This is a genomic window from Bradyrhizobium sp. Rc3b (genome assembly GCF_900114915.1).
Lineage (GTDB): Bacteria > Pseudomonadota > Alphaproteobacteria > Rhizobiales > Xanthobacteraceae > Bradyrhizobium.
The window spans coordinates 115343-173013 of the sequence record NZ_FOUS01000006.1 but is presented as its reverse complement, the minus strand read 5'-3'; the positions used below and the strand labels follow the sequence as shown (position 1 = coordinate 173013).

The 57671-nt window shown below is 64.8% G+C and carries 47 protein-coding genes (2 of these 47 running past the window's edge); 37 read left to right on the top strand and 10 right to left on the bottom strand.

Annotation, left to right across the window (positions count from 1 at the left end; genetic code table 11):
• From BM190_RS15795 to mmsB, 9 genes are all read left to right on the top strand, one after another.
• On the top strand, positions 1-623 hold the 3' portion of the coding sequence (locus BM190_RS15795; RefSeq protein ID WP_092256322.1) for an ABC transporter permease. Its footprint begins 370 nt before the window's first position; 623 of the gene's 993 nt are visible here — the last part of the coding sequence; its start codon lies off the left edge, out of view; it ends in the stop codon at positions 621-623.
• Positions 620-1600, top strand: coding sequence for a galactofuranose ABC transporter, permease protein YjfF (gene yjfF / locus BM190_RS15790; protein ID WP_092256319.1), 981 nt, complete (start codon positions 620-622; stop codon positions 1598-1600). Before BM190_RS15795 ends, yjfF begins: the two co-directional genes overlap by 4 nt.
• Positions 1597-2361, top strand: coding sequence for a FadR/GntR family transcriptional regulator (locus BM190_RS15785; protein ID WP_092256316.1), 765 nt, complete (start codon positions 1597-1599; stop codon positions 2359-2361). The genes yjfF and BM190_RS15785 overlap by 4 nt, the downstream gene beginning before the upstream one ends.
• A complete protein-coding gene (locus BM190_RS15780; RefSeq protein WP_092256313.1) occupies positions 2358-3284 on the top strand; it encodes a Gfo/Idh/MocA family protein in 927 nt (308 codons plus the stop codon). Before BM190_RS15785 ends, BM190_RS15780 begins: the two co-directional genes overlap by 4 nt.
• A 2-nt stretch (positions 3285-3286) precedes the next feature.
• Positions 3287-4363, top strand: coding sequence for an aldose epimerase family protein (locus BM190_RS15775; RefSeq protein ID WP_092256309.1), 1077 nt, complete (start codon positions 3287-3289; stop codon positions 4361-4363).
• Positions 4363-5241, top strand: a complete 879-nt coding sequence (locus BM190_RS15770) for an SMP-30/gluconolactonase/LRE family protein (protein ID WP_177237116.1) — start codon at positions 4363-4365, stop codon at positions 5239-5241. The genes BM190_RS15775 and BM190_RS15770 overlap by 1 nt, the downstream gene beginning before the upstream one ends.
• Before the next feature lie 76 nt (positions 5242-5317).
• Entirely contained in the window at positions 5318-6391 is a 1074-nt protein-coding gene (gene chvE / locus BM190_RS15765; protein ID WP_092256304.1) for a multiple monosaccharide ABC transporter substrate-binding protein, read from the top strand.
• Between the two features lie 184 nt (positions 6392-6575).
• Positions 6576-8153, top strand: coding sequence for a multiple monosaccharide ABC transporter ATP-binding protein (mmsA, locus tag BM190_RS15760; RefSeq protein ID WP_092256301.1), 1578 nt, complete (start codon positions 6576-6578; stop codon positions 8151-8153).
• Positions 8150-9373, top strand: coding sequence for a multiple monosaccharide ABC transporter permease (gene mmsB / locus BM190_RS15755; protein WP_092256298.1), 1224 nt, complete (start codon positions 8150-8152; stop codon positions 9371-9373). The genes mmsA and mmsB overlap by 4 nt, the downstream gene beginning before the upstream one ends.
• A 99-nt stretch (positions 9374-9472) precedes the next feature.
• Here the strand turns inward: mmsB and BM190_RS40430 are convergent, their stop codons facing one another.
• Complete coding sequence (locus BM190_RS40430) at positions 9473-9640, bottom strand: hypothetical protein (RefSeq protein WP_092256296.1); 168 nt, start codon at positions 9638-9640, stop codon at positions 9473-9475.
• Between the two features lie 173 nt (positions 9641-9813).
• Between BM190_RS40430 and BM190_RS15745 the strand changes: the two genes are divergently transcribed.
• From BM190_RS15745 to BM190_RS15675, 15 genes are all read left to right on the top strand, one after another.
• Positions 9814-10392 (top strand): cytochrome c oxidase subunit 3 family protein, encoded by a 579-nt coding sequence (locus tag BM190_RS15745; protein ID WP_092256294.1) that lies wholly within the window; start codon positions 9814-9816, stop codon positions 10390-10392.
• Positions 10392-10652, top strand: a complete 261-nt coding sequence (locus tag BM190_RS15740; RefSeq protein ID WP_177237115.1) for a cytochrome C oxidase subunit IV family protein — start codon at positions 10392-10394, stop codon at positions 10650-10652. The genes BM190_RS15745 and BM190_RS15740 overlap by 1 nt, the downstream gene beginning before the upstream one ends.
• A 114-nt stretch (positions 10653-10766) precedes the next feature.
• On the top strand, positions 10767-11219 hold the full coding sequence (locus BM190_RS15735; protein ID WP_018315916.1) for a c-type cytochrome: 453 nt from the start codon (positions 10767-10769) through the stop codon (positions 11217-11219).
• Positions 11220-11318: 99 nt separating this feature from the next.
• Entirely contained in the window at positions 11319-12665 is a 1347-nt protein-coding gene (locus tag BM190_RS15730; protein WP_092256289.1) for a cbb3-type cytochrome c oxidase subunit I, read from the top strand.
• 63 nt (positions 12666-12728) lie between these two features.
• A complete protein-coding gene (locus BM190_RS15725) occupies positions 12729-13538 on the top strand; it encodes a CbbQ/NirQ/NorQ/GpvN family protein (protein WP_092256286.1) in 810 nt (269 codons plus the stop codon).
• Between the two features lie 10 nt (positions 13539-13548).
• Positions 13549-15465 (top strand): nitric oxide reductase activation protein NorD, encoded by a 1917-nt coding sequence (locus BM190_RS15720; RefSeq protein ID WP_092256284.1) that lies wholly within the window; start codon positions 13549-13551, stop codon positions 15463-15465.
• Between the two features lie 72 nt (positions 15466-15537).
• Complete coding sequence (locus BM190_RS15715; RefSeq protein WP_092256282.1) at positions 15538-16200, top strand: HAD family hydrolase; 663 nt, start codon at positions 15538-15540, stop codon at positions 16198-16200.
• Positions 16201-16207: 7 nt separating this feature from the next.
• Positions 16208-17158 carry a sugar-binding transcriptional regulator gene (locus BM190_RS15710; RefSeq protein ID WP_092256280.1) on the top strand — a complete coding sequence of 317 codons (951 nt, stop codon included), beginning with the start codon at positions 16208-16210 and terminating at the stop codon, positions 17156-17158.
• Between the two features lie 326 nt (positions 17159-17484).
• The gene (locus tag BM190_RS15705) at positions 17485-18798 is read left to right on the top strand and encodes an ABC transporter substrate-binding protein (protein ID WP_092256886.1); all 1314 of its coding nucleotides are present in this window, start codon (positions 17485-17487) and stop codon (positions 18796-18798) included.
• A gap of 85 nt (positions 18799-18883) precedes the next feature.
• Complete coding sequence (locus BM190_RS15700; RefSeq protein ID WP_092256883.1) at positions 18884-19756, top strand: carbohydrate ABC transporter permease; 873 nt, start codon at positions 18884-18886, stop codon at positions 19754-19756.
• Between the two features lie 3 nt (positions 19757-19759).
• Positions 19760-20590, top strand: coding sequence for a carbohydrate ABC transporter permease (locus BM190_RS15695; protein WP_092256278.1), 831 nt, complete (start codon positions 19760-19762; stop codon positions 20588-20590).
• A gap of 15 nt (positions 20591-20605) precedes the next feature.
• On the top strand, positions 20606-21613 hold the full coding sequence (locus BM190_RS15690) for an ABC transporter ATP-binding protein (RefSeq protein WP_018315925.1): 1008 nt from the start codon (positions 20606-20608) through the stop codon (positions 21611-21613).
• 20 nt (positions 21614-21633) lie between these two features.
• The gene (locus BM190_RS15685) at positions 21634-22407 is read left to right on the top strand and encodes an SDR family NAD(P)-dependent oxidoreductase (RefSeq protein ID WP_018315926.1); all 774 of its coding nucleotides are present in this window, start codon (positions 21634-21636) and stop codon (positions 22405-22407) included.
• 40 nt (positions 22408-22447) lie between these two features.
• Positions 22448-24094: an FGGY-family carbohydrate kinase gene (locus BM190_RS15680; protein ID WP_092256276.1), complete on the top strand. Its 1647-nt coding sequence runs from the start codon at positions 22448-22450 to the stop codon at positions 24092-24094.
• Between the two features lie 5 nt (positions 24095-24099).
• Positions 24100-25035 carry a carbohydrate kinase family protein gene (locus BM190_RS15675; protein ID WP_092256880.1) on the top strand — a complete coding sequence of 312 codons (936 nt, stop codon included), beginning with the start codon at positions 24100-24102 and terminating at the stop codon, positions 25033-25035.
• 7 nt (positions 25036-25042) lie between these two features.
• On the opposite strand, the gene BM190_RS15670 is transcribed toward BM190_RS15675, so the two are convergent.
• Complete coding sequence (locus BM190_RS15670) at positions 25043-25930, bottom strand: LysR family transcriptional regulator (RefSeq protein ID WP_092256273.1); 888 nt, start codon at positions 25928-25930, stop codon at positions 25043-25045.
• A gap of 126 nt (positions 25931-26056) precedes the next feature.
• On the opposite strand from BM190_RS15670, the gene BM190_RS15665 reads away from it, so the two are divergent.
• From BM190_RS15665 to BM190_RS15630, 8 genes are all read left to right on the top strand, one after another.
• Positions 26057-27478, top strand: coding sequence for an amidase (locus BM190_RS15665; RefSeq protein WP_092256876.1), 1422 nt, complete (start codon positions 26057-26059; stop codon positions 27476-27478).
• An 84-nt stretch (positions 27479-27562) separates the two neighbouring features.
• Positions 27563-28513, top strand: coding sequence for an ABC transporter permease (locus tag BM190_RS15660; protein ID WP_092256270.1), 951 nt, complete (start codon positions 27563-27565; stop codon positions 28511-28513).
• Positions 28510-29403, top strand: coding sequence for an ABC transporter permease (locus tag BM190_RS15655; protein WP_092256267.1), 894 nt, complete (start codon positions 28510-28512; stop codon positions 29401-29403). The genes BM190_RS15660 and BM190_RS15655 overlap by 4 nt, the downstream gene beginning before the upstream one ends.
• Before the next feature lie 2 nt (positions 29404-29405).
• Positions 29406-30419: an ABC transporter ATP-binding protein gene (locus BM190_RS15650; protein WP_177237099.1), complete on the top strand. Its 1014-nt coding sequence runs from the start codon at positions 29406-29408 to the stop codon at positions 30417-30419.
• The gene (locus BM190_RS15645; RefSeq protein ID WP_092256261.1) at positions 30416-31420 is read left to right on the top strand and encodes an ABC transporter ATP-binding protein; all 1005 of its coding nucleotides are present in this window, start codon (positions 30416-30418) and stop codon (positions 31418-31420) included. The genes BM190_RS15650 and BM190_RS15645 overlap by 4 nt, the downstream gene beginning before the upstream one ends.
• A 56-nt stretch (positions 31421-31476) precedes the next feature.
• Positions 31477-32973, top strand: coding sequence for an ABC transporter substrate-binding protein (locus BM190_RS15640; RefSeq protein ID WP_092256258.1), 1497 nt, complete (start codon positions 31477-31479; stop codon positions 32971-32973).
• 573 nt (positions 32974-33546) lie between these two features.
• Positions 33547-34749: a calcium-binding protein gene (locus tag BM190_RS15635; protein WP_092256255.1), complete on the top strand. Its 1203-nt coding sequence runs from the start codon at positions 33547-33549 to the stop codon at positions 34747-34749.
• Positions 34750-34989: 240 nt separating this feature from the next.
• A complete protein-coding gene (locus BM190_RS15630; RefSeq protein ID WP_092256252.1) occupies positions 34990-36195 on the top strand; it encodes a calcium-binding protein in 1206 nt (401 codons plus the stop codon).
• A 148-nt stretch (positions 36196-36343) separates the two neighbouring features.
• Here the strand turns inward: BM190_RS15630 and BM190_RS40425 are convergent, their stop codons facing one another.
• From BM190_RS40425 to BM190_RS15620, 3 genes are all read right to left on the bottom strand, one after another.
• Positions 36344-36496 carry a hypothetical protein gene (locus tag BM190_RS40425; RefSeq protein WP_018315939.1) on the bottom strand — a complete coding sequence of 51 codons (153 nt, stop codon included), beginning with the start codon at positions 36494-36496 and terminating at the stop codon, positions 36344-36346.
• A gap of 118 nt (positions 36497-36614) precedes the next feature.
• Positions 36615-36773 carry a hypothetical protein gene (locus BM190_RS40420; RefSeq protein WP_177237098.1) on the bottom strand — a complete coding sequence of 53 codons (159 nt, stop codon included), beginning with the start codon at positions 36771-36773 and terminating at the stop codon, positions 36615-36617.
• Between the two features lie 348 nt (positions 36774-37121).
• On the bottom strand, positions 37122-37997 hold the full coding sequence (locus tag BM190_RS15620) for an aldo/keto reductase family oxidoreductase (RefSeq protein WP_092256250.1): 876 nt from the start codon (positions 37995-37997) through the stop codon (positions 37122-37124).
• A 97-nt stretch (positions 37998-38094) separates the two neighbouring features.
• On the opposite strand from BM190_RS15620, the gene BM190_RS15615 reads away from it, so the two are divergent.
• Positions 38095-39030 carry a LysR family transcriptional regulator gene (locus BM190_RS15615; RefSeq protein WP_092256247.1) on the top strand — a complete coding sequence of 312 codons (936 nt, stop codon included), beginning with the start codon at positions 38095-38097 and terminating at the stop codon, positions 39028-39030.
• 202 nt (positions 39031-39232) lie between these two features.
• On the opposite strand, the gene BM190_RS15610 is transcribed toward BM190_RS15615, so the two are convergent.
• Together BM190_RS15610 and BM190_RS15605 are read right to left on the bottom strand one after the other, a co-directional pair.
• The gene (locus BM190_RS15610) at positions 39233-39859 is read right to left on the bottom strand and encodes an alpha/beta hydrolase (RefSeq protein ID WP_092256245.1); all 627 of its coding nucleotides are present in this window, start codon (positions 39857-39859) and stop codon (positions 39233-39235) included.
• Positions 39856-40794 carry a ring-cleaving dioxygenase gene (locus tag BM190_RS15605; RefSeq protein WP_092256242.1) on the bottom strand — a complete coding sequence of 313 codons (939 nt, stop codon included), beginning with the start codon at positions 40792-40794 and terminating at the stop codon, positions 39856-39858. Before BM190_RS15605 ends, BM190_RS15610 begins: the two co-directional genes overlap by 4 nt.
• A 130-nt stretch (positions 40795-40924) precedes the next feature.
• On the opposite strand from BM190_RS15605, the gene BM190_RS15600 reads away from it, so the two are divergent.
• Both BM190_RS15600 and BM190_RS15595 read left to right on the top strand, forming a co-directional pair.
• Positions 40925-41836: a LysR family transcriptional regulator gene (locus BM190_RS15600; RefSeq protein ID WP_177237097.1), complete on the top strand. Its 912-nt coding sequence runs from the start codon at positions 40925-40927 to the stop codon at positions 41834-41836.
• 458 nt (positions 41837-42294) lie between these two features.
• A complete protein-coding gene (locus tag BM190_RS15595) occupies positions 42295-42771 on the top strand; it encodes a hypothetical protein (RefSeq protein WP_092256241.1) in 477 nt (158 codons plus the stop codon).
• Positions 42772-42910: 139 nt separating this feature from the next.
• Here BM190_RS15595 and BM190_RS15590 read toward each other — a convergent pair whose 3' ends face one another.
• The 3 genes from BM190_RS15590 to BM190_RS15580 all read right to left on the bottom strand — a co-directional run bounded on the left by BM190_RS15590 (position 42911) and on the right by BM190_RS15580 (position 47811).
• On the bottom strand, positions 42911-43846 hold the full coding sequence (locus BM190_RS15590; protein ID WP_244550658.1) for a c-type cytochrome: 936 nt from the start codon (positions 43844-43846) through the stop codon (positions 42911-42913).
• A 243-nt stretch (positions 43847-44089) separates the two neighbouring features.
• Positions 44090-46783 (bottom strand): hybrid sensor histidine kinase/response regulator, encoded by a 2694-nt coding sequence (locus tag BM190_RS15585; protein WP_092256235.1) that lies wholly within the window; start codon positions 46781-46783, stop codon positions 44090-44092.
• Positions 46780-47811 carry an ABC transporter substrate-binding protein gene (locus BM190_RS15580; protein ID WP_177237096.1) on the bottom strand — a complete coding sequence of 344 codons (1032 nt, stop codon included), beginning with the start codon at positions 47809-47811 and terminating at the stop codon, positions 46780-46782. The genes BM190_RS15585 and BM190_RS15580 overlap by 4 nt, the downstream gene beginning before the upstream one ends.
• A gap of 292 nt (positions 47812-48103) precedes the next feature.
• On the opposite strand from BM190_RS15580, the gene BM190_RS15575 reads away from it, so the two are divergent.
• Both BM190_RS15575 and BM190_RS15570 read left to right on the top strand, forming a co-directional pair.
• On the top strand, positions 48104-48853 hold the full coding sequence (locus BM190_RS15575; protein ID WP_092256230.1) for a hypothetical protein: 750 nt from the start codon (positions 48104-48106) through the stop codon (positions 48851-48853).
• Positions 48854-48922: 69 nt separating this feature from the next.
• Positions 48923-57671: the 5' portion of a leukotoxin LktA family filamentous adhesin gene (locus BM190_RS15570; protein WP_092256227.1), read on the top strand. Its footprint extends 8249 nt past the window's final position; only the first 8749 of its 16998 coding nucleotides appear in the window; the start codon lies at positions 48923-48925; its stop codon lies off the right edge, out of view.

Here is a 57671-nt window from a genome sequence, read left to right as displayed (position 1 = left end):
TCGTGGCGACGTTGATTTTGATGGTGGCGGGACGCGGCATCGCCCAGCTCATCACCGAGGGACGCATCGTGACGTTCTCCTCGCCGGATCTGGTCTGGCTCGGAAATGGCTCGGTGCTCGGCCTGCCGGTACCGGTGGTGATTGCCCTGGGCATGCTCATCCTGACCGGCGCGGTGGTGCGTGGCTCCGCGCTCGGGCTCCTGATCGAGGCGACCGGCGGCAATGCGCGCGCGAGCGAGCTTGCCGGCGTCGGCACCCGTGCGATGATCCTGTCGGTCTATGTCTGGTGCGGCGTCTGCGCCGCGCTGGCCGGTGTGATCGCGGCGGCCGACATCATGGGAGCGGACGCGAACAATGCCGGCCTCTGGCTCGAGCTCGATGCCATTCTGGCCGTGGTGATCGGCGGCACCTCGTTGTTCGGCGGCCGCTTCAGCCTCGTGCTGGCCGTCCTCGGCGCGCTGATCATCCAGACCATGAACACCGGCATCCTTTTGTCCGGCTATCCGCCGGAGTTCAACCTGCTGGTCAAGGCGGTGGTGGTGCTCACGGTGCTGTTGTTGCAATCGCCCAAGCTGACCGGATTTGCCGGCATCGCCGCGCGGCTGCGGAGGACGAAACCATGAGAGGTCTGCCGCCTGCCCTCATCACGGCGATCGTGCTGGTCGCGGGCTTCGCCGCCTGCGCGGTGCAGTTCCCCAACATCGCCTCGACCCGCGTCGTCGGCAATCTCCTCACCGACAACGCTTTCCTCGGCATCGTCGCGGCTGGCATGACCTTCGTCATCATCTCCGGCGGCATCGATCTCTCGGTCGGCTCGGTGATCGGCTTCACCACCGTCTTCGTTGCGCTCGCGATCGAGCGCTGGGGCATGCCGCCGCTGGTTGCTTTCGTCGTCGTCATCGCACTCTCGGCGGCCTTCGGTGCGGCGATGGGCGCGGTGATCCATGTCTTTGATTTGCCACCCTTCATCGTGACGCTCGCCGGCATGTTCCTGGCGCGCGGAGCGAGCTTCCTGCTCTCCACCGAATCCATACCGATCACCGCGCCGATCTATTCCAACGTGTCGGACTTCGCCTTGCGATTGCCGGGTGGCGGGCGATTGACGGCGATTGCGATCATCATGCTCGCGATCGTGATCGGCGGAGCCTTGCTGCTGCATCTCACCCGGTTCGGCGCCAATGTCTATGCGCTCGGCGGCAGCCGGACGACAGCGAGCCTGATGGGCGTTGCGGTCGGCAAGATGACGGTGAAGATCTACATGCTGTCGGGCCTGCTCGCAGGCATCGCCGGCATCGTCTTCTCGTTCTACACCAGCGCCGGCTATTCGCTTTCCGCCGTCGGCGTCGAGCTCGACACCATCGCGGCCGTCGTGATCGGCGGCACGCTGCTCACGGGCGGGCAGGGCTCGGTGATCGGTACTTTCCTCGGCGTGCTGATCCAGGGGCTGATCCAGACCTACATCAATTTCGACGGCACGCAGTCGAGCTGGTGGACCAAGATCGCGACCGGCATCTTGCTGTTCGCCTTCATTGCCTTGCAGCAGGGTCTCGTCGCGCTCGCGCGCCGGCCGCTGGCGAAGAGCGCAGGAGCCGCCACATGACATCGCGCATCGTCGTCATCCCGACGCGGCGGGCTCACTCCAACCATGCGGAGGTCGCCCGCTCGATTGGCGTCGACATCATCGCCGGCCGCTACGCGGAAGGGACGCGCCTGCCTGGTGATGCCGAGATGATCGCGATGTTCGGCGTGTCGCGGCCGGTGCTGCGGGAGAGCGTGAAGACCCTAGTCGCCAAGGGCCTGCTGACCACCAAGGCGCGCGTCGGAACCGTCGTGCGCGAACGCGCCGCCTGGAACATGTTCGATGCCGACGTGCTGGCCTGGCATCTGGACGCCGGTATCGACAAGCGTTTCCTCAATGACCTCGCCGAGATCCGTCTCGCGGTCGAGCCGCGCGCGGCCATGCTGGCGGCCAAGCAGCGGTCGGAGGAGGATCTGGCCGACCTTCGGCGCAGCATGGAGCGCATGCGGCTCGAAGCGTCCGATTCGGTCGGCTTTGCCGATGCCGACCTCGCACTTCACGTCGCCGTGGCGCGCGCCTCCGGCAACCTGTTCATGCGCTCGATCGGCCACGTCATCGAGGCCGCGCTTCGCGCCTCGTTCCTGCTGAGCGCGCCGGTCGAATTGGAGGACCGCGACACGGTGCTGCTCTGGCACCAGAAGATCGTCGATGCGATTGCGGTCGGCGATGCGGAGGCCGCCTCCGAGGCGATGATTTTCGTCATTCACAACGGCATGCATCGCCATGAGGGCACGGTCATCGAGAGCGCACCGGCCTCCGTGGAATCTGGAGAGAGATCGTGACGGAACTTCGCATCGCCATCGTTGGCTTCGGCAAGATCGCGCGTGACCAGCATGTCGGCGCGATCGCCGCCGTGCCGGGCGCGGCGCTGGCGGCGATTGCCAGCCGTAACGCCTCGCTGCCGGGACTGCCGCATTTCGCGACCATCGAGGAGCTGCTGGAAAAGGGACCGCCGATCGATGCGGTCTCGCTCTGCACGCCGCCGCAGGTGAGGCGCGCGCAGGCGGCCGCGGCGCTCGCCGCCGGCAAGCATGTCATGCTGGAGAAGCCGCCGGGCATCGGTGTCGCCGAGCTCGATCCGCTGATCGCGATGGCGGCGGAGGCAAAGCGCACGCTGTTTGCGACCTGGCATTCACGCCATGCGCCGGCGGTCGAGCCCGCGCGGCAATGGCTCACTGAGCGTCGCATCAAGTCGGTGCACATCAGCTGGAAGGAAGATGTCCGCGTCTGGCATCCCGGGCAAGGCTGGATCTGGGAGCCGGGCGGCCTCGGCGTGTTCGACCCCGGCATCAACGCGCTGTCGATCCTGACCAGGATCCTGCCGAAGCCTGTGTTCGTCACCGCGGCCGAGCTGGCGTTTCCCGCCAATTGCCAGGCGCCGATTGCGGCGAACCTGACGCTGACCGACATCGATGGCCTTGCTGTCACCGCCGAGTTCGATTTCCGCCAGACCGGACCGCAGAGCTGGGATATCGTCGTCGAAACCGACCAGGGCCGGATGACTTTGTCCAGCGGTGGCGCGCGGATGGAGGTCGACGGCAAGGTGCTTGCCGAGGCGCCCGATGAGGAATATCGCGGACTCTACCGGCGCTTCGTCGAGCTCGCGGCGACCGGCGCAAGCGACGTCGATCTGACGCCGCTTCGCCTCGTCGCCGACGCGTTCCTGCTCGGCAGGCGCACCGTGGTCGAACCGTTTGTGGATTAGACATGGCCGCATCAAAAATCACAAAAGACATCTTCGGAACACTGCCCGACGGCCGCGAAGTCGAGCGCATCGTGCTGCGCGGCGAGGGCGGCTTCGAGGCGCGGATCATCACCCACGGCGCGGTGATCCAGGCGCTGATTGCGCCGGATGCGAAGGGCGGTCACGATGACGTCGTGCTCGGCCATGACGCGTTCGCCGGCTATCTCGCGGAACGAAAGTTCTTGGGCGCCACCGTCGGCCGCTACGCCAACCGCATTGCCAACGGACAGTTCTCGCTCGACGGTGAAACGGTACAGCTCCCGGTCAACAACGGCCCGAATGCGCTGCACGGCGGCCTCGACGGTTTTGACCGCAAGCTCTGGCAGATTGCGGAGTTCGACGACGGCGCCGCGCCCGGGGTGACGCTCACTTACACAAGTCCGCATGGCGAGGAGAATTATCCCGGCCAGCTCGATGTCTGCCTGACCTATCGCGTCACCGGCCCGACCGAATTGTCGTTGAGCATGGAGGCGCGGACCGACCGTCCCACCATCGTCAACCTCACCAACCACAGCTTCTTCAATCTGGAAGGCGCGACGTCAGGCACGCCCATTCTCGATCACAGGCTGACGGTCGCCGCCGAGCATTTCCTCGCCATCGACCCCACCGCCATTCCGCTGCCTGGACCGCCGCGTGCGGTGGCGGGAACGCCGTTCGACTTCCGCGAGCCTCGACCCGTGGGAGAACGTATCCGGCAAGGCGATGAGCAATTGCGCAATGGCAGGGGCTACGACCACACCTACTGCCTTGCGCGCGACGGCGAGCTTGCGCTCGCGGCGCGGCTGGAGGCACCGCGCTCGGGGCGTGTCATGGAGCTGTTCACCGACCAACCCGGCCTGCAAGTCTATTCCGGCAACTATCTCGACGGCACGATTTCGGGGAAGGGCGGCAAGCTGATCCGGCAATCGGATGCCATGTGCCTGGAGCCGCACATCTGGCCTGACGCGCCGAACCGGCCGGATTTCCCGAGCCCGCGCCTCGATCCCGGCGGAGTTTATCGGCATCACACAGTCTATCGCTTCGGTGTGAGGGCGTCATGATGGAACAGGTGCCGACATCAGTTCTCTCGGACGATCCCTGTCATCTCGGCGAGGGCCCGACCTATGACGTGACCACAGACACCGCCTGGTGGTTCGACATTCGCGAGGGACGGCTGTTCGAGGCGCAACTCGACAGCGGCAGCATCCGCGTCCACGCGCTTGGCCGGATGGCGAGCGCGCTCGGGCGCATCGATGCCGAGCGCCAGCTGATCGTCGCCGAGGACGGTCTCTATATCCGCACGCTCGCCGATGGCGCGATGACGCTGTTCTGTCCGCTCGAGGCGGACAATCCTGCCACGCGCTCCAATGATTGCCGTGTGCACCAGTCCGGCACGTTCTGGATCGGCACCATGGGCAAGAAGGCCGAGCCGAAGGCGGGGGCGATCTACGCGTTCCATCGCGGGAAGATCTCGACGCTGTTTCCCGGCATCAGCATTCCCAATTCGATCTGCTTCTCGCCGGACGGCGCCATTGGCTATTTCACCGACACCGCACGCGCCGTGCTCTACGCAGTCCCGCTCAATCCCGCGACCGGCCTGCCGCGCGGCGAGCCGGAGGTGCTGCTGCGACACACCGGCATCGGCGGCCTCGATGGCTCAGTGTGCGATGCCGACGGAAACATCTGGAATGCCTGCTGGGGCGCGAGCCGGATCGATGTCTATTCTCCGCAAGGCGAGCGTCTGCGCTCGCTGAGCGTGCCGGCAAAACAGGCAAGCTGTCCCGCTTTCGTCGGCCCCGATCTGTCGCGCCTCCTCGTCACGTCAGCGTGGCAGGATATGGACGCGGCGGCGCGTGCCGCCGATCCGCAAGCCGGTTGCACTTTTCTATTGGAGCCATCCGCGCGCGGTCGCGCGGAGCCCGACGTCAAGCTCGCATAGGAGACCAGAGGCAGTCCACGACGACGACGTTCTCGACGACATCAAGAAACAGTCTGACACCCAAGGGAGTGAAAACATGCTGAAACTGAAGACGACATTCCTCGCACTGGCGTTGGCCGGCGCTGCGACGATGGCCACAGGCCTCACCGCCTCCGCCCAGGACAAGGCGACCGTCGGCATCGCGATGCCGACCAAATCGTCGGCGCGCTGGATTGACGACGGCAACAACATGGTCAGGGTGCTGAAGGAGCGCGGTTACAACACCGACCTGCAATATGCCGAGGATGACATCCCGAACCAGCTCTCGCAGGTCGAGAACATGGTGACCAAGGGCGCGAAAGCCCTGGTGATCGCCGCGATCGACGGCACCACGCTGTCCGACGTGCTCAAGCAGGCCAAGGCGAAAGGCATCACCGTGATCGCCTATGACCGCCTGATCCGCGGCACGCCGAACGTCGACTATTACGCGACCTTCGACAATTTCCAGGTCGGCGTGCTCCAGGCGCAGTCGATCGAGCAGGGGCTCGGGCTGAAGGACGGCAAAGGCCCGTTCAACATCGAGCTGTTCGGCGGCTCCCCCGACGACAACAACGCCTACTTCTTCTACAACGGCGCGATGAGCGTGCTGAAGCCCTATATCGACAGCGGCAAGCTCGTCGTTGCCTCGGGCCAAATGGGCATGGACAAGGTCGCGACGCTCCGCTGGGACGGCGCCACCGCCCAGGCCCGCATGGACAATCTGCTCAGCGCCTACTACGGCAACAAGAAGATCAACGCCGTGCTCTCGCCCTATGACGGCATCTCGATCGGCATCATCTCCTCACTGAAAGGCGTCGGCTACGGCAGCGCCGATCAGCCGATGCCGATCATTTCGGGTCAGGACGCCGAGGTGCCCTCGATCAAGGCGATGCTGCGCGGCGACCAATATTCGACCATCTTCAAGGATACCCGCGACCTCGCCAAGGTGACCGCCGACATGGTCGACGCCGCGCTTGCCGGCAAGCAGGTCACGGTCAACGACACCAAGACCTACGAGAACGGCGTCAAGACCGTGCCGTCCTACCTGCTCAAGCCGGTCGTGGTTTACAAGGACAATTGGGAGAAGGTGCTGGTCGACAGCGGCTACTACAAGAAGGCGCAGTTCCAGTAATACTCTTTCCTTCCCCTCTTCCCGCTTGCGGGGAGAGGGGAAGGGTGAGGGGGAGCCTCCGCGAGCGAGGTGGCAGTGGGACTCGCGGAGACTCCCCCTCACCCGGATCGCATCTTGCGATGCGATCCGACCTCTCCCCGCAAGCGGGGAGAGGTGAACGACAGCGATCGAGGGATATGACACGATGACCGCCATGCTGGAGATGCGCAACGTCAGCAAGAGCTTTGCCGGTGTGCAGGCGCTGCGCGACGTCAACTTCTCGGTTCACGCCGGGCAGATCCACGCGCTCGTCGGCGAGAACGGTGCCGGCAAGTCGACCCTGATGAAGGTATTGAGCGGGGTCTATCCCGCAGGCAGCTACGAGGGCACCATCGTCTTCGATGGCGAGGAGCGGCGCTTCCGCGACATCAACGATTCCGAGGCGCTCGGCATCATCATCATCCACCAGGAGTTGGCGCTGATCCCGCTGATGTCGATCGCGGAGAACATTTTTCTGTCGCATCCGCCTTCAAAGCTGGGCGTGATCGACCGCGACGAGGTGTACCGGCGCACGCGTGAACTGCTGGCGCAGGTCGGCCTGAAGGAACCCCCTGACACGCTGATCACCGATCTCGGCGTCGGCAAGCAGCAACTGGTCGAGATCGCCAAGGCGCTGTCCAAGCGGGTGCGGATGCTGATCCTGGACGAGCCGACCGCGAGCCTCAACGAGGCTGACAGCGCCGCGCTGCTCGAACGCCTGATGGCGTTCCGCGAGCAGGGCATCGGCTCGATCCTGATCTCGCACAAGCTCAACGAGGTCGCCAAGGTCGCCGACCACATCACCGTGCTCCGCGACGGCCGCACCGTCGACAGCATCGATTGCCGCGCCGAGCCGATTCAGGAAGACCGCATCATCCGCAGCATGGTCAATCGCGACATGGCGCACCGCTTCCCCGAGCGCAGCGTGAAGATCGGCGAGCCCGTGCTCGACGTCGCGAACTGGTCGGTCTATCACCCCATCCATCCCGAGCGGCAGGTGATCAAGAACGTCAATTTCGGCGTCAGGCGCGGCGAGGTCGTCGGCATTGCTGGCCTGATGGGCGCCGGCCGCACTGAATTCGCCATGAGCCTGTTCGGCCGTTCCTGGGGCACCAATATCAGCGGCAGCATCCGGCTCGAAGGCAGAGACATGGTGCTGCCGAGCGTCGCGGCGGCGATCGACGCCGGTCTTGCCTATGTCACCGAGGATCGCAAGCAGCTCGGCCTGATCCTGGCCGACGACGTCCGCAAGAACATCACGCTCGCCAGCCTCGACCAGGTCGCGCCAAGCCGCGTGATCGACGACATCGCCGAGCTGAAGATCGCCAGCGACTATCGCACCCGCATGCGCATCCGCTGCTCCGACGTCTACCAGGAGACCGGCCAGCTCTCCGGCGGCAACCAGCAGAAGGTGGTGCTGTCGAAATGGCTGATGACCGATCCCAAGGTCCTGATCCTGGACGAGCCGACGCGGGGCATCGACGTCGGTGCCAAATACGAGATTTACTGTATCATCAACGAGCTGGCGGAGGCCGGCCGCGGCGTCGTGGTGATCTCCTCGGAGATGCCCGAGCTGCTCGGCATCTGCGACCGCATCTGCGTCATGAACGACGGCGCCTTCGTCGGCGAGTTCAGCGGAGCCGAGGCGACGCAGGAAAAGATCATGCGCGCCATCATGCGCAACGAACGAAACATTGGGAACGCCGCGCCCGCGGCCGCGGAAATGGGAGGAATGCAGCCATGACCGACAAGACGGTATCGCTGCCCGAGGAGCGCCGGCACGGCAGCTTCATCAAGAACAATTTGCGCAACTACGGCATGCTGATGTCGTTGATCGCGATCATGCTGTTCTTCCAGGTCATGACCGGCGGCACGCTGCTGCAGCCGCTCAACCTGACGAACCTGATGCTCCAGAACAGCTACATCGTCATCATGGCGCTCGGCATGCTGCTGGTGATCGTGACCGGCCATATCGACCTTTCGGTCGGCTCGGTCGCGGGCTTCATCGGCGCCGTGGCCGCGCTTCTCATGGTGACCTACAAGGTCGACTACACGCTCGCCTTCATTGCCTGCCTGCTGCTCGGCGCCGCCATCGGTGCGGCGCAGGGCTATTGGGTGGCCTATTTCAAGATCCCGTCGTTCATCGTGACGCTGGCGGGCATGCTGGTGTTCAAGGGCCTTGCGCTCGCGGTGTTGCAGGGCCAGTCGCTCGGGCCGTTCCCGGCGACCTTCCAAAAATTGTCGTCGGGCTTCATTCCGGAACTCCGGCTCGACGCAAATGGTAATGTTGTTGAAGTTCTGCTTGACCCCGGCGCACTACATCCGACGTCGATGCTGATCGGCGTCGTGCTGGCGCTAGCGCTGGTCTATGCCAGCGCTAAGAGCCGCGCGCGCGAGCAGTCGCACGGCATCGAAGTCGAACCTTACGCGTTTTTTCTTGGCAAGAGCATCGTGCTGGCCTGTGCGGTGCTCTACTTCACCTACCTGATCGCGACGTATCGCGGCCTGCCGAACGTGCTGGTGATCATGAGCGCCCTGATCGCGCTCTACGGTTTCATGACACGCCGGACCGTGGTCGGCCGCCAGATTTACGCCGTCGGCGGCAACGCCAAGGCGGCGAGCCTGTCAGGCATCAAGACGGAGCGGTTGACCTTCTTCACCTTCGTCAACATGGGCGTGCTCGCCGCACTCGCCGGCCTCGTCTTCGCCGCGCGCCTCAACACGGCGACGCCAAAGGCCGGCCTCGGCTTCGAGCTCGACGTCATCGCTGCCTGCTTCATCGGCGGGGCCTCGGCCTATGGCGGGGTAGGGCGCGTCGGCGGCGCCGTGGTCGGCGCCATGATCATGGGCGTGATGAACAACGGCATGTCGATCCTCGGCATCGGCATCGACTATCAGCAGGTCATCAAGGGCCTGGTGCTGCTCGGGGCGGTGTGTATCGACGTGTATAACCAGCGGCGGTAGCCGCATTGACGGTCTGCTAGGGTGGGCAAAGGCGCGTAAGCGCCGTGCCCACCATCTTCTCTTGTGGCACTATGGTGGGCACGCTTCGCTTTGCCCACCCTACGGCAGCGGTGATTGCGTCGTGAACAGCACCGTCGCGATCGCAACGGAGAGGATCACCGCCGATACGGTTGCCACGGTCGACAGTACCCCCATTCGCCGCAGGGCGATCGCGAAGACGATGATGATGGGGGTCGCGGTCAGCAGCCCGATTTGTGCATCGCTCATCTCATCGCTCACTGTTTTGCGGAACCGCTCTATATGTCCACCCTATGACGGCGGGGCGGCCGGAACGTTGCGATAGCGCAAACGTGTCCCTGGCCGGTTGCACTATTTGTCCGGCGACAAAGTCGGAATCGCGCCGGTGGACTATCTGTTCGGCGACTTGATTTGGAAATCAGATGTCGGCGACGGATTGCGAGCAACAAGGCACTGGTTGGGGAATCCTGGAAGATCTTCCCGGCGATCCCATGATCTGGGTGCTCATCTTCAGCGAGCTCGCCGCCTTCGGGCTGTTCCTCGGGGCTTTCGTCATCGCCCGCGCGCTTCACCCGGCGCTCTTCGCCGCCGGACAGGCCACGCTTGACGCGCATCTGGCGGGACTCAACACCATCGTGCTCGTGACCAGTGGCTGGGCCGCCGCGCGGGCGACGGCTGCTGCACGGGCGGGCGAAAGAGGGCGCGCGCGCGGTTGGCTGTTCGGCGCCATGGCCCTTGGCGGCATCTTTATCGCGGTCAAGCTGACCGAATATGCAGGCGAGATCGCGCAAGGAAACGGCCTGGAGACCAGCCCGTTCTTCACGCTCTACTTCCTCCTCACCGGCTTCCATCTCCTGCATGTCGGCCTCGGCATCGTCATCCTGGCCGTAGTTTCCCGGGGTGCCCGGGCGTCGGGCGTCGAGACCGGAACCGCTTTCTGGCACATGGTCGATCTGCTCTGGATCGTCATGTTTCCCATCATCTATCTGGTGCACCCGTGATTCCGGATCGTCTCGACATCACCTGGATCACGTTGATCGGCCTCGCGCTCGCGACCATTCTGGTCCCCCCGCTGGTGTTGCGTCCCTTGTTCGCCAATGCCTTGCTGCTGACGTTCGCTGCCCTCAAGGGCCGTCGCATCGTGCTCGATTTTCTCGATCTTCGCTCAGCGCCCGCGCTTTGGCGCGGTCTCATCAGCGCCTGGGTTGTGATCGTGGTGCTGTTCGCCTGGCTCGCATCCGCCATCGTCGCTCTGATCTGACTGGCGGTTGCGCATCGTCGCGCTGCTTGCGCTTCGTCAAAGAGTACCCCCGGGCAATCGGCAATAAATCGCAGCATCGCATCTTTCTCAGGAATCAAACGGAAAGGATTGGCAATGGCTGAACGCCTGACCAAGTCGGCCGCTCGAAATGTCTTCTACGGCGGTTCGGCCTTCTTCTTCGCCATTTTCATAGGGCTGACGGCGCACAGCCATTACTACATGGCGACGACCTCGACCGACGCGAAGACGCTGACGTCGTCGGTCGCCCGCGGCAAGCATGTCTGGGAGAAGAACTCCTGCATCAACTGCCACACGCTGCTGGGCGAGGGCGCCTATTTCGCCCCAGAGGTCGGCAACGTCTGGGATCGCTGGGGCGGCAACGAGGATCCGGCCGCCGCGCGCGAGACGCTGAAGGCCTGGATGCAATCGCAGCCCTCGGGCGCAGAGGGCCGGCGGCAGATGCCGCAGTTCAACCTCACCGACCAGGAACTCAACGATCTCGCCGACTTCCTGCAATGGACCAGCACGATCAAGCGTCAGAGCTGGCCGCCGAACAAGGCCGGCTGAGCATGATCGGAAAAGTGTGAAGCGGTTTTCCGAAGAGATCATGCTCAAACAACAAGCAAGGCGCACAGCTTTCCTCTTTCAAGACAGAGAGAACCCGAGATGAAGTACCAAACCCAGAAAGTCGCGATGCTGTATTTCTATGGCGCGCTGACCCTGTTCCTGGCCCAGGTCGTGTTCGGCCTGCTCGCCGGGACCATCTACGTCCTACCCAATACGCTGTCGACGCTGCTGCCGTTCAACATCGTCAGGATGATCCATACCAACGCGCTGATCGTGTGGTCGCTGATCGGTTTCATGGGCGCGACCTACTATCTGCTCCCGGAAGAGACCGAGAACGAGCTTTACAGCCCGCTGCTGGCGAAGATCCAGTTCTGGATGTTCTTTGGCGCAGCCGGCGTCGCCGTGGTCGGCTATCTCTTCCACTACCACGAGGGCCGAGAGTTTCTCGAACAGCCCTTCATCATCAAGGTCGGCATCGTCGTCGTCTGCCTGATGTTCCTGTTCAACGTCACGATGACGGCGCTGAAGGGCCGCAAGACCACGGTCACCAACATCCTGTTGTTCGGCCTGTGGGGCGTTGCGATCTTCTTCCTGTTCGCCTTTTACAACCCGGCGAACCTTGCCGTCGACAAGATGTACTGGTGGTACGTCGTCCATCTCTGGGTCGAGGGCGTGTGGGAGCTGATCATGGCCTCCGTGCTCGCCTATCTCATGATCAAGCTCAACGGCATCGATCGTGAGGTCGTCGAGAAGTGGCTCTACGTCATCATCGGCCTTGCCCTGTTCTCGGGCATCCTCGGCACCGGCCACCATTTCTACTGGATCGGCGCGCCCGGCTACTGGCAGTGGATCGGCTCGCTGTTCTCCACGCTCGAGGTGGCGCCGTTCTTCACCATGGTGATCTTCACCGTGCAGATGACCTGGAAGGCCGGCCGCAAGCATCCGAATCGCGCTGCGCTGTTGTGGTCGGTTGGCTGCTCGGTGATGGCGTTCCTCGGTGCTGGCGTGTGGGGCTTCCTGCACACGCTGTCCTCGGTGAACTACTATACCCACGGCACGCAGGTCACCGCCGCGCACGGCCATCTCGCCTTCTTCGGCGCCTATGTGATGCTGAACCTGTCGGTGATGGCCTATGCGATCCCGCAGATCAAGGGACGTGCGCCCTATAACCAATGGCTCTCCATGACGAGCTTCTGGATCATGTGCACGGCGATGATGACCATGACTTTCGCGCTGACCTTCGCCGGCGTGGTCCAGGTTCATCTGCAGCGCGTGCTCGGCCAGGGTTACATGGACGTCCAGGACCAGCTCGCGATGTTCTACTGGGTCCGGCTCGGCTCCGGCGTGTTCGTCGCGATCTCCGCGCTGATGTTCGTCTGGGCCGTGCTGGTGCCGGGCCGCGAGAGGCAGGCGACCATTCCTGCGGCGCTGCAGCCGGCCGAGTAAACGAGAAAGGGCGGCCGCGGTTCGCCGCGGCCGCCTGCTTCCTGGAAAATCCGGAGAGACATCATGAAAGCTGCCCTTCACACGGTAACCTCGGCGCCCGAGCTGCCGGCCTATGTTCCATCCGGAAACGAATGCGAGCTTTTCGAACATGCCTGGCGGCGTCGTCTGCCGGTTTTGCTCAAGGGGCCGACCGGCTGCGGCAAGACCCGCTTCGTCGCGCATATGGCGGCGCGGCTGGGCCTGCCGCTTCACACCGTCGCCTGTCATGACGACCTCACTGCCGCCGATCTCACCGGCCGCTATTTGCTCAGGGGCGGCGACACCGTGTGGACCGATGGTCCCCTGACGCGCGCGGTGCGCGAGGGCGGCATCTGCTATCTCGACGAGGTCGTGGAGGCCCGCAAGGACGTCACCGTCGTGCTGCATCCTCTGACCGACGATCGCCGCATCCTGCCGCTGGAGCGGACCGGCGAGGAGCTGGTGGCGCCGAACAGCTTCATGCTCGTGGTCTCTTACAATCCCGGCTACCAGACGCTGCTGAAGGCGCTGAAGCCATCGACGCGCCAGCGCTTCATCGCCATCGAATTCGGCTTCCTGCCGCCCGAGCACGAGATCGCCGTCGTGTCCGCCGAAAGCGGACTGTCGCCGGAGCGCGTGCGGCCGCTGGTGGGGCTGGCTGGTCGGCTGCGCGCGCTGAAGGGCCACGACCTGGAGGAGGGCGTCTCGACCCGGCTCGTGGTCTATTGCGCGACCCTGATTGCCGCGGGCACGCCGATTGCCGATGCCGTGCTGGCCGGCATGATCGAGCCGCTCACCGACGATTCCGACGTGAAGGCGGCGCTGCTGGACGTCTCACGCGCTGTCATCGGGTGAGGCCGCGCCCATGCTCGACTTCCTCGAACTGGAGGAGACGGTCGGCCGCGCTTGGCACAGGATAGTCGGCGGCACCGCGAGCTATCCGGTTCATGATGATCACGCCGTTGCACTGACCGAGGTGCGAGGCCGGCTCGCGGTGATGTTCCGCGCGCTCGGCGGCGAGACCGGGGTGCAGATCGCAAGCGCGGGCGCGCGAAAATCGGGGCACCGTCTCGGCTGGCGGCAGCGCATCGGCCTCGGTGACGAGCGCCTCGAGCAGCCGGGCCGTGACGCGGCGACGATCTTCCTGCCCGATCGGATCTCGATCTTTCCCGACCGCGCCTTGAACGCGGCGCTCTATCGCTGGCTTGCGGCATGGTTCGCAGCTGCACCGATCAAGACGATCACGGAAGCCGATCCGCTGCGGCGGGATCTTCTGGTGTTGCGCCGGGCAAGTGAGACCGCGGTCTGGGTGCTCACGCAATTCCCTGGGCTCGTCGCCGATTACACCCAACTCGCGGCAGCAACCGCCGAGGCCCGGCCTCGTCGCCCCCTGCCGCGCATCGAGCAGGAAGCCGAGCAGATCGTCTTGGCCTTGCTCGGCGCCGGCAAGGCGCCTGCGGGTAGTCTGTGGCCGGCGATGATGGGAACGGGCCCGCTGCCGGACAAGGCGCCGCCGGGCTATCACTCGATCCTGCCGTGCCCGCTCTGGGGGGATTGCTGGACGCGTGAGCTCTCGCCCGCGCATGCAGGCGAGGACGAATGTGCCCCGGGCGCCGAGCCCGAGGCCCAGGACAATCGCAAGCGCTTTGCCGTCCGCGAGCGCGAGGACAATGCCAACCGCCGCGATCCCTTCGTGCTCAACCGCTTCGAGAAGATCCTCGCGATGGCCGAGATGGTCAATGTCGACCGTCCGGCCGACGACAGCGAGGACGAGGATGCGCAGAAAGCGGCCGACGATCTCGAGGAGATCACGCTCAGCCGCCGCACCGGCAAACCGGCGAGCCGGTTCAAGTTCGATCTCGACCTGCCGCCGGAGGCCCTCGATGCATCGCGATTGAACGCGGACCTCACTTATCCCGAATGGGATTACCGCAGCGGCACCTATCTGCCCGATCATTGCCGCGTGCTGGCCGGTGCGGCCTCCGAGCACGGTGAGAGCTGGACGCCTGACGACGCCATGCGCCGGCACATCCGCCAGGTGCGCCGCCGCTTCGAGGTGTTGCGGCCGCGTCAAGAATTGATGCGCGCCCAGCTCGACGGACACGATCTCGACCTCGACGCGCTGGTGCGCGCGCGCTGCGACCTCCGCGCCGGCAGCAGCAGCGGTCTCGATCGCATCCACGTCGCGATGCGCCCGCAAGGGCACGATCTCGCCGTCACGCTGCTCGTCGACGTCTCGCTGTCCACGGACGCTTGGGTCGATGGCTACCGCGTGCTCGACGTCGAGAAGGAGGCGCTGCTGGCGCTCGCCCATGGGATTTCGGCCTGCGGCGATCACCACAGCATCCTCACCTTCACTTCACGTCGGCGGTCCTGGGTGCGGCTCGAGACGGTTAAGGCCTTTGGTGAGCCGATGAGCGGGACGGTCGAGCGCCGCATCGGCGCGCTGAAGCCGGGCTATTACACGCGGATCGGCGCGGCGGTGCGCCACGCCGCAGCCGAGCTCGCCCGCCAGCCGCAGCGCAAGAAGCTGCTGCTCGTCCTCACCGACGGCAAGCCGAACGACGTCGACCATTACGAGGGCCGCTTCGCGCTCGAAGACACCCGCAAGTCGGTGCAAGAGGCGCGCCGGCTCGGCATCGCCGCCTTCGGCGTCACGGTGGACGCAACCGCGCAATCCTATTTCCCGACCCTGTTCGGGCCCGGCGGCTATGCCATCGTCGGCAACATCAAGCGGCTGCCCGCGGCGCTGCCGGCGATCTACCGGCAGGTCGCGCACTAACAGGGGAAGCCCGCGGCGACGCTTCCCCCTCGAACTATTGCTCATCAGCTGGGTATATGATCGAATGGCCGGATGGACGACTTCCGGTCAAAACCCGACCTGATCATCTTCGACTGCGACGGCGTACTCGTCGACAGCGAGCTTTTGAGCTGCCAGTGTCTGTCCGAGGTGCTGGCCGAATTCGGCATTGCGCTCACCCAGACGCAGGCGCTCGAGCTTTTTCTCGGGCGCAGCACCAAGGCGATCGAGCAGCATTATCGTGATCTCGGGCAGATCGTGCCGGATGGCTTTCTGCCGCGCCTGAAGTCGCATGTGCTGGCGACGTTCGCGGGCTCACTCCGGCCGATCCCCGGCGTTGCCGCCATCATGTCCGACCTGCGAATGCCGTTTTGCGTGGCGTCGTCGAGCGACATCGACCGCGTCTCGCTCTCTCTCGACGTCACGAACTTGCGGGCGCATTTCGGCGAGCGGATCTATACCGCGCAAATGGTCAGGAATGGCAAGCCGGCGCCCGATCTCTTTCTCCTTGCGGCCGAGAAGATGGGCGCGCAACCTGCGCGTACCCTGGTGATCGAGGACAGCGTCAGCGGCGTGCAGGCGGGCAAGGCGGCCGGCATGACGGTCTGGGGATTTGTCGGCGGCAACCATTATCGCGGTCGCGACGGCCGGGCTATATTGTCCGAGGCGGGGGCCGACCGGGTCTTTGCGCGCATGAGCGATTTCTGGGAGGCGTGAGGCCCGCATGGCCGCCGAGAACGACAAATCCCGACTTGACGACGCCGCGCGCGCCGGCTGGCTGTATTTCATCGCCGGTCACACCCAGGACGAGATCGCAAAGATGCTCCAGGTCTCGCGGGCGTCGGCGCAGCGGCTGGTCTCGTTGTGCCTAGCCGAGCGTCTCATCACCTTCCGGCTCGAACACCCCATCGCCGCCTGCATGGAGCTTGCGGCGCGCTTGAAGGAGCGTTTCGATCTCGCTCACTGCGAGGTGGTGCCGGCCGATCCGGCGGCGCCGCAGGCTACTTCCGGCATCGCCGAACGCTGCGCCAATCTGCTCGATGCGACGCTGCGTTCGGAGACGCCGGTGATCGTCGCGCTCGGCACCGGCCGTGCAGTGCGCGCCGCAGTCGAGCGCGTCACGCCGATCGACCGGCCCAATCACCAGATCGTCTCACTGGTCGGCAACATCTCCGCCGATGGTTCGGCGAGCTTCTATGACACCGTCGGCCGGCTCGCCGACCGCACCGGTGCGCGGCACTATCCGATGCCGCTGCCGTTCCTGATGTCGTCCGAGGACGAGCGCAACAAGATGGTCCGCATCGAGCCGATCGCCAAGGTGAAGGCGGTCGCGGCCAAGGCGGACTTGCGTCTCGTCGGCATCGGCCAGATGGACCAGAAGGCGCAGGTGCATGTCGACGGTTTCGTCACCCGTGACGAATTGTTCGAGATGATGCGGCTGGGTGCCATCGGCGAGATCACCGGCTGGGCCTATGATTCCAAGGGCCGCCTGCTCAAGGCCGGCACCAACAAGCGCCTCACCAGCATCCCGCCCGAAGTGCCGGCGAAGACCACGACGATTGCCGCCGCGGTCGGTGTGGCCAAGGTGCCGGCCATCGCGGCGGCATTGAATGGGCGGCTAATCAGCGGCCTGATCACCGACGAGACGACCGCGCAGGCGATTTTGGAGCGGTAGGGCGAACTGGCGCGGCTGCGGGACTCGGCTCCCTCTCCCGCTTGCGGGAGAGGGGTGGGGAGAGGGTCTTTCCGCTGGGAAGACTCCCCAAGAGGTGAAAGCCCTCACCCGTATCGCATCTTCGATGCGATCCGACCTCTCCCGCAAGCGGGAGAGGTGGACAAGCCGCGCCAACCTCTTCCATTCGCTCGCAACCCCTTCCGCACCGCAGCACTCATAAGTTGCGCAAACGGCTCTGCGCCTGCTTGACAATCCTCCTTCCTTGCGTTGAACATACGCCCAACGCGTGGGCATATGCTCAAAACGCGAGTTTGAGGGAGGTCACCGTGAAACATGTCTTGGGCGCCGTCTGTGGCGCGTCTGTTCTGTTGCTGGCCGTCCCCGCGATGGCCGAAACGACCCTGACGATCGCCACCGTCAACAATGGCGACATGATCCGCATGCAGGGGCTGACGGCTGAATTCACCAAGAAGTACCCCGATATCACCGTCAAATGGGTGACGTTGGAGGAGAACGTGCTGCGCCAGCGCGTCACCACCGACATCGCCACCAAGGGCGGTCAGTTCGACGTTCTCACCATCGGCACCTATGAGGTGCCGATCTGGGCCAAGAAGGGCTGGCTGGTGCCGCTCGCCAATCTCGGCGGCGATTACGACGTCGCCGACCTCCTGCCCAAGATCAAGGATGCGGTTTCCGTCGACGGCAAGCTCTATGCCGCGCCGTTCTACGGCGAAAGCTCGATGGTGATGTATCGCACCGATCTGTTCGAGAAGGCCGGCCTGAAGATGCCGGAAAAGCCGGCCTGGGATTTCGTGATCGACGCCGCCAAGAAGCTCACCGACAAGAGCGCCGGCACCTACGGCATCTGCCTGCGCGGCAAGGCCGGCTGGGGCGAGAACATGGCGTTCCTCTCGGCCATGGCCAATTCCTACGGTGCGCGCTGGTTCGATGAGAAGTGGGAACCGCAGTTCAACACGCCGGAATGGAAGACGACGCTCACGACCTATGTCAATCTGATGAAGGAAGCCGGCCCTCCCGGCGCGAGTTCCAACGGCTTCAACGAGAACCTGGCGCTGTTCAACGCCGGCAAATGCGCGATGTGGATCGACGCCACGGTGGCGGCGTCCTTCGTCACCAATCCGAAGGATTCCAAGGTCGCCGACAAGGTCGGTTTCGCGCTCGCGCCCAACACCGGGCTCGGCAAGAACGCCAACTGGCTGTGGGCCTGGAATCTTGCGATCCCCGCCGGCTCCAAGAAGATGGAAGCCGCCGAGAAGTTCATCGCCTGGGCGACGAGCAAGGACTACACCAAGCTCGTGGCATCGAAGGAGGGCTGGGCCAACGTGCCGCCGGGCACGCGCACCTCGCTTTACAAGAACGATGAATATCTGAAGGTCGCACCCTTCGCAAAACTGACGCTGGCCTCGATCGATGCGGCCGATCCGAACAAGCCGACGGTGAAGCCGGTGCCTTATGTCGGCGTGCAATACGCTGCGATCCCCGAATTCCAGGGCATCGGCACCCAGGTTGGCCAGCAATTCTCCGCCGCGCTTGCGGGTTCGATGACCGTCGATGCCGCGCTCAGCGCGGCGCAATCGGCAACCGAGCGCGAGATGAAGCGCGCCGGCTACATCAAGTGAACCCGAGCTCTTCCTCCTGAGCTCAGACTAGCGGCCATCCAGCGTCATGGATGGCCGCCTTCTTCCCGCCAGCGGAGAAGCGTTGATGGCAACCCGGCAGACGCAGACCCTTGCGCGCTCGCTCCTGACGCCGGCCGTCGGGCTGCTGTTCATCTGGATGATCGTCCCGCTGGCGCTGACGATCTATTTCTCGACGCTGCATTACAGCCTGCTCGATCCCGGCTCGGAATCATTCATCGGGCTGGAGAACTTCCGCTACTTCCTCACCGATCCCGCCTTCCTGGCCTCGCTCCAGAACACGCTGGTGCTGGTCGGCTCGGTACTGGCGCTGACGATCCTGCTCGGGATTCCGCTGGCACTGCTGATGGACCAGCCGGTGATCGGACGCAATTTCGTCCGGCTGATGGTGATCGCGCCGTTCTTCGTGATGCCGACGGTGAGCGCGCTGGTCTGGAAGAATTTGCTGATGCATCCGGTGTCCGGCCTGTTCGCCTGGCTCGCCTCGCTGTTCCATCTGACGCCGATCGACTGGTTCAACGACGTTCCGCTGTTTGCCGTCATCCTGATCGTGACGTGGCAATGGCTGCCCTTCGCGACGCTGATCCTGCTGACCGCGCTGCAATCGCTCGACGAGGAGCAGAAGGAAGCCGCCGAGATGGACGGCGCCAGCGCCGTCTCGACCTTCATCTACATCACGCTGCCGCACTTGGCGCGGCCCATCACCGTGGTGATCCTGATCGAGACGATCTTCCTGCTCACGGTCTTTGCGGAAATTTATGTCACCACGGGGGGTGGCCCGGGACTGTCGACCACCAACATCGCCTTCCTGATCTATTCGCAGGCGCTGATCCAGTTCGACGTTGGCAGCGCCTCCGCAGGCGGCCTCGTTGCTGTCGTGATCGCCAACGTCGTCGCCTTCTTCCTCGTCCGCATCGTCGGCCGCAATCTGGAGGCTTGAAGCATGGCACGGATGGCGACGACGCGGCGGGTGGTGATATCGACGGCGGTGGCCTGGCTGTTCGGCTTCCTGATCTTCTTCCCGATCCTCTGGATGGTGCTGGCGAGCTTCAAGACCGAGCTAGAGGCCTTCGCCATCCCGCCATCCTTCCTGTTCTTCCACTGGACCACCGAAAACTATGCGACCGTGCAGGAGCGCAGCGACTATTTCCACCACGCCATGAACTCGGTCATCATCGCAGGCGGCTCGACGCTGATTGCGCTTCTGATCGCGATCCCCGCGGCCTGGTCGATGGCGTTCTCGCCGACCAAGCGCACCAAGGACATCCTGCTCTGGATGCTCTCAACCAAGATGATGCCGCCGGTCGGCGTGCTGGTGCCGATCTACCTGATCTTCAAGTCCTTCGGCCTGCTCGATTCCCGCATCGGCCTCGTCTTCATCCTGTGCCTCGGAAACCTGCCGATCGTGATCTGGATGCTGTTCACCTATTTCAAGGAGATCCCGCGCGACATCCTTGAAGCCGCCCGCATGGACGGCGCCACCATCGGCCGCGAGCTCGTCTATGTCTTGACGCCGATGGCGATCCCGGGCCTGGCCTCGACCATGCTGCTCAATTTGATCCTGGCCTGGAACGAGGCGTTCTGGACGCTCAATCTGTCGACGTCGAACGCGGCGCCGCTCACCACGTTCATCGCCTCCTATTCGAGCCCGGAAGGGCTGTTCTGGGCAAAGCTGTCGGCGGCCTCGACGCTGGCGATCGCGCCCATTCTCGTCCTCGGTTGGTTCAGCCAGAAGCAGCTCGTGCGCGGGCTCACCTTCGGCGCGGTGAAGTAGAGGGGCTGCCGGATCATGGGTCAGATCACACTTCAGGGCGTGCAGAAATCCTTCGGCCCGGTGCACATCATCAAGGGCGCCGACCTCGACATCGCCGACGGCTCCTTCGTGGTGTTCGTGGGCCCCTCCGGCTGCGGCAAGACCACGCTCTTGCGGCTTATCGCAGGGCTCGAAGACGTCTCTGGCGGCAAGATCCTGATCGACGGCAAGAACGTCGTCGATACGCCGCCGGCCAAGCGCGGTCTCTCGATGGTGTTCCAGTCCTACGCCCTCTATCCGCATATGAGCGTGCGCGGCAATATCGGCTTCGGCCTGAAGATGGCGGGCCTCGCCAAGGACGAGATCAACCGCAAGGTCGAGGCGGCCGCCGCGACGCTGAACCTCACGCCCTATCTCGACCGCAAGCCGCGCGAGCTTTCCGGCGGCCAGCGCCAGCGCGTCGCGATCGGCCGCGCCATCGTGCGCGAGCCCAAGGCCTTCCTGTTCGACGAGCCGCTCTCCAACCTCGATGCGGCGCTGCGCGTGCAGATGCGCATCGAGGTGACGCGGCTGCAGAAGCAGCTCGGCACCACCGCGATCTACGTGACACACGACCAGGTCGAAGCCATGACCATGGCCGACAAGATCGTCGTGCTCAACGGCGGCAAGATCGAGCAATATGGCTCGCCGCTGGAGCTCTACGAGCGGCCGGCCAATCTCTTCGTTGCCGGCTTCATAGGTTCGCCCAAGATGAATTTCGTCACCGGCGAGCTCGCCCTGCAACGTGGTGCGGCCACCATCGGCGTCCGGCCGGAGCACCTCAAGATTGACCGCGATGGCACCGGAGGCTGGCAGGGGACCATCGCGGTGGCCGAGCATCTTGGCAGCGACACCTTCCTTTACGTCGATGCCGGTCCGCTCGGCATGCTGACTGCACGTTACATCGGCGAGCTGAGCCTGCATGCCGGCGACCGCGTGTCGCTGGTGCCGGACCCCGCGCGCATCCATCGCTTCGACGACGGCGGTAACGCGCTTCGGAACTAACAAGAAACGGGAAGACCACCATGTACCTGGAAAAATTCAAGCTGAACGGCAAGACCGCGTTCATCACTGGCGGCGGGCAGGGCATCGGCCTTGGCTGCGCGGAAGCGCTGGCCGAAGCCGGCGCCAGGGTCATCATCGGCGACCGCGACAGCAAGGTCGCCGACAGCGCCAAGGCCAGCCTGAAGGCGAAGGGCTTTGACGTGGAGACCGCGATCATGGACGTGACCGACACCAAGCGCGTGGCGGAGGTCGCGAACGACCTCGTCGCCCGCCACGGCAAGGTCGACATCCTCGTCAACAATGCCGGCATCGCCCGCAGCGAAACCCCGGCGGAGACCGTTACCGACGAGCACTGGCTCAACGTCATCGACGTCAATCTCAACGGCACCTTCTGGTGCTGCCGCGAATTCGGCAAGCACATGCTCAAGGCCGGGAGCGGCGCCATCGTCAATGTCGGCTCGATGTCCGGCTTCATCGTCAACAAGCCGCAGGAGCAGTGCTTCTACAATGCCTCCAAGGCGGGGGTGCATCATTTGACCAAATCGCTGGCCGCCGAATGGGGCGCGCGCGGCATCCGCGTCAATGCGGTGGCGCCGACCTATATCGAGACCCCGCTCAACGCCTTCGTGAAGAGCAACGCCAAGATGTATGACGCCTGGATCGGTGGAACCCCGATGGCACGGATGGGGCAGGTCGAGGAGATCGCCTCGGTCGTGTTGTTCCTGAGCTCCGAAGCGGCGAGCCTGATGACCGGCAGCATCGTGCTGGTGGATGGCGGCTATACTTGCTGGTAGGTTCACCGTCAAAGCTGACGGAAAGCGACCGGGAGCGACAATGCCGCGAGCGTATATCGGCGTCGACGTGGGGACCACCAGCACGCGGGCCGGAGTGTTTGACGAGGCCGGCACGCTTTTGGCCTCCGCCCGGCATCCGATCCGGATCTGGCATGAGGCCGGCGATATCGTCGAGCAATCGTCCCAGGACATCTGGGAGGCCTGCGCGACGTCGGTGCGGGGTGCAATGGCGGAAGCCGCCATCGCGCCCGACAGTGTCGGTGGCATCGGTTTCGACGCGACGTGTTCGCTGGTTGTCCTCGGCCGGCAGGGCGAGCCGCTCACCGTCAGTGCATCCGGCGACAAGCAACGCAATGTCATCGTCTGGATGGATCATCGCGCCATCGCCGAGGCGCGGCTGATCAACGAGACTGAGGACGCCGTGCTGCGCTATGTCGGCGGCTCGATCTCGCCCGAGATGGAGATGCCGAAGTTATTATGGCTGAAGCGGCATCTGCGCGCGAGCTTCGACGCCGCCGGTCACTTCTTCGACCTCGCGGATTATCTGACCTGGCGCGCGACGGGATCGCTCCAGCGCTCGACCTGCACCGTCACCTGCAAATGGAACTATCTCGCCCATGACGGCGGCGGCTGGAGCGCGCAATTCTTCAAGCGCATTGGCCTGTCCGACTTCGTCAACGAGAAATACGCCCGCATCGGCACCGAGATCGTCGCCCCCGGCACGCGGCTCGGCGCGGGGCTCACCGCCACGGCCGCTGCCGAGCTCGGCTTGTCGCCGGGCATACCGGTCGGCGCGTCGCTGATCGATGCGCATGCCGGCGGCATCGGTGCGATCGGCGGCCGCGACGGATCGGGCGGGGCGAGCGATGTCAGTGACCGGCTTGCCTACATCATGGGAACGTCGGCCTGCATCATGGCGACGACGACAGAGCCGTGCTTCGTGCCCGGCGTGTGGGGACCTTATTACTCCGGCATGGTTCCTGATTTCTGGCTTAACGAGGGCGGCCAGTCGGCCGCGGGCGCGGCAATCGACCATCTCCTCAAATCGCATCCCGGCCATACCGAGGCGAGCGCGGCGGCGCGCAGCGAGGGTCTCGACCTCATCGACTTCCTCGAGCGCCGTATCATCGCGCGCGCAGGCAGCGCCAGCCGTGCCGCGCTGCTCGCCCGTGACATCCATGTTCTGCCCGAATTTATCGGCAACCGCTCGCCGTACGCCGACCCCGATACGCGCGCGGTGATCGCGGGCCTCGATCTCGACACCGACATCGCCGCGATGGAGCGGCTGTTCGTCGCCGGCCTGTGCGGACTCGCTTATGGGCTCGCCGAGGTGATCGAGGCATTTGCCGCGCATGGCGTTCGCTCCAGTATCATGATCATGGGGGGCGGTGCGAGCCGCAGCCCGTTGGTGCGGCAGATCATGGCGGATACGACGGACCTCACCGTCGCGCTGCCGCAGACCAGGGAGCCGGTGCTCCTGGGGGCTGCGATGCTGGGGGCGGTGGCCGGCGGCGCCTATGCCTCGATCGGCGAGACCATGGCAAAAATGTCGGCGCTGGGACGGAAGAGCGAGCCGACTGCGCCCGACATGGCCGCGTTTCACGCCCGCAAGCGCGAGGTCTATAAGCTCCTGCGCGACGTCGATCGCGGCAGCCGCGCGGCGATGGCCGACATCGCGAGAGGTTGAAGGACATGCTGATTGCCTGCGGCGATGCGCTGATCGATTTCGTGCCGACGGGAAATGCGCAAGGACGCGAGGCGGTGATGCCGGCGGTCGGCGGCTCCTGTCTCAACGTCGCCATCGGCATGGCCCGGCTGGGCGCACCCACTGGATTCGTCGGCGGCATCTCGACCGATTTGTTCGGGCGGATGATTGCAGATCATGCGGCGGCCTCCAACGTCGACCTCAATCTCGCCACCCGCAGTGATCACCAGACCACGCTCGCTTTCGTCCGCATCGTCGCGGGCGAGTCGCATTACGCCTTCTACGACGCCGGAACCGCGACTCGGAACTGGACCTACCGGCGCGGGACGATTCCGTTCGCGCATGTTGACGCCGTTCATGTCGGCTCGACCACACTCGTCAACGACCAGGGCGCGGCGGAGACCAGCGCCCTGATCGCGGACGCGCGGGCGTCATCGACAATCTCCTTCGATCCGAACTGCCGGCCCAATCTGGTCAAGGACAAGCCGGCTTATCTGGCGCGCATGGCCGAGTTCGCTGGCCGCGCCGATCTCATCAAAATGTCCGACGTCGACTTCGCCTATCTCTTCGGCGACGAGCCGTATCCGCAACGCGCGAGCATGCTGCTCGGGCAGGGCACGGGCCTCGTCGTCATCACCCGCGGCAACAACGGCGCGATCGCATGGCACGCGGGGGCAGGGCAGATCGAGGTCGCCGCGCCCAAGGTCGAAGTCGCCGACACGATCGGCGCGGGCGACAGTTTTCAGGCGGCGCTGCTCTTTGCCCTGCACAAGCAGGGGAGGCTCGCCCGGCAAGCATTGAAGGACATCAGCGCCGTCGAGCTCCGCCTGGCCCTGTCCTTTGCCGCCAATTGCGCCGGCCTGACCTGCACCCGTCCGGGCGCCGATCCGCCCTGGAGCCATGAGATCAATTGGAGCTGGTAGCGCCGCCTCACATCCGCGCAACGGCCTTCTCGGCGCATTTTATGAACCTTGAGATCAGCGGGCTCTGGGAATCCCTCCGCCAGCACACCGCGATGTCGATGGAATCGGCGGCATCGCGCAGCGGCCTGAACACGATGCCGCGTGGCGCGCCGAGCTGGGCGCAGGCCGGCACGATCGCAAGACCTTCGCCGGCGAGAACCAGGCTCATCGCCGAATGCACCGTCTCCACACGACTCGCGATCGGCATCACGATCTGATGTCGTCGCAGCAGGGCTGCGACCGCGGAGGAGGCGGGATCTTGCTCCGGAGGCGGCAACGCGATCAGCGGACGGCCCTGCAACCGCGCCATCGGCACGGCGCCGAGACGCGCGAGCGGCGAGCGGATCGGCACTGCCAGCATGAATGGCTGCGCACCGATCCGAGCCACCTGGATCTCAGGATGGTTGATGGCCGGCATGCACAGCGCAACCGTGACGCTGCGGTCAAGCAGCCTGGCCTCGCGCGTCGATGCGCTGAGCTCGGCAAAGTCGAGATCGACGCCGGGAATGGACCGCCGCAGCTCCGGGATGAGCCGCGGCAGCATCGCATTCGCCAGTACGAACATGTAGCCGACCGAGAGCCGCCCGCGCTTGCCGGCGGCGACCGCGCGCGCAGCTTCGGCGCCGTCGACGGCCAGCGCCAGAGCTTCGCTCGCACGCGCCAGCAGCGCCTGGCCTGCCTCGGTCAGGTCCATGCCGCGGGTGCCTCGGCGGAACAGCGGCGCACCGATCTCGGCCTCGAGCTTGCGGATCTGGACGGACAGCGGAGGCTGAGCCATCCGCAGCCGCTCGGCGGCCTTGCCGACGCTGCGTGTCTCGGCGACGGCGACGAAATAGCGGAGGCGGCGAAGATCCATTGGCATACCGAAAACGTATGGGTTGGCCATCAAAATCGTATTGGACGGCGAGTTAACAAAACTGTCATTCTCGCTGTCAATGCTTTGGGCCAACGGCGGCCCGCCTCGGAGCGTGATGTGACGACGATGAACGGCGATCCCTGTCTCCTGTCCGCAACCGAGCTGCGCGGCCTCATCGCCGAAAAGCGGATTTCGCCCGTCGAGATCGTCAGTGCCGTGCTCGCGCGCGCCGAGGCGCTCCAGTCCGAGTTGAACTGCTTCATCACGCTCTCCGGCGACGAGGCGATGGCGCAGGCGCGCGTCGCCGAGCGCAAAATGATGGCCGGCGAGCCGCTCGGTCTGCTCCACGGCATCCCCGTCACCGTCAAGGACATCGTCAACACCAAGGGCGTCAAGACCACCTTCGGCGCCGTTCCCTACAAGGACAATGTGCCGAACGAGGATGCCGTCGCGGTGGCGCGGCTGCGCGCCGAAGGCGCGATCCTGATCGGCAAGACCACGACGCCGGAATTCGGCAGCAAGTGCCTGACCGATTCACCTTTGTTCGGCCGCACCCGCAATGCGTGGGATCGGTGCCGGTCTTCCGGCGGCTCCAGCGGCGGCGCGGCCGTCGCCGTCGCCAGCGGCATCGCGCCGCTCGCGATCGCGACCGACGGCGGCGGCTCGACGCGAATTCCCGCCGCCTGCAACGGCGTGGTGGGCTTAAAGCAGAGCAACGGAGTCATCCCCCATAGTCAGGCGCTCGATGCGTTCGGCAACCAGACCTACGTCACGCCGACCACCCGCACCGTCGCCGACACCGCGCTGATGATGCAGGCGATGGCAGGCGAGGATGCTTGCGACCCCTGGTCGATCGGCGTCCGGGTGCCCGATTTCATCGGCACGGCCGCGCCGCGCGGCGATCTGCGCGGGCAGCGGATCCTGTACTGCCTGACGCCGCCCGGCCGTCCGGTGTCCGCCGAGGTCGCAGCCAGCTTCAAGGCGAGCCTCGACCGGCTGGCGGGGCTCGGCGCCGAGCTCGAGGAATTTTCCGGTGACGGTTTCGACATCGAGCCGATCTGGCGCGCCATCAACCACACGGTCTGGCGCACGCGCTTTGCAAAACTCGCAGCCGACCACAAGGACGAGCTGAGCGAGGCCTTCCTCAAGCAGCTCGCGCTCGCGACCGAGGTCAGCGGCGTCGACTATCAGGAGGCGATGTTCGCGCGTACCGCGCTGTTCCGCCGCGTGCAATCGCTGCTTGCGCGCGCACACTTCCTGGCGATGCCGACGCTCACGCGCACCGCGCTGCCGATCAAGCAGGATTTGTTCGGCTCCATCGAGATCGACGGAGCGCATTTCGACAGTGTCCGGCCGCACTGGTTCCCCTGGACCATGCCATTCAACATGACCGGCCATCCCGCCGTCAGCCTGCCCTCTGGCTTTGGCCGAGACGGCCTGCCGATCGGGCTTCAGCTCGTCGGTCGCTTCCGCGCCGATGCGGAATTGCTGCGCGTCAGCGCGCTGTTCGAGGCTTCAAGCGACCTTCTGTCCCGCTGGCCGGCTTGAGGAGATGGGCATGCAGCAAAAGGCTTGCCTCAACCGCCCGGACATGTTGATCGTGCCGCAGCTGAGCCCCGAAGCCGAGCGCGCATGAGCGTATTTCTCCTCCGACGTCTGTTGACCTTGCTGGCGACCCTGGTCGGCGCATCCCTGATCATTTTCCTGGTGCTGGACGCGCTTCCCGGCAACGCCGCGCAGATGCTGATGGGCGCAGATGCCTCGCCGGATGCGGTCCGCGCGCTCACCGTCAAGCTTGGGCTCGACCAGCCGCTGGCGGTTCGCTATTTGCAATGGATCAAGGGCCTCCTCGTCGGCGATCTCGGCAACTCCTATGTCTACGGCACGCCGGTCGCCAGCCTGATCGCTGAGCGGCTGGTGCTGACCATTCCGCTCGCGATCATGGCCATGACGATCACGGTGACGCTGGCACTCTCGGCCGGCATCTATACCGCCGCCAATCACAACAAGCTCGGCGACGTCGGCGTGATGTCGCTGACGCAGGTTGGCATCGCGCTGCCGAATTTCTGGTTTGCGATCCTCTTGGTGCTCCTGTTCGCGGTGCGGCTGCAATGGCTCTCGGCGGGGGGATTTTCCGGCTGGGAGGATGGCATCTGGCTCGGCGTCAAGTCGCTGCTGCTGCCGGCGATCTCGCTCGCGGTGGTGCAGGCTGCGATCCTTGCGCGCGTCACGCGCTCGGCCATGCTGGAAGTGCTGCGCGAGGATTTTGTTCGAACGGCGCGCGCGAAGGGGCTCGGCAAGCGCGAGGTGCTGTGGAGCCACGTGCTGCGCAATGCCATGATCCCCGTCATGACGGTGATGGGGCTGCAATTCGCCAATCTGCTCGCCGGCACCATCGTGATCGAGAACGTGTTCTATCTGCCGGGCCTCGGCCGCCTGATCTTCCAGTCGATCGCCAACCGCGACCTGATCGTGGTGCGCAATTGCGTGATGCTGCTGGCGACCATGGTCGTCATCGTCAATTTCGTGGTCGACGTGCTCTATGCCTTCATCGATCCCCGCATCAAGGTCCACGACCTGTGAGCGCGCCCCTAACCACTCCGGTTGACGCGCCGGTCGCGGCGCGCCGCGTACCGGCCAAGACCTTCTGGGGCCGCGCGCTGCGCCATCGCAGCTTCGTGCTCGGCGGTTCGCTAAGCCTTCTGGTGCTCGCCTCGGCGCTGCTTTCGCTGGTGTGGACGCCATGGTCTCCTTACGAGATCGACATCGCCTCGAAGCTGCGGCCGCCATCGGCGGCGCACTGGCTCGGCACCGATTCCTTCGGCCGCGACATCGTCTCGCTGCTGCTCGCCGGCGCCCGCGCCACCATCATGGTCGGCGTCATCGCCGTCAGCATCGGTCTCAGCTTCGGGGTCACGCTCGGCCTGATCGCCTCGGCCCGGCGCGGCTGGACCGAAGAGATCATCATGCGCTTCTCCGACTTCACCTTCGCCTTTCCGGCGGTGCTGTCCGCGATCATGCTCGCCGCGGTGGTGGGGCCGGGGATGGTGACCTCGATCGTCGCGATCGGCATCTTCCAGATCCCGACGCTGACCCGGCTGACGCGCGGCTCCGCCAACGCGATCTGGGCGCGCGAATTCGTGCTGGCCGCGCGCGCCGCAGGCAAGGGCGCCTTCCGCATCACCATCGAGCATGTACTGCCGAATATTCTGTCGATCCTGATCGTGCAGGTCACCATCCAGTTCGCGCTCGCCATCCTGGCTGAAGCCGCTTTGTCCTATCTCGGTCTCGGCACGCAGCCGCCACAGCCGTCCTGGGGACGGATGCTGAACGATGCGCAGACGCTGCTGTTCCAGTCGCCGATGCTCGCGGTCTATCCGGGCGCTGCGATCGCGATCGCGGTGCTGGGCCTCAATCTTCTCGGTGACGGATTGCGCGACCTGCTCGATCCCCGACTGGCACGGGAGCGATGACGATGGGCGAGCGCTCCACCATGCCGCTGATCGAGGTCGACAATCTCGGTGTCCGCCTCAACACCAGCCGCGGGCCGGCACAGGCCGTGCGCGGCGTCAGCTTCTCCCTGAAGCGCGGCGAGACGCTCGGGCTGGTCGGCGAGTCCGGCTGCGGCAAGTCGGTCACCGCGATGTCGCTGATGGGCCTGCTGCCTGATAGCGCACGCGTCACCGGCAGCATCAAGCTCGACGGCAACGAGCTCGCGGGCTTATCGGATGCCGATTACTGCCGCCTGCGCGGCAACCGCATCAGCATGATCTTCCAGGAGCCGATGACCGCGCTCAATCCAATGCATACGATCGGGCATCAGGTCGCCGAGCCGCTGCGACGGCACAAGAAGCATTCGGCGGCGCAGGCGCGCAAAGAAGCCATCGCCTTGCTCGATCGCGTCGGACTGCCCGATCCGGCGCGGCGGGTCGACGCCTATCCGCACCAGTTTTCCGGCGGCCAGCGCCAACGCATCACCATCGCGATGGCGCTCGCCTGCGAGCCTGATCTCTTGATCGCGGACGAGCCGACCACCGCGCTCGACGTCACCATCCAGGGCCAGATCCTCGACCTCATCGCTGATCTCGTCGAGGAGCGCGGCATGTCGATGATCCTGATCTCGCACGATCTCGGCGTCATCGCCGAGAACGTGCAGCGCATGATGGTGATGTATGGCGGCACCGTCGTCGAGAGCGGGCCGACCGACGAGGTGTTCCGCCGCATGGGGCATCCCTATACGCAGGGCCTGTTCCGCGCCCGGCCGAAGCTCGGCGCGCGCAAGGGGACGCGGCTGAAGACGATTTCGGGCACCGTACCGGAGCTTGCGGATCTGGCGGCGGGGTGCACGTTCTCCGACCGATGTCCGCTCGTGATCGATCAATGCCGCGCCGCGCTTCCGCCGATGGTCGACGTCGGACCCCGGCACGTCGTGCGTTGCATCAGGACGGATGTCTCCATGGCTGAAAACGTCGGAGCGCTGTCCGCATGATCGCTGCGCCCCTTCTCGACGTGAAGGATCTCGAGCAGCGCTACGCCCTGCCGCGGGAGAGCCTGTTTCGCCCGCCGGGCCAGGTGCGCGCGCTCAATGGCGTCAGCGTGCAGGTTGCACCCGGCAAGAGCCTCGGCGTCGTCGGCGAGTCCGGCTCGGGCAAGTCGACCTTCGCGCGGCTGGTGATGGCGCTGGAGCGGCCGACCTCGGGGCAGGTCGCGCTACTCGGCCGCGATCTCAACCGTATCCCGCCCGATGAGCTGCGCCGCGCGCGGCGCGATTTTCAGATGGTGTTCCAGGATCCTTACGGCTCGCTCGATCCGCGCCAGACCATAGCCCGCATCGTCGCCGAGCCGCTCACTGTGCTGGAAGAGGCCGACCGCACCACTTTTCGTGCGCGCGTCGCCGCAGTGCTGCGCCAGGTCGGCTTGCGCGATGCCGACATGGAGAAATATCCGCACGAATTCTCCGGCGGCCAGCGCCAGCGCATCGCCATTGCGCGCGCGCTGATCACCCAGCCGAAGCTGATTGTCGCCGACGAGCCGGTCTCCGCGCTCGACGTCTCCGTGCAGGCGCAGGTGCTGAACCTGATGCAGGATCTGCAGGAGCAGTTCGGGCTGAGCTACATCCTGATCAGCCATGACCTCGCTGTCGTCGACTATCTCTGCGACGAGGTCGCGGTGATGTATCTCGGCCGGATCGTCGAGCAGGGCCGGCCCGACGACCTGTTCGAGCATTGCGCCCATCCCTATACGCGGGCGCTGCTGGAGGCGGTGCCGCGGGCCCGCGCCGGCGGCGGTCGGCGGCGGCGCGGTGGCCAGGCGATCGCCTCGCAATCGACGGCGGCGGCCGGATGCCCCTATGTCGCGCGCTGTCCGCTCGCCGACCAGCATTGCCGCGAGGCCCTGCCTGCGTTACGCAAGGTGGGCGAGGGGCACCTTGCCGCCTGCCACAAGGCCGAGGCCGTGATGGCGTTGCCGCAGGCGGCCATGGAAGGTTAGTGTCCGGAGCAGGATTGGCGTAGGCTCACGAAGACAGCAGGCCGGGGAGTTACGAGATGTTCAGGAAACTATCCATCGTCGCATTTGCCGCCGCGCTGGTCGCGGCGCCTCTGCCGGTGCTGGCGCAGAGCAAGAAGGACAGCGTCGTCATGGCCATGGCGCTGGAGCCGCCGGGGCTCGATCCGACCAACGCCGCCGCCGCCGCGATCGCCGAGGTCACGCTCTACAACATCTACGAGACCCTGACCAAGATCAACGAGGACGGCTCCGTTTCGCCCTTGCTGGCGGAGAGCTGGACCGCTTCGCCGGACCTGAAGACCTATACGTTCAAGCTGCGCAAGGGCGTCAAATTCCATAACGGCGAGGCATTCGATTCCGCCGCGGTGAAGTTCTCGTTCGAGCGCAACGCCGCGCCGACCAGCACCAACAAGGACAAGAGCCTGTACCAGGCCTTCGAGAAGGTCGAGGCGCCCGATGCCGACACGGTCGTGATCACGGTGAAATATTCCGAGCCGAACCTGCCGTTCTTGCTCGGCCAGGCGGGCGGCTCGATCGTCGAGCCGAAGAGCGCGCCGACCAACGTGACGCAGCCGGTCGGCACCGGGCCCTATCAGCTCGGCGCCTGGGCCAAAGGCTCCTCGATCACGCTGAATAAGTGGGCCGATTATCGCAACGCCTCGGCGATCAAGCTTTCGAAGGTGACGATCCGCTTCATCTCCGATCCGGCCGCGCAGGTGGCGGCGCTGCTGTCGGGCGACGTCGATGCGTTCCCGCGCGTCGCCGCGGCGCGCGCCCTGGCCCAGTTCAAAGCCGATCCGCGTTTCACGGTGCTGGTCGGCGGCTCCAGGGCCAAGACCATCGTCGCGATCAACCATCGCAAGAAGCCGCTGGACGACGTCCGCGTCCGCCGCGCCATCCTCGCCGCGATCGACCGCAAGGCCATGATCGACGGCGCCGTCGACGGCTTCGGCACGCCGATCGGTAGCTTCTATGTGCCGGGGGCGCTCGGCTATGTCGACACCACCGGCATCAATCCCTACGACCCCGAGAAGGCCAAGAAGCTGCTCAGTGAAGCCGGCGTCACCACGCCGCTCGAATTGTCGCTCAAGCTGCCGCCGCCGTCCTATGCGCGGCAGGGCGGCGAGATCGCCGCAGCCCAGCTCGCCAAGGTCGGCATCGTCGCCAAGATAGAGAACGTCGAATGGGCGCAATGGCTGTCGCAGGTGTTCGCCGGCAACGGTCCGCACAATTTCGACCTCACCATCGTCAGCCATGTCGAACCGTTCGATCTCGTGAAGATCACCGAGCCGGATTACTACCTCGGCTACAACAACGAGAAGTTCAACGCACTCTACAAGCAGATCGTGTCGACGCCGGAGGAGGCCGCCCGCGCAAAACTGCTCGGCGACGCCCAGCGCATGCTGGCCACCGACGCCGTCTCCGCCTACCTCTATCAGCCGCAGCTGATCACCATTACAGCCAAGAAGCTGAAGGGCGTCTGGAAGGACGTCCCGCAATACGAGAACGATTTCTCGACATGGTCCTGGGAGTAGGGCGCTCCATCAAGTCGAGCGTATCGCGTCAATCTTGGCCTCTCCCCATCGGGGAGAGGCCATTCGTTTGACGCGTCCAAACAAAAAACTAAAAAACAACCCCATGCACAGTAGGCGGGCATAGTCATTTCAATGGCTTGCACGTTGCGTCGCAATGGCTTGTGCGTTGCGTCGTTCAATGGTCGATACGCCGGAACATTGACCCGTCGGGCAAAACACCGGCAATATTCCATCATCGCGGTCTCGTGGTTCGGGCCGCTGTCGGGCAAGGCACGCCGTGAAGATGCCGATGCCGCCTGGTGGAGTCGCAAGCAGATTCGCCGGCGTTCGCTCGGCTGCTTTTGCCGGCAGGTCATCAAACCTTCACGGATGCGCAATCTGAGGTGACGATCCGCACGCCGCCGCCGCGGTTCCATGCGCGCGATCAAACTCTCTCCCGAATTCCTGCAAATCTCTGCCATCTACCAAAGGTAGATTCGCTCCCGGTGAAGCGTGGTCAACAACGCGTCTTGCAAAAAAGAAAGCTCTGCAGGCGTCAGGTCCGCTTCCGACAATGAAAATGGGAGTTACGCCATGCAGCATCTGCCGAACGACACCTACGACGTCACGCTTGACCAATTTGGCCAAATCGCGACCGTGTATGGAGACCCCGGCTTTCCGGCATCCACCGACGTCGTGGGCGGCAACGACACCGTGACGGCCAGTGTCGCCGCGCTCAATGCAAAACTCACGATCTTCGGTGACGACCACACGATGCTCCTTGGTCATTCCCAGGGCGGAAACGACACGTTGATCGCCGACATCGACGGCGGCTGGGACACCGCCCTCGTGGTCGGCGATACCCAATCGATGATCGATGATTCCAAGGGCGGCAACGACACCATCGTCGCGGATGCCGGCCGCACCATCTACACGACGATCTCGGCGTTCGGGGATGTCGCCGGCGACATGTCGGGCAATGCGCAGGGCGGCCATGACGACATCACCGGCTCAATCGCGTGGCGCGGCGGCGCCAACCTGTTCGCCGGCGATGCCGGCGGTTCAATGATGGACACTTCGCACGGCGGCAACGACACACTCGATGTCGCCGTGCTCACGACGGACGGCGGGGCGACTGTCAGCGGAGACGCCATCGGTTCCCTGAGGGGGCTCGCGCAGGGCGGCAACGACAACCTGACCGTCACCTTGAACGGTGGCAGCCCCATCTCGAGCGGAGCCTTGTTCGGGGATTCGGCTGAAACCCTGATGGACTTCGCCCAAGGCGGCGACGATGTGCTCACCGTCAAGCTCGACGGCCAGTATGCGGAAGCCGGCGCGCAGATGTACGGCGATGCGCCGACCATGGTGAGCAATTCCCATGGCGGCAACGACGTCCTCAATGGCGGCGCGGGCCGCGATTTCATGTATGGCGACGCGCGAATCTACGAACCGGCGACACCAGGCTCGATCACCGGCGGCGTCGACACGCTGAACGGCGGGGCTGGCGACGACCGGATGTGGGGCGGGGGAAACAGCGACTTGTTCGTCTTCAACACCGGCTCGGGCAACGACACGATCGTCGACTTCGGTCAGGGCAACAAGGCCGTCGGCAGCACCGCGGTGGAACAGGATCTGATCGACGTGCAGGACTACGGCTTTGCAGACTGGACGGCGCTGTCGAAACTGATCAGCGACAACTCCGCCGGCGATGCCGTGATCCATCTTTCCGCCAATGATTCAATCACGCTGGACGGGGTTCACACGGCGAACCTGCATCCAACCGACTTCATCATCTGAAGGCGCAGAGCAAGAGCGGCGGTGTCGCCCCGCGACGCGGAGCGCCATCGCGGCTGCGCAATGACGAGTTTCGCCGCACGGCGCAGCGAACCCGTCGCCATCAAACTCTGTCCCGAATTCCAGCAAACCTCCGCCATCGACCAGAACTAAATTCGTCTCCGTGAAGCGTGGTCACAGCACGTCGCGCAAAAATTCCAGCGACGTGAGCCCCGCTTCCGACAATGAAATGGGAGTTACGCCATGCAATATCTGCCGAACGACACCATCGACGTCCTGCTCGACCAGTTTGGTCAGATCGAAACCCTCTACGGCGATCCGAATTTTCCGACCACCACGGATGCCTGGGGCGGCAACGACACCGTGACGGTCACCGTCACCCAGCCGGAAGTTGACGTCACGATCTTCGGCGAGGACGACACGACGTTGCATGGCCACTCCCGCGGCGGCAACGACACCCTGACCGTTACCGGGAGCTACGGCTGGAATGCCTTCCTCGTGGTCGGCGACGCCCGGGCAATGACCGACGACGCCAGGGGCGGCAACGACACGATCAGTGTCGGGGCCGATTCGCTTTACACCGACGTGCATGTTTTCGGTGATGTCGCCGGCGACATGTCGGGCAATTCGCACGGCGGCAGTGACACCATCACGAGCGCGGTGGGCTGGCGAAGCTACGACCATGTGTACGCCGGCGATGCCGGCGGTTCCATGAGCGGCACGGCGCAGGGCGGCAATGACACGCTCGACATCACTGTGAACACCATGCAGGGCTTTGCGACAGCTAGCGGCGATTCCATCGGCTCCATCGGCGGCGATGCGCATGGTGGCAACGACAACATCACCTTCACCTTCGGCACCGACGTCGTCTGGACCGCTGGATTCGGCTACGGAGATTCGGCGACCTCGCTGACCGACAATGCCCAAGGGGGAGATGATATTCTCACAATCGAGTTCGATGGCGTCGACAGCCTCCATTATACGAACCCGGAGCTCTTCGGCGATGCGCGGACCATGTCCGGCAATGCCCAAGGCGGTAACGATATTCTCACCGGCGGAGCAACCAACGATCACCTCTATGGTGATGCCGCGAACTATGCCCCCGCGACGCCGGGCTCGATCACCGGCGGCAGGGATATTCTCAACGGCGGCACCGGCGATGACCAGCTTTCCGGCGGCGGAAACAGCGACACCTTCGTCTTCAACACCGGCTCCGGCAATGACCTGATCACCGATTTCGATCAGGGCAACAAGGCGGTCGGCAGCACGGTGACCGAGCACGACCTGATCAATGTGCACGATTACGGGTTTGCGGACTGGACGGCGCTGTCGAGCCTGATCAGCGACAATGCCGCCGGCGACGCCGTGATTCATCTATCGGCGAGCGACAGCATCACGCTCGACGGCGTCCACGCGGCGAGCCTGCACCAGACCGACTTCCTCATCTGAGCGAGTTGCTCTGGAAGCAACGATCTCGCCCCGCCTGCGGCGGGGCGAGACTCGGGTTGCATCTTGGCCGCCTAGCAGCGCTACCACTTCGGCGCTTGGACGACCGCTTCTGACCCGAAGCGGGCTTGCTGTGCCAGGCCGAAGCTGATTATTCAGTCTTATCAGCTGAACCCTTGCGCAGCGCCTCTAAGGCTATACGGGCGTGGTGGGCTGCTTTCTGGTTGCCCACCGTTTCGATCTTTTCCAGTGCCCAGGTCAAATACTGCATAGCAGCCTGGACGTCAGCAGTTTGGTCGGTCATATGACCGTTTCTATCGAATTATGATCGGTTCGTCCCGCGCTTGCTGCGCATAAGCGAATTGCATCAGCGATGGCGGCTGTGGCCAAAAGTGAACAGTCTCGCGGTGACGGAAGGAGCATTATCGGCTGTTGCTCCCCGAGTTCATCGCACCATTGCGGTTCAGATCGGCGGAAGAGCTGATCAAGTTGGCGAACAGCGGAAGCGGCTGCTGCAAAAGCTGCAACTCAGGTCCCAGTCTCAGATTGTAGACGCCGCCACGGGTGGGCATCTTGGCCATCTTACAAACTCACGATGGCCGCTGACGAAGCGGCGCTCTGGCCGAGGCATGAGTACGGCGGCTTCGAACCGCCGACCTAAACTTTGGCTGATCAAATACCGGTAAGTATACTGCACCGGACAAATATACTGTCCGTAGCTGTCATAGTCGCAGCCGGAGTTGTAGTAACCGTAAGCACCGGCCGCAGCGGCTGCGCCAACCGCCGCAGCGCCATACCCCAACCTCGGCGCCGGCCAGGGTCTTGAGGGCATGGCGACGTCCGATGTCCTTGAGCGTTTCCATTTTCATACTGTCGGCCCCAATTTGGCACGAGGCAGCACTGTCACCATGCTGCGCCCGGAAACCGCCTCAACCGGGGCTCCCGGCAAGGCCATTCAGCTCATCGATCGCATCATCCGGCAAATCGAGTTCGGCCGCGGCGAGATTCTCGCGCAGATGCGCGACGGACGAAGTGCCGGGGATAAGCAGGATGTTAGGTGAGCGACGAAGGAGCCAAGCAAGCGCGACCTGCATGGGCGTTGCGCCGAGGCGAGCGGCGACATCGGTTAGAGTGGACGATTGCAGGGGGGTGAACCCGCCGAGCGGGAAGAACGGCACGTAGGCAGTGCCGTCCCGGGCAAGGTCGTCGATCAAGGAGTCGTCAGACCTGTGGGCCAGATTGTATTGGTTCTGAACGCAGACGATCTTGCAAATCTTGCGTCCTTCCGCGACCTGCGTCGCGGTCACGTTGCTCAGCCCAATATGCCTTATCAGGCCCTGACGTTGGAGATCGGCCAAGACGTTCAGCGGCGCTTCGATCGAGCCTTCGGCGGGGCCATGCCGGTCGATCATGACGCGGAAGTTGACGACATCGAGTGCGTCGACCCCGAGATTTTTCAGATTGTCGTGGACCGCCTGGGTGAGCTCTTCGCGCGAGAAGGCCGGATTCCATGAGGCGTCCGCGCCACGCCGAGCCCCGATTTTGGTGTCGATGACGAGATCCCTGGGGTAGGGGTGCAGCGCCTCACGGATCAACTGGTTTGTGACATGTGGGCCGTAGAAGTCGGCTGTGTCGATATGGTTCACGCCGGACGCGATGGCCGCTCGCAGCACAGCCAATGCGGCGGTGCGATCCCTGGGCGGACCGAACACGTGCGGGCCAGCAAGCTGCATGGCACCGTAGCCAAGCCGCTTCACGCGGCGGTCTCCGAGGTCAAAGCTGGCAGTTAGGCCGGTGTTGGGCATAGGTCATCTCCATAAGAACCAATGGTCGGTAGGTAGACGTTGCCCGCGCGCTCGATAACCGGGTACAATCCGAACGGGTTGTTCGGAGAAGCGAACAGTGAAAGTCGATCTGGGTGAACTGAACGCTTTTGTGACCGTCGCGCGGGCCGGAGGCTTTCGGGACGGAGCTCGGTCGAGCGGAGCCAGTGCGTCAGGACTCAGCGAGGCGGTAACCAGGCTGGAAGCGCAACTCGGCGTCAGATTGTTGAACCGGACGACGCGAACCGTGGTGCCCACTGAGGTAGGTCAACGTCTCCTCGAGCGGCTCGGGCCAGCATTCGCCGAGGTGGAAGCTGCCGTCGATGTTGTCAACGGCTCCCGCAACAGGCCAGCAGGTACGCTGCGTCTGAACGTACCGGTCAGTGCGGCACGCCTCGTGCTGCCCACCATCGCGCCGCCCTTTCTCGCCGCTTATCCTGACATCCGGCTTGAAGTGATTGCGGACAATAACTTTATCGACGTTCTGGCCGCTGGTTGTGACGCTGGCATCCGATACGACGAGCGTCTGGAACAGGACATGATGGCGATTCCAATCGGTCCTCGCGTTCAGCGCTTTGCAACCGCTGCCTCTCCAAACTACCTGGATCGCTACGGCCGGCCCAATCATCCTCGCGAGCTTGTCAACCACGCTTGCCTTGGCAGTCGTCTTTCGTCCGGCGCGATGGTGGCTCCGTGGGAGTTTGAACGGGAGGGCGAAATGGTTCGCGTTGAACCCAAAGGGCCGCTGCTGGTCAGCGTCGGGGCGGCGACAGATCTCGCCGTTGCCGCCGCCATCGCCGGTACCGGCATTGTCACCCTCTTCGAGGACTGGCTTCGTCCCCATCTCGCCAGTGGTCAGCTCGAGCCGGTCCTCGAACCCTGGTGGCAAAGCTTTTCGGGTCCCTTTCTCTACTATCCTGGCAGACGTCTCGTGCCGGCGCCGTTGCGCGCATTCATAGACTTCGTAAGGGGTGTACCATCGCACTCAGCGCTCGGCGCGACGCCCACCGCATAGGCAATGCGTTTGCTAGTAGCGAGACGCTCGCTTCTTGAGAGTTGAGAGACTGCTCGATTCCACTCCAGACGCCATGCGGACGCGACGTGAGACAGTCGAGCATCCCTTCGGCGCGATCAAGGCCGTATGGGTGCGACCCACGACGGGCGGTTCGAGTGAAGGCGGCGGCGCACCGTTTGGAAACGATGCGCCGCTAGTTAGGTCATGCTGCCCTGGCGTGGACGTTGCCTATCCAGTCGCGGGCGAGTGTCACGTCGGCTTGCGACAATTGATGGCCCGCCGGCAGGACCCTATGGGTCACGCTTGCGCCTGCTTGCGAAAGCAGGGCCGCAAGCTTGGCCGAATTGCCGGCCGGCACGATCGGATCAGCCTGCCCGGACAGCAGCAGGACCGGCTTGCCGGCAAGATCGGCCGTGGGCGGATCCGACAGCGGCACCATCGCGCGCAGCAGGATCGCGCCGGCCAGCACCTCCGGCTTTAGCAGCAACAGCGCGGCTGCGATGTTGGCGCCGTTGGAGAAGCCGACCGCGACCGGCGCGGCGATGCCGTAGCGCTGCCGAGCCGCGTTGACGAAGTCGCCGAGCTCGTTCGCGCGGCGGCGGACGTCGTCCTCGTCGAACACGCCTTCGGCGAGGCGGCGGAAGAAGCGCGGCATGCCGTGCTCGAGCACGCGGCCACGCGGCGAGAGCAGGGCTGACCCCGGCGAGATCATCTTGCCGAGCCCGAGCAGGTCGTTCTCGTCGCCGCCGGTGCCGTGCAGCAGCAGCAGCGGAGGGGAGCCCGCGCTGGCCGCGGGCTCGAAGCGATGGATGAATTCAGTCTCGGTCATGACACGGTCTCTTCCAGATTCGGCAGTACGCCCTCGATCTGCTTGCGCTGTGCTTCGAGGAAAGCAGGCAGCTTGAGGTCTTTCCCCAGCGTCGCGACAGGTTCGTCGACGGCGAAGCCGGGGATGTCGGTCGCAATCTCGAACAGCACGCCGCCGGGTTCGCGGAAGTAGATCGAGCGGAAGTAGTTGCGATCCCTCTGCTCGGTCGGATGCAGGCCGTGATTGCTCACGAGCCTTTGCGCCATCTTGCCCTGCTCGGCATCGTCAGCCGCGCGGAAGGCGATGTGATGCACCGAGCCGCCGCCCTGATGCCCGCGCAGGAAGCCCTTGGCCTCGTAGATGTCGACGACGCTGCCCTCGACATCGCCGGGCGCCTTGAAGCGGATCACCGAGCCTTCACGGCCGGTCTCCTTGAAGCCGAACACGTCGGTGAGGACGGCTGCCGTCTTCGCCGCGCTGTCGAGCAGCAAGGTCACGCCATGGAAACCGCGGATCGCGTGCTCGGCCGGCACGTCGCCATTGCTCCAGCCGGGCTCGTTCTCCGCACCCGGCACGCCGACCAGCGCGAGCGCCATGCCATCGGGATCGGTGAACGGCAGCACGGATTCGCCGAAGCGCTTTTCGAGCGCCTCATACGCGATGCCCTTCTCGGTGAAACGCTGGGTCCAGTAGCCGAGCGAGCGCTGCGGCACGCGGAAGGCAGTCTGATGGGTCTCGCCGACGCCGCGGCGCCCGGCCGGAACGCCCGCCCACGGAAAGAAGGTCAGGATGGTGCCGGGGCGGCCGGTCTCGTCGCCATAATAGAAGTGATAGGTGCCGGGATCATCGAAATTGACCGTCTTCTTGACGAAGCGCAGGCCGAGATCCCGCGTGTAGAAGCGGAAATTCCTGATGGGGTCGCCGGCAATCGCGGTGACATGGTGCAGTCCAGACATTGTCGTCCTCCAGAGTGTTCGGGGAGCGTCTTGCTCTGGCCGGAAATATCGTTCCGCTTTGGATTGGAGACAATCCATGCAAATATGACGGCTATGTCTATGATTTGGAAACAATCACCGGGGCCGGCCCTTGGATAAGGTCGCCAGCCTCCGGGCCTTCGTGAAAGTGGTCGAAAGCGGCAGTTTTGCCGAAGCGGGCCGGCAGTTGCGGCTGTCGCGTTCGGCGATCAGCAAATATGTCGCCGACTTAGAGGAGAGCCTCGGCGTGCAGCTCCCGAACCGGACCACGCGGCATGCCAGCCCGACCGAGAACGGCCAGCGCTATTTCGAGCGCGCACTCGTCATCCTCTCGGAGATCGAGGCCGCCGACCAGGCGGTGACGCAGGCCCAGTCGGCGCCGCGCGGCCTACTCCGCGTCAACGCGCCGATGTCGTTCGGCACGATGCGGCTCGGGCCGGTGCTGGCCGATTTCATGGCGCGCTATGGCGAGCTTCAGCTCCAGATCGTGCTCAGCGACGATCTGCTCGATCCCGTCCAGGACGGTTTTGACGTGACCTTGCGGATCGCGGAACTGGAATCTTCGAGCTTGATCGCGCGGAAAATCACGCCGGTGGCGCGCATGATCTGCGCTTCGCCGGATTATCTCGCACGTCACGGCACGCCAAAGCACCCGCAGGATCTGCGCGAGCACGCCTCGCTGACATACGGCTTCCTGCTCACCGGCAATCAGTGGAAGCTTACCGGCGCGGATGGCGATCACTGGATCCAGCCGGCCTGGTCGCTCTGCGTCAACAATGCCGAGGTGCTGCGCGACGTCGCGATCAAGGGCAGGGGGCTGGCGCTGCTGCCGGAGTTCATCGCCGCTGACGCGTTGCGGACAGGCAAGCTGCGCGCCGTCCTGCAAGACTATTTCGCGCCGCCGCTCGCGCTCTATGCGGTCTATCCGCCGACGCGGCATTTGTCGGTGAAGGTGCGGCTGTTCATCGACTTTCTCGTCGAGCGGTTTGGGCGCGATGAAGAAGCCGGCGCGCAGGCGGGCTGAGGCTGGGTCGGGAAGCCATGACTCTGCCCGGCAACGGCTCGCAGCGATCTATCGCGATGAGTCAAGAAGGCGAGCTACACGGCGGACACTCAGGGCATTTGCCTTTGAAAGGGTGAGCGGCAAGGGTGCTCCTATTGTCAACGTTGCTGACAGTGATTCCTCGGAATTGCTCTCCCGCGAACGATTGGATGAAGTCCGGCGACCAGCAATGGCCATCATGATTGTGCCTTTGCTGAGAGTCGCGCAGTGGCTGGATACGATTATACCAGACCGGAAAGTTGAACTTTCTTCCCGTGCCTCGGACTCATATTTGCGTCCCGACTTCGCGCCTCAGGACAGAGAGAGTTCAGCCGCTGTCAGGGCGTTCCGAGGGCTCTCTTCCGTGCCCCCGCGAAGAGCCGGGCACGATGAGTAGCTCACACTTCTCGACTTGATTTCAACAAGCGCAGGAGGAAGCTATGCGGAAGTCTCTCGCCTTTTTCCTTTCTGGCGTGGCATTGGCCGTCGCGGCGTCAACAGCCGTGGCCGGTGAGCGGGTGCTCGAGTTCAAGCTGATCACGAAGCCGATCGACCTCAAGGTCATAGAGGCCGCAAACGTCGAAGGACAGACGGTTGTGTCTGGGAAATTCTTTGGGGTCGCTGTCTTCACCGATGGCCGTATCGGAGTGAAAGAGTTCGTCAATACTTCGGACTTGCTCAAAGGATCGGGCCCCTTCTTCGGCTACAGCACGTACACGTTCGAGGAAGGCTCGATTACCGCGCGCTACACCGGTTCGGCCAAGGACGGCAAATCAACGGGCGAATACACAATCTTGTCGGGCACAGGTGCCTATGCGAACGCCACGGGTACGGGAACGATCGAAAGCGCGCCGAACCCGTTCAAAGGCGTCAACCTGCTGAACATAAAGCTCGTCGTTAAAACGTCCGGTTCGTGACAGCGCAATGGTCACAGGCCGCAAAGGAAGTTGGGCGCGTTAGCCCGGCCGGCGGCAGATTGCCGGCCGGGCGACCTGCCGAAGAACCGACCGCGCCAAGCGCGCCGGCTGGCCCATTCTGCACAGCCCCCGAAGAATGTTATTGCTTGAGCGACGCTGAAAAGGCGACCAGCGCGATCATGTCGTCGACGCTGAGATTCTCGACAACCGGTTTCATGAGTTCGCTATTGGCGCCCTTCCGCGCGCCCGATTTGAAGTCATAGAGCTGCCGGAACATGTAGGTGGGCGAACGGGACGCAAGCCCCGGCGCGGTGGCAGTCCCGTTGAGGTCAGCACCGTGACAGGTCCCGCACTGGACGCGCGGATCGCTGTTCGTTGCCAGCGTCCGTCCTTTCTGAATGCTGCCTACCGGGACGTAGGCGATGAAACGAGCGCGCGAGTCCCGGCTGACAAAGTGTTCAACGTTTTCCGGTATCTCGATGATGCGCTGGCCGATGGGCTCTTTCTCGGCGCCGTCCAGCGGAGCCAGAAACAGGTCTCTCACCTGTGTTTTTGGCACCGCCTCGGCCTCAACGACGACAATATTCGATCTCGGCTTGATGGAGGCGAAGTAGGCTGCCGCCTCTGCGAGTTCTTGATCTGTCACCGCTTTGGACAACTTGATCATCAGGTCGGTGGCGACGCGAGGCGCGGAGTTCGTGCGCAGGCCCGTCTTGAACTCCGCCGTTTGCTGAATGATGTATTCCGCGGAGAGGCCAAATAGGCTGGCATTCTCAGGACCGCCCGGTCCGTCTGTCCGGTGGCAGACGCCGCACGCGAACACCTCTGGCTTTCTCCCCCTCACCACGATGTCTGGCATTGGTGGATGATCGTCCGGATGCCAGTCGGGCGCGGCGAACAGATCGCGCACTTGCGTGAGCGTAAAACCGGCGGCGCTGTCAGGAACGTGCCTGATCGTGCCATCGTCTGGCGTGCGTTGAAAATTGGGCGGGTTGACCGGGTAGGCCCATGCTGGCGGGCCCTCCTGGATTTGCGCACGCGCCCCCGACGCGGTGAGCAATGCCAACGAGAACACCCATAGAGCAGTTGGAAATCTCATGGCTCTCGACCTCCCAGCGCGTCGGTGAAGCCAAACTGTACTTCCCGAAGGCGAAGATCAGGAGCGGCTAACCGATCGCTTGTCGGGCGACGGGACGCCGCAGCTCCTCCGCCACATCGAAAACACCATTCAACGCCGGGGACTCGCAGACGTCAATGTGCGATTTCAGCCGTCTTGGTCTGCTCAGGGTCAAACGCGAAGAGCTCGACCTGAGCAATTCTAGCTGACCGACCGCTGCTCGGCGGGCCCGAGCAGATCGTCGAGCGCGCTCATCGAGGCTGCTCGCAGCGCAGCGAGCTCACGCGCGGCACTCTGGCACTCGGGTGGAGACATCGTGGCTGCCGCCAGCTCGATCTCGCGGCAGCGCTCGAACATGCTAACGAGGCCGAGCGCGCTCGCGGCGCTGCCGAGCTGATGGGCGGACCGCGCGAGCTTCTCGTGATCGCCAATGTCCGCGGCCTTGACGATATCGCCGATCAGTTGCTCGCTCGTCTGCTGGAGAAGCTGGTTGAGTTTCGCGATTTGGGTCGCGCCCAGGAGTTCTTTCTGGTCGTCGAGGAAATGCCGGTCGATCAACGCACCTGCAGCGAGTTGCGCCGCGGCCGGCTCCACCTCCGGGTCGTCCTCGATCGCCTCGCGCAGCGCGTTGATCAGGATCGGCTTGCTGACGAGTTGGACAATGCCTGCCTCGGCGAGCCGTTCGCGCGCGCTGGAGGACACGTCGGCGGTGACGGCGATGATGCGCGGCATTCTCGGCAGGCCGAGCTTGCCGATCCGCGATGCCGCCTCCACGCCGTCCATGTCGGGCATGTGCAGGTCCATCAGGATGACGTCGAACGCCTGATCGCGGGCAAGCTCTGTGGCCGAGGCGCCGTTTCTGGCGATCGTGGCATGATGACCGAGCCGGTTCAGCATGGCTTCGCCGACCTCGCAATTGACGGGGTCGTCGTCGACCAGCAGCACGCGAAGCCGCCGCGCTGGCGGCTGTACTGCACCTTGGGCGATGCCGCTGGCGGCCGGATCGAGCGGTACTTCGAGTGTGAACGTGCTGCCCGCGCCCGGCGTGCTCTCCACCGTCAGTTCGCCGCGCATCAAACGGCTGAGGCGCCGCGCGATTGCAAGTCCGAGGCCGGTGCCGCCGAACCGCCGCGCAATGCTGTCGTCCGCCTGGACGAAATCCTCAAAAATCCGCTCATGCATGTCGGGGGCGATGCCGATGCCGGTGTCGCGAACGGTCACGCGCAGCAGGACATGACCGTCACGGCGCTCGGCCGCTGCGTTGACGGCGACCGCGCCTGACGGCGTGAACTTGATGGCGTTGCCGATCAAATTGAGCAGGATGCGATTGAGCCTGACAGGATCGCCGTGCACCGAGGTCCTGACCGAGGCATCGCAGGCAAGGTCGAAGGTCAGTCCCTTGCCGAAGGCCTGGGGCCGCATCAGGTCGGCGGCCGTTTCGATCAGCTGGTCGAGGCGGAAATTACGCGGCTCCAGGGTTTCGGCGCTGGCCTCCAGGCGCGCATATTCCAGGATGGCATCGACCAGCGCGATCAGCGTCTCACCCGATGCGGCCGCAGTCGTGAGGTGGCGCCGCTGCGCCTCGCCCAGTTTGCCGTCGTCGAGCAGCTGCAGCACGCCCATGACGCCGTTCAGCGGCGTGCGCAGTTCGTGGCTGACGACGGCGAGGAAGCGCGATTTGGTCTCATTGGCCGCCACCGCCGCGCTACGCGCGCGTTCGGCGGCATCGTGCTCGGCAAGGGCCTGATCGCGCGCTTTCTCCAGCTCGGAGGTGCGCTCGATCACCTTGCGCTCCAGCGTCGCGTAGGAATCGCGCAGATGCGCGGCCATCCGGTTGAACTGGTCGCCGAGCGCTTCCAGCTCGTCACCGGTCTTGATCGCGAGCCGCAGGCCGAGATCGCCGCTCCCGATCCGCCGTGCGCCCTGCGTCAGGAGCTGGATCGGCCCCGTCATGCGCCGGCTGAGAAAGAGAGAGACCAGCACCGCACCGGCCAGCAGGACGACGAGGAGAAAGGTGGAACGGCCAATCGACGCGTAGATCGGCGCATAGGCTTCGCTGAGCGGCAGCTCGACGAACACCAGCAGGCCGAGCGAGGGGACCGTTGCATAGGTCGACAGCACGCGCTGACCGGACAGGTCCTCCTTGACCAGGCCGCCGGAGGGCGGCCCCACGCCGTCGAGCGCGGCGCGGACGTCGGCATAGCCGGAGAGATCGCTGCGCTGCAGGGCCCGCCACAAATCGGGATGCGCGATCAGGACTCCCGTGCGGTCCACCACGTAGGCCTTGCCGGTGTTGCCGACCCTGATCCCGGCGACGAGGTCCCAGATGAAACGCAGATTGACCTCGGCGACGATCACATTGGGATTGCGGCCAGTTCCGCGGGTGGCGAGCGTCATGAAGGGTTCGGTGTCGCCGAAGAAGTAGACCGGCCCGTAATAGGCTCGGCTTTCATTGGCACCGCGAAAGGCGGGCGAGGCGGAGAGGTCGGCTTTACTGCCGATCCTGTCCGCCACACGGCGGGACACGCGCATCTGTTCAAGCCCGTGCGAGTCGAGCTCGGCGATTTCCGCGATCGCCGGAGAGAGGCGCAGGAGACGGATGGCGTTCAGGCGCTCGTCTTCATTGGTCGACAGCTCCGGCGGCAGGCGCGAGAGCCATCTGATCTGGTTTTCGATCTGGCCGATGAATTGGCCGATCTGAATCGCAGCGGACGCCGCCTGCTCGCGCTGGGTCGCCGCCAGAAGCTGCTTCTGCTCGCGATAGGAGAACCAGACGTCGAAGCCGGTGTTGATGGCGAGCGCGGCAAAGGCGAGGGCGACGATCGAGTAGAGATATTTGCGGAACAGCCGGCCGGGAGGCGTTCGCAAATGTCCCTGGTCGACCGTTTCGTTCACTCGCGGATCTCGTCGGCGCGCGCGAGCAGCGTGAATGGTATGGTCAATCCCAGCGTGCGGGCGACCGTGCGGTTGATCAGCAGCTCGTATTTCCGCGGCGATTGCACCGGCAGGTCGCCGGCCTTGGTGCCGCGCAGGATGAGATCGACATAGTCGGCCGAGCGCACTTCCAGCGTCGGCCCGTAGCTCATCAATCCGCCGGCGTCCATGAAGTAATGGAATGGATAGACCGTGGGCACGCGATACTTGGCGGCCGCCTCAACGACCGCCTTCCGGTTGACGACCAGGAAGCTGTCGACCAGCGCAATCAACGCCGCCTTGGGCGGCTCGGAGAAGGGCTTGACGGCTTCGTCGATGTCCGTCGGCGTGTTGACGGGGGCGGGGATTGCGGACAGTCCGGACCCGGCCGCCTCTTGCTCGATCGAGTCGAGGAAGAAACGCCCGCCGCGAGGGGTGGTCGCCGGGTTGAACAGGATACCGACGCGCGCGAGGTCGGGCACGGCTTCACGGATCAGCTGCAGCCATTTGCCGCCCATCTCGGCGGTGCTGTTGGTGAAGCCGGTAACGTTGCCGCCGGGATGTGCAAGGCTTTCGACGAAGCCATTGCCGACGGGATCGTTGGCGGTCGCGAAGACGATCGGGATGGTCCTGGTGGCGGCAAGGACCGCCGCGGTTTCGACCGTCGACCCCGTCAGGATCACGTCCGGCTCCAGCTCCAGCAATTCCTGAATCGCGGCCTTCAGCCGGTCCGGTCCGCCGAAGGTCGAACGGAGCTCAAGGCGAAAGTTGACGCCTTCGACCCAGCCGCGCTGCCTCAAGCCGGCGACGAGGCCACCGAGGCGGGAGGTCGTGCTGTCGATCAGGCTCCGCCGGGTCAGTTCGTCGTCGAGCGGCAATGCGGTCAACGATGCGACGATCCGCACGCGATCCGACGTTGCGCCGAGCGCGACCCATCCCGCGGCAGTTGCGCCCGCAAGGCGAATGAACCCGCGGCGATCGACCGCGAGAGCGGAAGGCCGTTCGGTCATGAAACTCTTTGCATGATGCTTGCCCCGGAGCGGATGCTTAGCGCGAACGGCCGGCATCCACAATTGATGAAAAAATGCGCTTATGAATGCTCATTCGCAGCGTTTGGCAGCCCGATACCGTATTCCTACGCTGCCAAAGAGTCGCTGTTTCGAGCGCTGTCTCCTTCGTGACGCCCTGTAACGCCTTGTCGCGTTGCAACATTTTCCGTCTCGGTTGCGACGACGGTTCGCGGAAGGTGATTTCGCAGCTGCCGATTTTTGAAGCGTTGTTTCAGTTTTTTCGAAGGTTTCGATGCGCAAAATCTATCTCATTCCGGCCGTCGTCGGCCTGCTCACCTCCATTGCAGCCGGACCGCTCGCGGCCCAGGGCGCCGTACCGAAGCAGAAGGCTGCGCCGGCACCCAAGGCCGCCGCGGCCGGCGCTCCCGCTGCAGCCGGCACGTCCGTCGCCGCCGGGGCGAATTCAGCCGAGACACCGGCCGCGGACGACAAGATCAAGGCGATCGATGGTTTCCGCTCCGCCAAGTTCGGCATGAACGAGGCCGATGTGCGCGCGGCGATGACGAAGGATTTCAACGCCAAGCCCGACGCCATCAAGGCGCAGGACAACGCGTCCGAGCTGACGCACAGCATTCTGCTGTCCGTTCCGGAGTTGCTGCCGAACGGCGGCACCGCCGAGCTCTCCTACGTGTTCGGCTACAAGTCGAAGTCGCTGATCCAGGTCGGCGCGGTCTGGTCGAAGGGGACTGACGCGGCGATCACGCCGGAGAAGCTGTTCTCCAACGCCAACATCCTGCGCGCCCATTTCATGGGCGAAGGCTTCAAGCCAGACTCCATCGCCGTCAACATGCCCGTCGCCGGCGGCATCGTGATGTTCCGCGGCAGCGACGCCAAGGATCGCTCGGTCATCCTGCTGCTCCAGGGCACGTTCGAGAACAAGGAGAACAACCAGCGTGTGCTGACGCCGACCAGCCTGCTGCTGTTCTACGTGGCCGACGCCAAGAGCCCCGACATTTTCAAGCTGCCGCCCGGCCAGTTCTGATGTCGGGATCGCACGACATTCTCCCACCCGGTTGTGGATCGGCGCCAATGCCGATGACGAGGATCTGAAATGCGCGGACCATCTGCGGCGCGAAACGATGACGAGCGGACGACGCTGCGCCGGCTGGCGCGGTTCCGTTCGATGTCGCTGCTCTGCGCGATGCAGATGGTCTTCCTGCCGGTGTTCAGCGTCCGCGTTCAAGCGCAGACGGCGAACGTCATCGTCCCCGATGGACGGACCGGGACCAGCCTTCAGACCTCCGGCAGCGTCACCAACGTCACGACGTCGACGGTCTCGGGCAACAACGCCTTCAACTCGTTCTCGCAATTCAGCGTCGGGCAGGGCAATACGGTCAACCTGCAACTGCCGACCGGGACGCGAAACCTCGTCAACATCGTTCGCGACGCGCCGGTCTACGTCAACGGCACGCTGAACTCCTACATGAACGGTGCGATCGGCGGTAACGTCTATTTCGCCGACCCCAAGGGGTTCGTGGTCGGCCGCAGCGGCGTGGTCAATGTCGGCAGCCTCAACGTCTCGACCCCGACGCGCGAGTTCACCGACAGCCTGATCGGTCCCGGCGGCGCGATCAACGGCACGGCGGTCGGCAATCTCATGGCGGGCTCGTTCCCGGTCTCGCCCGACGGCAACATCCGCATCTACGGCCGCGTCAATGCCCAGGACGGCGTGCGCCTGACCGGGCAGAACGTCTTCGTCGGCGGCGCGACCCAGCGCGATATCGCCAATCTCGACCACGCCGCAAAGTTCGCGGCCTCGGTCAATTCCAAGGGCCTGCGTAGCGCCAGCTCGATCACCGTCAGCAACGGTTCGATCCATATCGGCGCCGTCAACAACGCTCGCGTCAACGGCCGGCTGACCGCGCACAGCAAGACCTCGACGCCGAGCAACATCACGGTGCAGGCCGGCAACAACATCGATATCGGCAAGAACGCCAGGCTGAACATTGCCAGCAAGACCGGCGATGCCGGCGAGATCCGCCTGAAGGCGGCCCAGAACCTGACTGTGGCGGGCGGGGCCAGGTTCAACGCCAGCGCGAAGACCGGCAATGCGGGCCTGGTCGATTTCAGCGCGAACGGAATCATCGACGTCGGTCAGGGCATCAAGGTCAAGCTCAGCGCGGAGAACGGCAAGGCGGGCACGTTGCTGTTCGATCCGATCGATCTGGTCGTCGGCGATGCCGCCCAGGGCGACACCGGCGTGACGCTTTCGAACAGCTCCATCGCGGCCGCGCTCGCCGGGCTCAGCGCCGGTGCCAACTACCTCATCCAAGCCGATCATTCGATCACACTCGCCGCACATGCAGTGATCGATGCCCGCCGCCTCGACGGCTCCGGCCATTCCACCGGCAACGCCAACAACGTCATCATCGACGCGCCGAACATCGATATCAAGAATGGTGCGCAGATCCTGGCGCAGTCGGTCAATTTCGGTGGGACCAGCTACACCGACGGCAACGTCACGCTGACGGCAACGGCGAGCGACATCAAGCTGTCCGGCCAAGCCACCGCCGCGACGTCGATCACGGTCGACGGCAAGATCACCGGCGGCATCATCTCGATCTCCGCGACCTCGACGGCGGTATCGAGTTTCCTGAACGGTTCGGTGGCCGGTGATTTCGCCCTTGTCGGCTCGACACTTGCCGCCTCGCTGCTCGGGCTCAACGGCGGCTATGTCGCGGCAAGCGCCACGGCGACCATCAACATCAACAGCCATGCCGACATCAACGGTCGCGGCGATGTCACCATTTCCGCGCATGCCACCGAGACCGCGTCGGATCCGGCGGTCGCCAGCACCTTGCTCGGCAGCCTCACGCCGGTCGCGGCCGGTGTGGTCGTCGGCAAGATCGACGGCAACGTCACGACCAATGTGGCCTCGGGCGCGACGATCAACGCCGGCGGCAACCTCGAGATCAAGGCGCTCAACGATGCGACCATTGCCGTCTCCGCCCTCGCGGCATCGACGAGCGCGCAGATCGTCCCGACGGTGGCCTATTCGAAGGGCTCGGTGACGACGACCGCCAACGTCGAGACGGGCGCGCATCTTGCGGCGGGTCTGGTGAATACGAGCGGCAGCACCCTGAAGGTGCGCGCGATCAACAACAACTCGTTCTCGACCAGCGCAACGTCGGTAGCGGCGCCCGGGACGGGCGCGAGCGGCGCCGTCGGCGGGGCGTTCGCCATTAGCGACATCACGACGTCTGCGACCGCGACGCTCGGCGCATCGCTCGGAACCGACGTCAATAACCGGATGAACGGCTCCGTTCTGGTCGAAGCGACGTCCGACACCACAAGCAATTCCACGATGGCTTCGTCCATCGCCGGTCTGCCCGCGCTGATTGCGGCGATCGAACGAGGACTGCGCTCCGTCACCTCGCCGACGTCGATCATCAGGGACCACATGGGATCGCTGGTGCCGCTAAGCTTCGATTTCAAGGTCGCAGGCGCGCTGTCGCTGGCCAACAGTGCCCAGAGCGCGACCGCTGCGATCGCGCAGAATCCGAGTGGCGGCGCGCCGAGCATCTATGCCGGCGGCAACGTCGCTGTCGCCAGCAACGTCATCGATCGCGGCGTTCGCAGCAATGCAACGTCCAGCGCGATCACGAAGGACCCGGTGTCGGGTGAGAGCACGGCGATCAGCGCGGCCGTCGCCTGGGGCAATTTCACGCATAATTCGAACGCCTATATCGGCGGCGGAACGCTGATCAACGCGGCGAATGTCGCTGTCGATGCCACCACCGAGATGCCGATCACCAACTCCTGGCTGAAATGGGACGGCCTGGGCGCCGTGCTGAGCCACCTGAACGGCAATCTCGGTGTCGGCGGCAACATTCTAACCAGTTACGCCAACGCCACTGCGGATGCCGGCGATACCATCGGCATCGCCGGCTCGTTGAACCATTTCGTCGTGAACAACAACACGACGGCCTGGGTCGCGGGCGGTGCGAACCTGACCACGACCTGCGCGGCCGCGGCTTGCGGCAGCGGCACCGGCTGGTCGGTGGGCATGGATAATGGCGACGTCCACACCTACAACGCCAGCCTGCAGGTCGCAGCGACGACGACCATGGCGTCGATCGACGCGGCAGGCAATGTCGGTACGCTCGGCTTCCTGTCCGGCAACACGTCGGGCGGCTCCGCGGTCGGCGGCGCGCTCAATCTCGTTCAGTTCAACACCAAGACCATCGCCGGCATTTCGGACGGCGCAACAGTGCGAGCGGCGGACGATATCGCCGTCAACGCCATCACCGCTGATCAGTTCATTGCCGTCGCCCCGACGTCCGGCAAGGCTGCGGGCGCACTGGCGCTCAACGGCATCACCGCGCTCGGTTTCCTCAACAACACGACCCATGCGTCGATATCGAGCCAGGCAAGCGTGTACGCTCCGACGGTCGGAATCCTGGCGCAGCAGGACCTATCGGTCATCACGCTGGCCGGCGCAATGAGCCGGAACACCAGCGGCGGTTCGGCAGTCGGGTTGGCGGTCGCCTATCTCGGTGCGAACACCGACACGTCGGCCTATATCGGCGACAATCATTCCGATATCCGGCCCGGTCCCTTCAGCGCCGATGATCCATTCGCCGGCAATGGCGGCGGCAGCGGGGCCGTCAACGTCGACAATCTCACGCTCAGCGCGACCACCTCCGGACGCATCACGACCGCCGCGGTCGCGGCTTCGATCTCCGAGCCGCAGGCCTCCAGTTTCTCGGACAAGGCGGGAGCCGCCGGTGCAGGTGCGACCGGCGGGGCCGCCGGCGTGGCGACGGCCGCGAGCAAGATCGGCTCGACCTCGGGATCGAGCACTGACGGCTTCAGTATCGATCTCGCCGGCAGTTCGGCGATCGGCGACGTCGCGCTCGGCACCAGCGCCTATATCAGGAACACGACGGTCAACAAGTACACGACGGCGGGCACAGTCACGACCAACACGATCGTTCAGGCACTGAACGACACCATGCTCAACAGTGGTTCCGGTTCGGCGGCGCTCAATCTGGCCGGGGCATCCGCCCAGGGCGCCGCAATCGGCGGCGCGATCGCGGCGGCGATGTCGAACAACGCGACGCTCGCCTACATCTACGGCACCACCCTGAACAACCAGAGTTCGGTGACGGTGCAGGCGCTCAATGGCGGCTCGGAGACCGTCGTCGCCATCGGCGTGGCGGGATCGAAATCCAATGCGGCGTCGCTGTCGGCGTCCGTCGGCATCATCACGGACAGCGCCAACGCCTATATCGAGAGCTCGACGATCACGGGGCAGGCGAGCGGCGTCAACCGCGCGCTCGAGGTGGACGCCTATCAGACCACGAACATCGCGATCGGCGGCGGCTCGCTCTATATCTCGGGCGGCCAGGCCGGCGTCGGCATCGGGCTGACCTATGCGTCGATCGGCGATCCCACCGGCGGCAACGCGACCGACGCGCATATCCGCAGCACCTCGATCTCGAACTACGACTCGCTGCTGGTGCTGGCCGACAGCGCCAGCGTGATTGCGGCCGGCGCGGCTTCGGGCGGGGCGGGGTCCAACGGTCTTGCCGGCGCGGTCGTCGTCAGCGAGATCACGCCCACCACGACGGCCTATATCAACAGCGGCTCGACGGTGAGCATCAATGTCGGCCGCGTGACGGTGCTGGCGGACAGCGGCGCGGTGTCGGCGCTGGACACTGCGCTCGGCAATCTCGTCAAGAAGTCGAACAACAATCATCTCGCCACGGACACCTGCACGGTCGCCGGCGGCACGGGCGGGCAGAATTGCATCGACTTCAGCGCGGCTGCGCTCAACGACGGCACGGGCAACGGTCCGGGCGCGAGCATCGTTTCCGTCGCGGGCCTGATCCAGGCCGGCAAGAACAATGTCGGCGCCTCGATCGTCTACAACACGATCGCGACGACGCATTCGGCCTCTATCGCCAACGTGCTGATGACGGCCGGCAGTAACGGCACTGTCAGCGTGAGCGCGGTCGATTCCTCCAAGATCCAGGCGGTCACGATTGGCTTCGGTCTTGCGACCGGACAGTTTGCGGGCGTCGGCGGCACGACGATCAGCTCGATCGCCAACACCGTCTCGGCGGCGATCGGAAACAATTTGTCCAGCACGACGCAGTCGAGCGTCACGGCCAAGAACATTTCCGTCAACGCGACCGACAATTCCAGCATCACCGGAACCGCCGCGATCGCCGGCGCCTCGACGCAAGGCAGCGCCGCGGGCCTCGCGCTGGTCTACAGCAGCATCGCCAATAATGTCAGTGCCGGCGTCACCGGCTCGAAGCTGACGGCCTCGGGCAGCGTTGCCGTCGGTGCGAACTCGAATTCCAGCATCTCGACGGTTGCCGTCGGCGTTGCCATGTCCTCGCAGGTCGGCCTCGCCGGTTCGGTCGCCACCAACCTGATGGGAACGAACGTCACCGCCAGCATCACCGCTGCCGGCACCAACGGTATCAACGGCGCCGACGTCACCGCCACCAACAATGTCGGCGTGATCGCCGGCAATAACGACAAGGCGGCCGTGTTCGCCGGCGCCTTGTCGATCAGCAAGGGCGCGGCCGGCGGCGCAGGTTCGCTGGTGACCAACCAGATCACGGGAACCACCGCGGCCTATATCAGCGGGGCGAACACCAAGGTCGATGCGCTCGGAACCAGTTCGTCCGATACGCTGTCGGTCAACAACGGCACGCTCGTCCACGCGTTCGATCTCGGCACCGCCCACGCGCCGACCGACACCACGCCCGACCTCTCCGAGAACCAGGACACCGTGCGCGGCCTTGCCGTAGTCGCGAGCTCGCACCAGGCGGTCGTGACTAACGTCGCCTCGCTTGCTGCGAGCTCCAGCATCGCCATCATGATCAATCCCATCACCAACGTGATGAGCGGAGCAACGAGGGCCTATATCGATAGCGCGGCCATTGACACGCGCCTGGTCTCGTCGACGCTGGCGCCGCAGATCGAGGTCGCCGCGTCCAGTTTCTCCTATTCCGGCGCGTTCGGTGCCGGCATCGCCTACGGCAGTAGCGGCGGCGGCGGCGCGACGATCATTTCGACGACGATGTCGCGCGAGACCTTCGCCACCATCACCAATGCCACGGTCGGCGGCGTGCAGTCGTCGAGCGCGACGGTCGGCGCCGTCACCGTGAAGGCCAATGCCGAGCAGGATGCCTCCTCGATCGCCGTCGGCTTCAACACCGGCTCGGTCGGGCTGAACGTCTTCCAGGCGACCACGGAAGCCTATGTCGACGGCGGCGCGCTGACGGCCGCGTCACTGACGGTGAACGCCACCAACAACACCGGTATTTTCTCCGCGAACGGCTCGGGCGCCTATGGCAGCCAGGCCGCGATCGGCGCGGCGTTCCTGGTCCAGGTCTCCTCGAACCGGACTCTGGCCTATGTCGGCGACGAATTCCACTATCAAGGCAACAGCGCCGCACACACCACCGCGCTCAATTTGAGCGGCGCGCTCGACGTCGAGGCCACCACCAAGAACCGTTTCCAGGCCTATGCGATCGGCGGAGCGCTCTCGACCGGCACAGCGGCGATCGCCGGCATGGCCAACATCGAGGTCGCCAACAACACCACCATCGCTGGCGTCTATGACACCACGCTGCAAGGGGTGACGGGCGGCACAGCCGGCGCGGTGACGATCAATGCGAACGAGGACGTGGCGATCAAGGAGATCGCGGGTGCGCTCGCGGTCGGCGCCAGCGGGGGAGGCGTCGGCGTCGGCGCAGCCGCAAACGTCATCGTGTTCAAGAGCCGGACCGTCGCCGAGAGCTGGAACAGCAATCTGAACTCGTCAGGCGCGATCAACGTCAATGCGCTCAGCACCAAGGAGGTGCTGTCCTACGCGGTCACCGCCGGCATCGGCGGCAGCGTTGGCATCGGCGCGACCGTCGGCGTCATCATCATCGGCACCAACACCGCCGACGCCGACACCCAGGGCCAGCAGACCGGCCAGCTTAATCAGGGCGGCAGCGGCACCATCGCGTCCGTGAACAGCGGCACCAGCACCACGCATGGCAGTGGCGCCGTCGCGAGCGGCACCGCCGGCAATCCGAACAGTGCCAATGTCAGCTCGACCTACGACGTCAGCAATGTGCTGAGCGGCGGCAGCGACGTCGTGGTCGCGCAGATTGCGGGCGGCAACATCAGGGGCTCGCAGGTCAATGTCGGGGCGACCAGCGCCAATGCGGCCAAGATGTATCTGCTGGGCGCGGGCTTTGCCAAGAATGTCGGCATTGGTGCCGGCATCGGCTACACCAGCGTCAACAGCACCGTGCTCGCCAATCTCAGTGACTACGGACGCAACGGCTCCGGCGTGCTGGTCGCCGCGGATACGCCTTTGGCTGTCGTGGCGCCGTCAATCTCCGTCGCCGCGGTCGTCCAGGACGCCAACACCGGTCCCTATAGCGGCAAGACCATCGACACCGAGGCGATCGCCGGCGGGGCAGCTCTCTACTTCGGCGCCCAGGCCGCCGTGGCGGTCGGCAATGTCACCAACACCGTCACGGCGCTGCTCGGCGGCAATGTTAACGGCACCGGCGGGACCGGTGCTGCCGTCATGGCGCAGGATTCCACGACCCAGGTGGTCTTCACGGGCGGCGTCTCCGCCGGTGCCGCGGCCGTCGGCGCTTCGGTGGCGACGGCAAGCCGGCACAGCTCGGTCGCGGCGCGGGTTCTTGACGGCGCCACCATCAACACCTCGCAATTGCTGATTGGCGCAGCCGGCGCAGGCACCTTGAGCACAACGGCAACCGCCCTCGGTGGCGGCATTATCGCCGGTACAGGTGCGGATGCGGAGGCCACCGAGAACTCCTCGGTGCTGGCCGAGATCGGCGCCAGCGCCTCGATCACGACGTCCGCGACCGGGATCGGCACGCTGGTGGCAGCGGCGATCGCGCCCAACCTGTCGAGCGAGGCGATCGGCGTTTCGGTCGGCGGCGGTGCCGTCGGCGTCGCCATCGCCCAGTCGACGGTCGGGGCCACGGTGACCGCCGATGTCGGCGACGCCGTCAGCTTCTCGGGCGGCGCGCTCGACGTGAGCGCCAAGGCGCTGGTTCCGACCAGCGGGACGACGACCTGGGCCAAGGCGCTCGCCGGCGGCGGCGGCTCGCTGATCGGCGCGCAGGGCAGCTACGCCAAGGCCTCGCAGAACGCGACCGTCAACGCCTATGGCGGAACGGGGATCAGGCTGCCCAACGCCAACGTGACCATCGAAGCTGAAAACGACAGTGCCCAATACGCCGAGGCAACCGGCCTTTCGAGCGGCTTCCTCGCGCTCGGCGCTACCGTCGCGCAGACCTCGTCCAGCGCGCACACTTTTGCCTTTCTGGGTGCGCCCGCGGACATGGACGTCCTCAGCCACGGCAATTACACGGGCGTCCTCTGGATCAAGGCCACCGGCACGGACACCAATGTCTCCAACGCGAAGGTCGGCGCGGGCGGCACCTATGCCGGCGCGGCGGCGGTCGCCACCACCGGCTCGACCGCGGTAACCAATGCGCGGTTCGATGGCGGCTCGACCGACGACACGCTCTATTTCGGCGGCTTCCGCATCGATGCCAAGCACACCACGAATTACCTCGCGAGCGGCGACGCCTATCAGGCCTCCACGGCCGGCGTGTCTGCCGGCAAGACGAGGAATGACGTCGATTCCACCACCACGGCGGAAGTCGGGACGCATCTGATCATCAACTCGGCGGCCGGCGACATGGTCGTTATCGCCAACGACGTCGTCAATCAGGCTGGCGGCGGTGCGCGTTCAGGCTCGGGCGGCTCGTTCTCGGGGGCGGCCGCGCTCAGCGAGTCCTATG

Bases quoted from the DNA above. Each gene is read 5' to 3' on its own strand.
- yjfF (WP_092256319.1), top strand. From the start codon at position 620: ATGAGAGGTCTGCCGCCTGCCCTCATCACGGCGATCGTGCTGGTCGCG.
- BM190_RS15785 (WP_092256316.1), top strand. From the start codon at position 1,597: ATGACATCGCGCATCGTCGTCATCCCGACGCGGCGGGCTCACTCCAAC.
- BM190_RS15775 (WP_092256309.1), top strand. From the start codon at position 3,287: ATGGCCGCATCAAAAATCACAAAAGACATCTTCGGAACACTGCCCGAC.
- BM190_RS15770 (WP_177237116.1), top strand. From the start codon at position 4,363: ATGGAACAGGTGCCGACATCAGTTCTCTCGGACGATCCCTGTCATCTC.
- chvE (WP_092256304.1), top strand. From the start codon at position 5,318: ATGCTGAAACTGAAGACGACATTCCTCGCACTGGCGTTGGCCGGCGCT.
- mmsA (WP_092256301.1), top strand. From the start codon at position 6,576: ATGACCGCCATGCTGGAGATGCGCAACGTCAGCAAGAGCTTTGCCGGT.
- mmsB (WP_092256298.1), top strand. From the start codon at position 8,150: ATGACCGACAAGACGGTATCGCTGCCCGAGGAGCGCCGGCACGGCAGC.
- BM190_RS40430 (WP_092256296.1), bottom strand. From the start codon at position 9,640: ATGAGCGATGCACAAATCGGGCTGCTGACCGCGACCCCCATCATCATC.
- BM190_RS15745 (WP_092256294.1), top strand. From the start codon at position 9,814: ATGTCGGCGACGGATTGCGAGCAACAAGGCACTGGTTGGGGAATCCTG.
- BM190_RS15735 (WP_018315916.1), top strand. From the start codon at position 10,767: ATGGCTGAACGCCTGACCAAGTCGGCCGCTCGAAATGTCTTCTACGGC.
- BM190_RS15730 (WP_092256289.1), top strand. From the start codon at position 11,319: ATGAAGTACCAAACCCAGAAAGTCGCGATGCTGTATTTCTATGGCGCG.
- BM190_RS15725 (WP_092256286.1), top strand. From the start codon at position 12,729: ATGAAAGCTGCCCTTCACACGGTAACCTCGGCGCCCGAGCTGCCGGCC.
- BM190_RS15720 (WP_092256284.1), top strand. From the start codon at position 13,549: ATGCTCGACTTCCTCGAACTGGAGGAGACGGTCGGCCGCGCTTGGCAC.
- BM190_RS15715 (WP_092256282.1), top strand. From the start codon at position 15,538: ATGGACGACTTCCGGTCAAAACCCGACCTGATCATCTTCGACTGCGAC.
- BM190_RS15710 (WP_092256280.1), top strand. From the start codon at position 16,208: ATGGCCGCCGAGAACGACAAATCCCGACTTGACGACGCCGCGCGCGCC.
- BM190_RS15700 (WP_092256883.1), top strand. From the start codon at position 18,884: ATGGCAACCCGGCAGACGCAGACCCTTGCGCGCTCGCTCCTGACGCCG.
- BM190_RS15695 (WP_092256278.1), top strand. From the start codon at position 19,760: ATGGCACGGATGGCGACGACGCGGCGGGTGGTGATATCGACGGCGGTG.
- BM190_RS15690 (WP_018315925.1), top strand. From the start codon at position 20,606: ATGGGTCAGATCACACTTCAGGGCGTGCAGAAATCCTTCGGCCCGGTG.
- BM190_RS15685 (WP_018315926.1), top strand. From the start codon at position 21,634: ATGTACCTGGAAAAATTCAAGCTGAACGGCAAGACCGCGTTCATCACT.
- BM190_RS15680 (WP_092256276.1), top strand. From the start codon at position 22,448: ATGCCGCGAGCGTATATCGGCGTCGACGTGGGGACCACCAGCACGCGG.
- BM190_RS15675 (WP_092256880.1), top strand. From the start codon at position 24,100: ATGCTGATTGCCTGCGGCGATGCGCTGATCGATTTCGTGCCGACGGGA.
- BM190_RS15670 (WP_092256273.1), bottom strand. From the start codon at position 25,930: ATGGATCTTCGCCGCCTCCGCTATTTCGTCGCCGTCGCCGAGACACGC.
- BM190_RS15665 (WP_092256876.1), top strand. From the start codon at position 26,057: ATGAACGGCGATCCCTGTCTCCTGTCCGCAACCGAGCTGCGCGGCCTC.
- BM190_RS15660 (WP_092256270.1), top strand. From the start codon at position 27,563: ATGAGCGTATTTCTCCTCCGACGTCTGTTGACCTTGCTGGCGACCCTG.
- BM190_RS15650 (WP_177237099.1), top strand. From the start codon at position 29,406: ATGGGCGAGCGCTCCACCATGCCGCTGATCGAGGTCGACAATCTCGGT.
- BM190_RS15645 (WP_092256261.1), top strand. From the start codon at position 30,416: ATGATCGCTGCGCCCCTTCTCGACGTGAAGGATCTCGAGCAGCGCTAC.
- BM190_RS15640 (WP_092256258.1), top strand. From the start codon at position 31,477: ATGTTCAGGAAACTATCCATCGTCGCATTTGCCGCCGCGCTGGTCGCG.
- BM190_RS15635 (WP_092256255.1), top strand. From the start codon at position 33,547: ATGCAGCATCTGCCGAACGACACCTACGACGTCACGCTTGACCAATTT.
- BM190_RS15630 (WP_092256252.1), top strand. From the start codon at position 34,990: ATGCAATATCTGCCGAACGACACCATCGACGTCCTGCTCGACCAGTTT.
- BM190_RS40425 (WP_018315939.1), bottom strand. From the start codon at position 36,496: ATGACCGACCAAACTGCTGACGTCCAGGCTGCTATGCAGTATTTGACC.
- BM190_RS40420 (WP_177237098.1), bottom strand. From the start codon at position 36,773: ATGGCCAAGATGCCCACCCGTGGCGGCGTCTACAATCTGAGACTGGGA.
- BM190_RS15620 (WP_092256250.1), bottom strand. From the start codon at position 37,997: ATGCCCAACACCGGCCTAACTGCCAGCTTTGACCTCGGAGACCGCCGC.
- BM190_RS15610 (WP_092256245.1), bottom strand. From the start codon at position 39,859: ATGACCGAGACTGAATTCATCCATCGCTTCGAGCCCGCGGCCAGCGCG.
- BM190_RS15605 (WP_092256242.1), bottom strand. From the start codon at position 40,794: ATGTCTGGACTGCACCATGTCACCGCGATTGCCGGCGACCCCATCAGG.
- BM190_RS15595 (WP_092256241.1), top strand. From the start codon at position 42,295: ATGCGGAAGTCTCTCGCCTTTTTCCTTTCTGGCGTGGCATTGGCCGTC.
- BM190_RS15580 (WP_177237096.1), bottom strand. From the start codon at position 47,811: ATGACCGAACGGCCTTCCGCTCTCGCGGTCGATCGCCGCGGGTTCATT.
- BM190_RS15575 (WP_092256230.1), top strand. From the start codon at position 48,104: ATGCGCAAAATCTATCTCATTCCGGCCGTCGTCGGCCTGCTCACCTCC.